52 protein-coding genes and 1 tRNA gene (1 of these 53 only partly in view) are annotated in these 56,124 nt (G+C 73.3%); 29 read left to right on the top strand and 24 right to left on the bottom strand.

Annotated features, from left to right (window positions below; genetic code table 11):
- On the top strand, positions 1-613 hold a 613-nt coding region (locus tag ABD080_RS16070; RefSeq protein ID WP_343906381.1), incomplete at its 5' end, for a hypothetical protein.
- Position 614: 1 nt separating this feature from the next.
- On the opposite strand, the gene cls is transcribed toward ABD080_RS16070, so the two are convergent.
- The 3 genes from cls to ABD080_RS16085 all read right to left on the bottom strand — a co-directional run bounded on the left by cls (position 615) and on the right by ABD080_RS16085 (position 4,613).
- Positions 615-2,108 (bottom strand): cardiolipin synthase, encoded by a 1,494-nt coding sequence (gene cls, locus ABD080_RS16075; protein ID WP_343906383.1) that lies wholly within the window; start codon positions 2,106-2,108, stop codon positions 615-617.
- Between the two features lie 69 nt (positions 2,109-2,177).
- Entirely contained in the window at positions 2,178-3,107 is a 930-nt protein-coding gene (locus tag ABD080_RS16080; protein ID WP_343906385.1) for a Bax inhibitor-1/YccA family protein, read from the bottom strand.
- Positions 3,108-3,263: 156 nt separating this feature from the next.
- Positions 3,264-4,613 (bottom strand): MFS transporter, encoded by a 1,350-nt coding sequence (locus ABD080_RS16085; protein WP_137771465.1) that lies wholly within the window; start codon positions 4,611-4,613, stop codon positions 3,264-3,266.
- A 152-nt stretch (positions 4,614-4,765) separates the two neighbouring features.
- Here ABD080_RS16085 and ABD080_RS16090 point away from each other — a divergent pair, with 152 nt between their 5' ends.
- The gene (locus tag ABD080_RS16090; protein ID WP_137771466.1) at positions 4,766-5,857 is read left to right on the top strand and encodes an ROK family transcriptional regulator; all 1,092 of its coding nucleotides are present in this window, start codon (positions 4,766-4,768) and stop codon (positions 5,855-5,857) included.
- A 27-nt stretch (positions 5,858-5,884) separates the two neighbouring features.
- On the opposite strand, the gene ABD080_RS16095 is transcribed toward ABD080_RS16090, so the two are convergent.
- Together ABD080_RS16095 and ABD080_RS16100 are read right to left on the bottom strand one after the other, a co-directional pair.
- Positions 5,885-6,616 carry a YggS family pyridoxal phosphate-dependent enzyme gene (locus ABD080_RS16095; RefSeq protein WP_137771467.1) on the bottom strand — a complete coding sequence of 244 codons (732 nt, stop codon included), beginning with the start codon at positions 6,614-6,616 and terminating at the stop codon, positions 5,885-5,887.
- A gap of 44 nt (positions 6,617-6,660) precedes the next feature.
- Positions 6,661-6,734, bottom strand: a tRNA-Leu gene (locus tag ABD080_RS16100).
- A gap of 27 nt (positions 6,735-6,761) precedes the next feature.
- Here ABD080_RS16100 and ABD080_RS16105 point away from each other — a divergent pair.
- Positions 6,762-8,927, top strand: coding sequence for a helicase-associated domain-containing protein (locus tag ABD080_RS16105; RefSeq protein ID WP_343906388.1), 2,166 nt, complete (start codon positions 6,762-6,764; stop codon positions 8,925-8,927).
- A 203-nt stretch (positions 8,928-9,130) separates the two neighbouring features.
- A complete protein-coding gene (locus ABD080_RS16110; RefSeq protein ID WP_343906390.1) occupies positions 9,131-9,418 on the top strand; it encodes a hypothetical protein in 288 nt (95 codons plus the stop codon).
- Between the two features lie 99 nt (positions 9,419-9,517).
- On the opposite strand, the gene gndA is transcribed toward ABD080_RS16110, so the two are convergent.
- Positions 9,518-10,978, bottom strand: coding sequence for an NADP-dependent phosphogluconate dehydrogenase (gene gndA, locus ABD080_RS16115; RefSeq protein WP_343906392.1), 1,461 nt, complete (start codon positions 10,976-10,978; stop codon positions 9,518-9,520).
- A 255-nt stretch (positions 10,979-11,233) separates the two neighbouring features.
- Between gndA and ABD080_RS16120 the strand changes: the two genes are divergently transcribed.
- From ABD080_RS16120 to ABD080_RS16140, 5 genes are all read left to right on the top strand, one after another.
- Positions 11,234-11,995, top strand: a complete 762-nt coding sequence (locus tag ABD080_RS16120) for a DUF7847 domain-containing protein (protein ID WP_343906394.1) — start codon at positions 11,234-11,236, stop codon at positions 11,993-11,995.
- Between the two features lie 100 nt (positions 11,996-12,095).
- Positions 12,096-13,760, top strand: a complete 1,665-nt coding sequence (locus ABD080_RS16125) for a DNA repair helicase XPB (RefSeq protein ID WP_343906396.1) — start codon at positions 12,096-12,098, stop codon at positions 13,758-13,760.
- A 93-nt stretch (positions 13,761-13,853) separates the two neighbouring features.
- Positions 13,854-14,309, top strand: coding sequence for a LapA family protein (locus ABD080_RS16130; RefSeq protein ID WP_343906398.1), 456 nt, complete (start codon positions 13,854-13,856; stop codon positions 14,307-14,309).
- A 54-nt stretch (positions 14,310-14,363) separates the two neighbouring features.
- The gene (locus tag ABD080_RS16135) at positions 14,364-15,080 is read left to right on the top strand and encodes a response regulator transcription factor (RefSeq protein ID WP_137771473.1); all 717 of its coding nucleotides are present in this window, start codon (positions 14,364-14,366) and stop codon (positions 15,078-15,080) included.
- A 52-nt stretch (positions 15,081-15,132) separates the two neighbouring features.
- Positions 15,133-16,680: a sensor histidine kinase gene (locus ABD080_RS16140; RefSeq protein ID WP_240811158.1), complete on the top strand. Its 1,548-nt coding sequence runs from the start codon at positions 15,133-15,135 to the stop codon at positions 16,678-16,680.
- On the opposite strand, the gene ABD080_RS16145 is transcribed toward ABD080_RS16140, so the two are convergent.
- From ABD080_RS16145 to ABD080_RS16155, 3 genes are read right to left on the bottom strand one after another with little or no spacing between them, the layout of a single operon-like run.
- Positions 16,617-17,231, bottom strand: coding sequence for a DUF4031 domain-containing protein (locus ABD080_RS16145; protein WP_343906401.1), 615 nt, complete (start codon positions 17,229-17,231; stop codon positions 16,617-16,619). The genes ABD080_RS16140 and ABD080_RS16145 overlap by 64 nt on opposite strands.
- The gene (locus tag ABD080_RS16150; RefSeq protein WP_343906403.1) at positions 17,228-18,436 is read right to left on the bottom strand and encodes a DUF418 domain-containing protein; all 1,209 of its coding nucleotides are present in this window, start codon (positions 18,434-18,436) and stop codon (positions 17,228-17,230) included. Before ABD080_RS16150 ends, ABD080_RS16145 begins: the two co-directional genes overlap by 4 nt.
- On the bottom strand, positions 18,433-19,413 hold the full coding sequence (locus ABD080_RS16155) for an RNase H family protein (protein ID WP_343906405.1): 981 nt from the start codon (positions 19,411-19,413) through the stop codon (positions 18,433-18,435). Before ABD080_RS16155 ends, ABD080_RS16150 begins: the two co-directional genes overlap by 4 nt.
- Positions 19,414-19,450: 37 nt before the next feature.
- On the opposite strand from ABD080_RS16155, the gene ABD080_RS16160 reads away from it, so the two are divergent.
- Positions 19,451-20,116: a DUF1345 domain-containing protein gene (locus ABD080_RS16160; protein WP_168198127.1), complete on the top strand. Its 666-nt coding sequence runs from the start codon at positions 19,451-19,453 to the stop codon at positions 20,114-20,116.
- A gap of 12 nt (positions 20,117-20,128) precedes the next feature.
- On the opposite strand, the gene ABD080_RS16165 is transcribed toward ABD080_RS16160, so the two are convergent.
- The 6 genes from ABD080_RS16165 to ABD080_RS16190 form a co-directional block, all read right to left on the bottom strand.
- Complete coding sequence (locus ABD080_RS16165) at positions 20,129-20,806, bottom strand: hypothetical protein (protein ID WP_343906408.1); 678 nt, start codon at positions 20,804-20,806, stop codon at positions 20,129-20,131.
- The gene (locus ABD080_RS16170) at positions 20,803-21,699 is read right to left on the bottom strand and encodes an ATP-binding cassette domain-containing protein (protein ID WP_137771480.1); all 897 of its coding nucleotides are present in this window, start codon (positions 21,697-21,699) and stop codon (positions 20,803-20,805) included. Before ABD080_RS16170 ends, ABD080_RS16165 begins: the two co-directional genes overlap by 4 nt.
- Complete coding sequence (locus ABD080_RS16175) at positions 21,696-22,073, bottom strand: GntR family transcriptional regulator (protein WP_343906412.1); 378 nt, start codon at positions 22,071-22,073, stop codon at positions 21,696-21,698. Before ABD080_RS16175 ends, ABD080_RS16170 begins: the two co-directional genes overlap by 4 nt.
- A 100-nt stretch (positions 22,074-22,173) precedes the next feature.
- A complete protein-coding gene (locus ABD080_RS16180) occupies positions 22,174-23,163 on the bottom strand; it encodes a GNAT family N-acetyltransferase (RefSeq protein WP_343906414.1) in 990 nt (329 codons plus the stop codon).
- A gap of 224 nt (positions 23,164-23,387) precedes the next feature.
- The gene (locus tag ABD080_RS16185; RefSeq protein ID WP_343906416.1) at positions 23,388-25,340 is read right to left on the bottom strand and encodes a glycoside hydrolase family 2 protein; all 1,953 of its coding nucleotides are present in this window, start codon (positions 25,338-25,340) and stop codon (positions 23,388-23,390) included.
- 140 nt (positions 25,341-25,480) lie between these two features.
- A complete protein-coding gene (locus tag ABD080_RS16190; RefSeq protein WP_343906418.1) occupies positions 25,481-26,485 on the bottom strand; it encodes a LacI family DNA-binding transcriptional regulator in 1,005 nt (334 codons plus the stop codon).
- Positions 26,486-26,746: 261 nt separating this feature from the next.
- On the opposite strand from ABD080_RS16190, the gene ABD080_RS16195 reads away from it, so the two are divergent.
- On the top strand, positions 26,747-28,288 hold the full coding sequence (locus ABD080_RS16195; protein WP_343906420.1) for a DEAD/DEAH box helicase: 1,542 nt from the start codon (positions 26,747-26,749) through the stop codon (positions 28,286-28,288).
- Between the two features lie 74 nt (positions 28,289-28,362).
- Positions 28,363-28,779 (top strand): rhodanese-like domain-containing protein, encoded by a 417-nt coding sequence (locus tag ABD080_RS16200; RefSeq protein ID WP_137771486.1) that lies wholly within the window; start codon positions 28,363-28,365, stop codon positions 28,777-28,779.
- A gap of 19 nt (positions 28,780-28,798) precedes the next feature.
- Here the strand turns inward: ABD080_RS16200 and ABD080_RS16205 are convergent, their stop codons facing one another.
- Positions 28,799-30,361, bottom strand: coding sequence for a long-chain-fatty-acid--CoA ligase (locus ABD080_RS16205; RefSeq protein ID WP_343906423.1), 1,563 nt, complete (start codon positions 30,359-30,361; stop codon positions 28,799-28,801).
- Positions 30,362-30,489: 128 nt separating this feature from the next.
- On the opposite strand from ABD080_RS16205, the gene ABD080_RS16210 reads away from it, so the two are divergent.
- From ABD080_RS16210 to ABD080_RS16220, 3 genes are all read left to right on the top strand, one after another.
- A complete protein-coding gene (locus ABD080_RS16210) occupies positions 30,490-30,864 on the top strand; it encodes an ArsR/SmtB family transcription factor (protein ID WP_264450110.1) in 375 nt (124 codons plus the stop codon).
- A complete protein-coding gene (locus ABD080_RS16215; protein WP_137771489.1) occupies positions 30,861-31,832 on the top strand; it encodes a cation diffusion facilitator family transporter in 972 nt (323 codons plus the stop codon). The genes ABD080_RS16210 and ABD080_RS16215 overlap by 4 nt, the downstream gene beginning before the upstream one ends.
- A gap of 171 nt (positions 31,833-32,003) precedes the next feature.
- A complete protein-coding gene (locus tag ABD080_RS16220) occupies positions 32,004-32,429 on the top strand; it encodes a hypothetical protein (protein ID WP_343906427.1) in 426 nt (141 codons plus the stop codon).
- A 31-nt stretch (positions 32,430-32,460) separates the two neighbouring features.
- Here ABD080_RS16220 and ABD080_RS16225 read toward each other — a convergent pair whose 3' ends face one another.
- Complete coding sequence (locus ABD080_RS16225; protein ID WP_343906429.1) at positions 32,461-33,900, bottom strand: HNH endonuclease signature motif containing protein; 1,440 nt, start codon at positions 33,898-33,900, stop codon at positions 32,461-32,463.
- Positions 33,901-34,714: 814 nt separating this feature from the next.
- Between ABD080_RS16225 and ABD080_RS16230 the strand changes: the two genes are divergently transcribed.
- From ABD080_RS16230 to ABD080_RS16260, 7 genes are read left to right on the top strand one after another with little or no spacing between them, the layout of a single operon-like run.
- Positions 34,715-36,115: an FAD-binding oxidoreductase gene (locus ABD080_RS16230; protein ID WP_343906431.1), complete on the top strand. Its 1,401-nt coding sequence runs from the start codon at positions 34,715-34,717 to the stop codon at positions 36,113-36,115.
- A complete protein-coding gene (locus ABD080_RS16235) occupies positions 36,115-37,371 on the top strand; it encodes an aminotransferase-like domain-containing protein (protein WP_343906433.1) in 1,257 nt (418 codons plus the stop codon). Before ABD080_RS16230 ends, ABD080_RS16235 begins: the two co-directional genes overlap by 1 nt.
- Entirely contained in the window at positions 37,368-39,014 is a 1,647-nt protein-coding gene (locus ABD080_RS16240; RefSeq protein WP_343906435.1) for an ABC transporter substrate-binding protein, read from the top strand. The genes ABD080_RS16235 and ABD080_RS16240 overlap by 4 nt, the downstream gene beginning before the upstream one ends.
- The gene (locus ABD080_RS16245; protein WP_343906437.1) at positions 39,011-40,015 is read left to right on the top strand and encodes an ABC transporter permease; all 1,005 of its coding nucleotides are present in this window, start codon (positions 39,011-39,013) and stop codon (positions 40,013-40,015) included. The genes ABD080_RS16240 and ABD080_RS16245 overlap by 4 nt, the downstream gene beginning before the upstream one ends.
- The gene (locus tag ABD080_RS16250; RefSeq protein WP_343906439.1) at positions 40,012-40,872 is read left to right on the top strand and encodes an ABC transporter permease; all 861 of its coding nucleotides are present in this window, start codon (positions 40,012-40,014) and stop codon (positions 40,870-40,872) included. The genes ABD080_RS16245 and ABD080_RS16250 overlap by 4 nt, the downstream gene beginning before the upstream one ends.
- Entirely contained in the window at positions 40,869-42,566 is a 1,698-nt protein-coding gene (locus ABD080_RS16255) for a dipeptide ABC transporter ATP-binding protein (RefSeq protein ID WP_343906441.1), read from the top strand. Before ABD080_RS16250 ends, ABD080_RS16255 begins: the two co-directional genes overlap by 4 nt.
- Positions 42,563-43,069 carry a GNAT family N-acetyltransferase gene (locus ABD080_RS16260; RefSeq protein ID WP_343906443.1) on the top strand — a complete coding sequence of 169 codons (507 nt, stop codon included), beginning with the start codon at positions 42,563-42,565 and terminating at the stop codon, positions 43,067-43,069. Before ABD080_RS16255 ends, ABD080_RS16260 begins: the two co-directional genes overlap by 4 nt.
- On the opposite strand, the gene ABD080_RS16265 is transcribed toward ABD080_RS16260, so the two are convergent.
- From ABD080_RS16265 to ABD080_RS16275, 3 genes are all read right to left on the bottom strand, one after another.
- Entirely contained in the window at positions 43,035-43,388 is a 354-nt protein-coding gene (locus ABD080_RS16265; RefSeq protein WP_137771498.1) for a hypothetical protein, read from the bottom strand. The genes ABD080_RS16260 and ABD080_RS16265 overlap by 35 nt on opposite strands.
- 69 nt (positions 43,389-43,457) lie before the next feature.
- On the bottom strand, positions 43,458-43,649 hold the full coding sequence (locus ABD080_RS16270; RefSeq protein WP_343906446.1) for a hypothetical protein: 192 nt from the start codon (positions 43,647-43,649) through the stop codon (positions 43,458-43,460).
- Positions 43,650-43,711: 62 nt separating this feature from the next.
- Positions 43,712-44,680: an MsnO8 family LLM class oxidoreductase gene (locus ABD080_RS16275; RefSeq protein ID WP_343906448.1), complete on the bottom strand. Its 969-nt coding sequence runs from the start codon at positions 44,678-44,680 to the stop codon at positions 43,712-43,714.
- Between the two features lie 117 nt (positions 44,681-44,797).
- On the opposite strand from ABD080_RS16275, the gene ABD080_RS16280 reads away from it, so the two are divergent.
- The gene (locus ABD080_RS16280; RefSeq protein ID WP_137771501.1) at positions 44,798-45,805 is read left to right on the top strand and encodes an LLM class flavin-dependent oxidoreductase; all 1,008 of its coding nucleotides are present in this window, start codon (positions 44,798-44,800) and stop codon (positions 45,803-45,805) included.
- A 96-nt stretch (positions 45,806-45,901) separates the two neighbouring features.
- On the top strand, positions 45,902-46,633 hold the full coding sequence (locus tag ABD080_RS16285) for an SAM hydrolase/SAM-dependent halogenase family protein (RefSeq protein WP_343906451.1): 732 nt from the start codon (positions 45,902-45,904) through the stop codon (positions 46,631-46,633).
- A 212-nt stretch (positions 46,634-46,845) separates the two neighbouring features.
- Here the strand turns inward: ABD080_RS16285 and groL are convergent, their stop codons facing one another.
- The 3 genes from groL to ABD080_RS16300 form a co-directional block, all read right to left on the bottom strand.
- Complete coding sequence (groL, locus tag ABD080_RS16290) at positions 46,846-48,483, bottom strand: chaperonin GroEL (RefSeq protein WP_343906453.1); 1,638 nt, start codon at positions 48,481-48,483, stop codon at positions 46,846-46,848.
- A gap of 313 nt (positions 48,484-48,796) precedes the next feature.
- Positions 48,797-49,384 (bottom strand): LytR C-terminal domain-containing protein, encoded by a 588-nt coding sequence (locus ABD080_RS16295; protein WP_137771504.1) that lies wholly within the window; start codon positions 49,382-49,384, stop codon positions 48,797-48,799.
- Between the two features lie 71 nt (positions 49,385-49,455).
- Entirely contained in the window at positions 49,456-49,743 is a 288-nt protein-coding gene (locus tag ABD080_RS16300; RefSeq protein ID WP_137771505.1) for a DUF3263 domain-containing protein, read from the bottom strand.
- Positions 49,744-49,831: 88 nt separating this feature from the next.
- Between ABD080_RS16300 and ABD080_RS16305 the strand changes: the two genes are divergently transcribed.
- Together ABD080_RS16305 and ABD080_RS16310 are read left to right on the top strand one after the other, a co-directional pair.
- The gene (locus ABD080_RS16305; RefSeq protein WP_259360667.1) at positions 49,832-50,521 is read left to right on the top strand and encodes a uracil-DNA glycosylase; all 690 of its coding nucleotides are present in this window, start codon (positions 49,832-49,834) and stop codon (positions 50,519-50,521) included.
- Between the two features lie 97 nt (positions 50,522-50,618).
- Positions 50,619-51,215 (top strand): hypothetical protein, encoded by a 597-nt coding sequence (locus ABD080_RS16310; RefSeq protein ID WP_343906457.1) that lies wholly within the window; start codon positions 50,619-50,621, stop codon positions 51,213-51,215.
- 10 nt (positions 51,216-51,225) lie between these two features.
- Here ABD080_RS16310 and ABD080_RS16315 read toward each other — a convergent pair whose 3' ends face one another.
- On the bottom strand, positions 51,226-51,933 hold the full coding sequence (locus ABD080_RS16315) for a hypothetical protein (protein WP_343906459.1): 708 nt from the start codon (positions 51,931-51,933) through the stop codon (positions 51,226-51,228).
- Positions 51,934-52,059: 126 nt separating this feature from the next.
- Here ABD080_RS16315 and treS point away from each other — a divergent pair, with 126 nt between their 5' ends.
- The 3 genes from treS to ABD080_RS16330 form a co-directional block, all read left to right on the top strand.
- The gene (gene treS / locus ABD080_RS16320) at positions 52,060-53,850 is read left to right on the top strand and encodes a maltose alpha-D-glucosyltransferase (protein WP_343906460.1); all 1,791 of its coding nucleotides are present in this window, start codon (positions 52,060-52,062) and stop codon (positions 53,848-53,850) included.
- A 127-nt stretch (positions 53,851-53,977) separates the two neighbouring features.
- On the top strand, positions 53,978-55,414 hold the full coding sequence (locus tag ABD080_RS16325) for a variant leucine-rich repeat-containing protein (RefSeq protein ID WP_343906461.1): 1,437 nt from the start codon (positions 53,978-53,980) through the stop codon (positions 55,412-55,414).
- A 231-nt stretch (positions 55,415-55,645) separates the two neighbouring features.
- Positions 55,646-56,124, top strand: the 5' end (the start) of a protein-coding gene (locus ABD080_RS16330) for a type I restriction endonuclease (RefSeq protein ID WP_343906570.1). The gene runs 646 nt beyond the window's last position; only the first 479 of its 1,125 coding nucleotides appear in the window; the start codon lies at positions 55,646-55,648; the stop codon falls past the right edge of the window.

Consider the following 56,124-nt stretch of genomic DNA (forward strand, 5'->3'; position numbering starts at 1 on the left):
GACCACCGAGTCGGCGAGCGCGAGCACCGAGCAGACCACGGAGGCGACCAGCGCCGCGGAGGAGGAGCGGTGCTGGTCCCCCGACCAGACCCGCAGCTCGAAGAACCCCTCGGGCAAGCTGCGCGGCGGCGGCCTCGAGATGATCCCCCCGAAGGGCTTCGACGACCGCACCGACACCACCCAGGCGAACTTCGTGACCGACGCGTCCCGGGCAGCGGCGAAGGTCGAGGGCACCTGGTACTCCACCGTCGCGGTCGGCAAGGTCGAGTGGCAGCCGGGGGTCGAGTACCCCGGGGACCGCGACGCCGCGGAGCGCATCTTCGCGTGCCTCGTCTCCAACAGCGCCATCTGGGACGGCACCTCGGGACGCTCCGTGCAGGACCAGGTGACCGAGCCGGTGACCGTGGCGGGCATGTCCGGCTACCGCACCACCGGGGTGCTGCACTTCGGCCAGGACAAGCTCGAGAAGACCGACGGCACGCGGATCATGGTCGCCGTCATCAGCACGCCCGAGGGTCCCTCCGCCTTCATCTCCGACGTCGCCGTCGGCGTCACCGAGCACGAGGAGGCGCAGAACACCGCGTACGACTCCCTCACCGGCCTCTCCGGCTGATTCAGACCACCGAGGAGGCGAGCCGGCACAGGTTGTCCAGCAGCATCATGGGTGCCGGCCGCTTCTTCCACTCCTCGAGGGTCAGCTCCCGGCTGCGGGAGCGGTAGACGTCCTCCACCTCGCGCATGCGCTCCATGAAGTCGGAGCCGCCCACCATCATCGAGCTCTCCATGTCCAGCAGGAACGAGCGGATGTCCATGTTGGAGGAGCCGATCACGCTCACCGAGTCGTCGATCGTCACGTGCTTGGCGTGGAGGATCGTGGGCGCCCGGTAGAGGTGGATCCGCACCCCCGCCTCGAGCAGCGCCGTGTAGTACGAGCGCTGGGCGTGGAAGACGAGGAACTGGTCCCCGATCTCGGAGACGAACAGCTCGACCTCGACGCCGCGCTTCGCGGCCGTCGTGAGGGCGGCCAGCATCGACTCGTCCGGGACGAAGTACGGGCTCACGGCGCAGATGCGGTGGCGCGCGGAGTAGAAGAGCTGGTTGAACAGCAGCAGGTTGTTCTCGAGCACGAAGCCCGGCCCGCTCGGCACGAGCTGGCACTCGTAGGTGCCGGAGGTGTCCGGCGCCTGGCGCACGAGCTCCTCGTCCTCGAGCACCTCGTCGGACTCGAAGTACCAGTCGATGCCGAAGAGCAGGTTGAGCTCCGAGACGATCGGCCCGCGCAGCCGGGCCATGGTCTCCTGCCAGTGCAGGCCTCGGCGGATGTTCGCCAGCTTGTCGTAGTGGGAGGCGATGAGGTTCTGGCTGCCCATCCAGCCGCGGGCGCCGTCGATGACGAGGAGCTTGCGGTGGTTGCGCAGGTCCGGCCGCTGGAAGGCGCCGTCGCGGAAGGGGCGCATGGGCATCATCGGGAAGTGGGCGATGCCGTGGGCGTCGAGGAAGCGGCGCATGGCCTTGTACTCGCGGCGGTGGCTCACCGAGCCCCAGTGGTCGTAGAGCACGCGCACGGTGACGCCGCGGTCGGCGACCTCGCCGAGGGCGCCGAAGAAGTCGGCGGTGACCTCGTCGAGCCCTATCGTGTAGAAGAGCACGTGGACGTCCTCGCGGGCGGTGCGGATGTCCGCGGCCATGCGGGCGAGGGAGGTCTCGTAGTCGATCTCGAGCTCCACGTCGTTGTTGCCGACGAGCGGGAACGCGCCGAGCTCGCGGTTCAGGCGCACGGCGGACTGCAGCCAGCTAGGACTGTCCTCGTCGAGCTCGCTGTCCGGGATGCCCTGGGCCCGCACCCGCATGAGGCGGTTGACCTGCTGCTGCTTCTCGCGGCGGGCGCGGGGCAGCTGGGCCTTGCCGAGCATGAGGTACAGCGGGAAGCCCACGATCGGCAGCACCATGATCGCGAGCAGCCAGGCGAGCGCGGAGCCGGGGCGCCGGTTGCGGGGCACCACCACGAGCGCTGCGAGGCGCAGGACGATGTCGACGACGAGCAGGGCGTAGGTGCCCACGACGACGCCGTGCTCGGTGATCCACTGCCAGAGACCCTGCACGGGCATTCCCTTCACGACGGAGCGGCGGGCCCCCGGTTCCGGGGACCCGCCGCTCAGCCTACGGAATGCGCCGGCTCAGTCGTTGCCGCGCAGGATCGCGAGGATGCGCAGGATCTCGATGTAGAGCCACACGAGGGTCGCGGCGAGCCCGAAGGCGCAGCGCCAGGCGTACTTCCGGGCGACGCCCGCGTTGGCGGCGCGCTGGACGTCCTCGAAGTCCATGACGAGCGAGTAGGAGGCCATGCACACGGCGAGGCCGCCGATGACGAGGCCGAGCACGCCGTCGCGGAGGCTCTGCCCGGTGAAGAGCAGGTACCCGATGTTCACGAGACCGAAGAGCAGGTACGCGATCATCGCGACCGCGAAGATCTTCGTGAGCGTGGGCGAGGTGCGCAGGATGCCCGCGCGGAAGAGGAGCAGCACGGTGACCGCGACGGCGAGGGTGCCGACCACGGCTTGCAGCGCGATGCCGGGGTAGTAGTACTCCATGGTCCCGGAGATGCCGCCCAGCAGGAGGCCCTCCGCCACGGCGTAGAGCAGCACGAGGATCGCGGAGGGCTCGCGCTTGAAGGCGTTGACGAGGCCGAGCACGAGGCCGCCGATCGCGCCGATCGCGGTCGCGACGCCGGTGATCGCGAGGCCCGCCTGCGCCCCGGCGGTGCCGCCGGTCGCGCTCAGGAGCGCCGGGGTGATCGCGACGACGAAGCCGATGACGACGATGACGCCGAGGGTCGCGGTGATCGCGTTCAGGGCGTCCCGCATGGTCATCCGGCCGGTGTCGTGGCCGGTCGCGGAGGGGCGGGCGTAGATCGCCTCGAGGTCCTCCTGCTGCCCGCCGCCGAACTGCGGGGCCTGGGAGGCCTGCGGGCCGAAGCCGGAGGACCACTGGGTGCGGGAGTCGGGCTGGGCGTAGGCGCTCTGCTGCGAGGACTGGCCGAACTGCGGCGCGGAGGACGCGTTCCGCACGGCCTTGTCCTGGCCGAGGATGATGTTGTGGCGTGCCATGGGCGAGGGCTCCTCAGATGGACGTCGTGGCGGGCCGGTGCCGGTCGCGAGGTGCCGTTCTCCAGCGTCCCGACAATGCCGACGCGCCCACTGTATCGGGCATTCCCGCACCGTGGCTGGGTGCGGGCTCCGCCCGGAGCGAACCCCCGAGGGGTCTCAGGCGTCGACGGTGACCGCGGGGATCGAGCCGGTCACGGGCAGCTCGTTCTCGCGGAGGGTCCGGAGGGTGCGGCGGGCGCGCACCCGGAGCGCGACGAGCGTCCCGGAGACCATGACGAAGCCGAGCACGGAGAGCACGATCGAGACGACCATCGGCGCCTGGTAGCCGAAGCCCGCCGCGATGACCGCACCGCCGAGCGCGGCGCCGAGGGCGTTGGCGACGTTGAACGCGGCGTGGTTCAAGGAGGCGCCGAGCACCTCGGAGCGCCGGGCCACGCGGATCAGCCAGGTCTGCATGGCGGGGTTCAGCACGGAGTTCGTGAGGTTCACGAGGAAGAAGCCCACGATCAGCGCGGTGAGCGAGGTGTGCGCGACGAGGAACAGGCCCACGAGCGAGGCGATGTAGAGCGGGAAGCCGATGAGCAGCGTCTTCTCGAGGGAGCGGTCCGTGCCGGCACCGCCCACGAGGTTGCCGATGGTCATGCCGAGGCCTGCGGCGACGAGCACCCACGGCACGGCGGCCGCGGGGGCGCCGGTGACGCGCGTGGTGATGTCCGCGATGTAGCTGAAGACGGCGAAGGCGCCCGCGAAGCCGATCGCGGCGATGCCGATGATGATCCAGAGCTGGAGGCGGCGCAGGGCGGCGAGCTCGTCGACCATGCGTCGGCCCTCGACCCTGGCCTCGCGCGGGACGGTGCGCAGGAGCGCGACGACGGTGAGCACGAAGACGAGGGTCAGCAGCAGATACACGGCACGCCAGCCGAGGGCCTGGCCGACGGCGGTGAGCACGGGGACGCCCGCGAGGTTCGCGACGGTGAGGCCGGAGAGCGCGAAGGCGACGCCCTTGCCCTGGTTGCCGGGGCCCATGAGGGAGGCGGCGAGCAGGGAGGCGACGCCGAAGTAGGCGCCGTGCGGGATGCCGGCGAGGAAGCGCGCGGCGACGGTGAGCTCGAAGGTCGGCATGATGCCGGAGAGCAGGGTGCCCACGGCGAGGGCGCCCGCCATGGCGACGATCATCGAGGTGCGGCTCCAGCGCACGGAGAGCAGGGCCAGCACGGGGGCGCCGACGACGACGCCGAGGGCGTAGGCGGAGATGGCGACGCCGGCGTGGGCGATGCCGCGCTCGGGGTCGGTGGCCATGAGGCCGGGGAGGAGGGAGTCCGCGATCCCGGGCAGCAGGCCCATGGAGACGAACTCGGAGCCGCCGATCCCGAAGCCGCCGAGGGCGATCGCGAGGAGCGCGAGGCGGCGGCGGGCGGGGGTGAGGGCGGCGTGGACGCCGGTCCGGGTGCTGGGCTCGGCGGATCGGGTGACGGCGGTGCCGGTCTGGTCGTCGATGGTGGTCATGAGGCGTTCGACCTTTGCGGGGAGTGCGTGCAGGGACGGGCTCCATCGACCCGCCACCAGAATAAGCAAACGCTGTTGCGATACGTCAAGGGGTCGGGGCCGAACTCCCGGACGGACCTGACCCAGATCACGTCCCGTGCGACGATGGCGCGATGGGATCCCCGGGCGCTCTCGACCGCGTGGCGGGCGCGCACGATGCCGCCGTGCTCGCCGTCGCACGCCGCGGCGAACCCGTCTCCCGCGCCGAGCTCGCCGCCGCGCTGCAGGTGACGCCCCAGGCCATCTCCAAGATCCTGGGCCGCCTCATGGGCCGCGGCCTGGTCGCGGAGGCCGGCACCGTGATCGCCGGCCCCGGCAAGCCCACGACCCTGTACCGCATGGAGCCCGGCTCCCGCCGCGCGATCGGACTGCACCTGACCCGCTCCCGCCTGCACGGCGTCGTCGCCGACCTCTCCGGCGAGATCATCGCCCGCCGCGAGCTCGAGATCGGCCGGCTGCAGCCCGTCCCCGAGCTCGTCGCGACCCTCGCCGCCCAGGCGCGCGAGCTCGCCGGGCACGGTGACGGGGAGCTCGTCGGCGTGGGCCTCGGCATGCCCGGCCCGGTCGACGCGGCCGACGGCGTCTACCGCGGCACCTCCTGGCCCGATCCCTGGCGCGGCGCCCCGCTGCGGGCGCTGCTCGCCGCGGAGCTCGACCTCCCCGTGCTCCTGGACCACGACTCGCGCGCCGCCCTCGTGGGCGAGACCTGGTCCCAGCCCGGACTGCTGCGCGACGCCGCCCTGCTGCTCGTCGAGGACGGCCTCGGCGCGGCGCTCTGCCTCGACGGGCGGATCGTGCGCGGCGCCCACTCCCACGCCGGCGAGGTGGGCCACACGGTCGTGCGCCTCGACGGCGAGCCGTGCACCTGCGGTCGCCGCGGCTGCGCGCAGGCCGAGCACCAGGCCGCCCTCGCCGCGGGCGACGACGCGCTCGCCGCCCGGATCATCGCGAGCATCGTGCTGGATCTCGTGCGGCTCGTGGACGTGGACCGGATCGTGCTCGGCGGCCGCACCGTCCACGCGCATCACGGCCGCACGATGGACGCGATCCGCGAGGTGCTCGAGGCGGGGCTGCACGGGGAGCCCTGGCAGCACGTGGAGGTCATGCTCTCCACGCGGGGCACCGACCTCATCGCGGTGGGCGCCGCGTGCGAGGTGCTCGAGCACGAGTACGGGATCCCGCAGGCGCTCGTCGGCGCCGGCTGATCCGCGCGCCGTCGCGACGCGGGGCGCTCAGGCGCGGGCGCCGAAGATCGCCGAGCCGACGCGGACGATCGTCGCGCCCTCCTCGACGGCGATCTCGAGGTCCCCGCTCATCCCCATGGACAGCTCCGGCAGCGCCGGGGCGCCGGGGCGGGCGGCGAGGGCGTCCCGCAGCTCCCGCAGCGACCGCAGCGAGGCCCGCACCTGCGACTCCTCGCTCGTGTTCGCGCCGATCGTCATGAGCCCCACGGGGTGCAGCCAGTCGCTCGACCCGAGCCGGTCCACGACCGGGGCGAGCGCCTCGAGGCTCGGCGCGTACCCACCCTTGGACTCCTCGCCGGAGGTGTTGACCTGCACGAGCACGTCCCGCGAGGTGCCGGCGAGCTCGGCGCGGCGCTCGAGGGCGTCGACGATGTCGTCGCGGTCCGCGCTGTGGACGAGCTCCGCGAAGGCGATGACGTCCCGTGCCTTGTTCGTCTGCAGGCGGCCGATGAAGTGCCGCGGCACGCCGTTGCCCGCGAGCAGCGGGTCCGCGTGCTTCGCGATCTCCTGGGCGCGGTTCTCCCCCACGGCGAGGCGCCGGCCCCGCTCGCGGACGAGCGCGACCGCCTCGGCGACCTCCGCCGGGGTGCGGGTCTTCGTCGCGAGCAGCAGGGTGATCGCCGACGCGTCCCGCCCGCTGCGCTCCGCGGCGGCGTCGATCCGCCCGAGCACCGCGTCGAGGCGCTCGGCGAGAGAGGGGGCAGGCGGGGAGGTGCTCATGGCTCCGTCCGGGACGAGGTGCAGGACCGCACCAGGGTACGAGGTGCCCCCAGCGGGGTTCGAACCCGCACTGCGCCGCTTTTAAGGCGGCTGCCTCTGCCGGTTGGGCTATGGGGGCGAGGCTTCAGCCTATGCTGGGGTGATCATGACCGCTGCGATCCGGTCCCTCGCGGACTCCCTGCGAAGGTTCGGCGACGACCGCCTCGAGGCCCTGCTCGTCGCCCGGCCGGACCTCGCCTCGCCGGTGCCCCACGGGATCGGCCCGCTCGCCGCCCGCGCCGCGGGGCCCACCTCCGCCCGCCGCGCGCTCCAGGCGCTCACGCTCCCCGAGCTGCACCTCGTCGAGGCGCTCGCCGTGCTCGAGGACGGCGCCTCCCCCGGGGCGCTCGCGGCCGCCGTCTCCGCCGAGCCGGCCGCCGTCGGCCCCGCCCTCGAGCGCCTCACGACCCTCGCCCTGCTGTGGGGCGAGGACGCCCTGCACCTCGTGCGACCGCTGCGCGAGGGCCTGCGCTCCCCCGCCGGCCTCGCCCCCGCCGATCCGTCGGACCCGGATTCCGAGAAGGCGCAGGCGCTGCTGGACCGCGCCCGGGCCGACGGCGTGCCCGCACCGGTGCTCGACGCGCTCGCCTGGGGCCCGGCCGAGGTCACCGGGGACGGCGCGCTCGCCCGCACCCTCGAGGCCTCCGGTTTCCTGCGCCGCGAGGAGTCCGGGCTCGTCATCCCGCGGCCGGTGCATCTCGCCCTGCGGGGCGGCCGGGTGCGCCGCGCCTTCTCCCCGCTGCGGCCGGCGCCGGAGGGGCCCGAGGTCACCGAGCGGATCCCCGGCAGCCGGGCCGCGCAGGCCGTCGAGCGGGCCTTCGAGGCGCTGCGCCTGCTGGGCACCGTGCGCGGCTTCGACGAGGACCCGCCGGGGGTGCTGCGCCGCGGCGGGATCCCGCAGCGGGACCTGCGCCGACTCGCCGAGCGCGCAGGCACCACCGTGCTCGCGTATGCGACCGTGCTGCAGAGCGGCTGGCAGGCGGGTCTGCTGGGCCACGACGGCCAGGAGTGGCAGGCGACCCGGGACTGGGACGCCTTCCGCGAGCGCGGCGCCGAGCAGCGCTGGGCCGAGCTCGTGCTCGCCTGGGCGCACGGCCGCCACCTCGCCACGATCGTCGGCACCCCCGATCCCTCCGGGGCGACCCGCTCCCTGCTCTCCGACCTCACCCGCCGCGACGGCGCCCGCACGCGTCGCGGCAGCGCCCTGCGCGCCCTGCGGGCCGCCCCCGGGGTCGCCGCGACCGCCGAGTCCCTCGCCGCGAACCTCGCCTGGGCGTTCCCGCTGGTCCCCGCCGCGACCATCCAGGAGGAGGCCGAGGCGGTGCTCGCCGAGGGCGAGGTGCTCGGCGTGATCGACGACGGCGCGCTCACCGTGCTCGGCGACGCCCTCGCACTCGCCCTCGACGACGACGTCACGACGGCCGACGCCCGCCTCGCCGCCGCCCTCCACGAGGCCTCCCCTCCCCCGGTCGACGAGATACTGCTCGACGCGGACCTCACCGCCGTCATCCCCGGCCGCCCGTCGGAGCGCCTGCTGCCGCTGCTGGACTGGGCGACGCCGGTCTCCCGCGGCGGCGCGCTCACGCTGCGCTTCGAGGCGGCCTCGCTGCGCCGCGCCCTCGCCGCAGGCCGGGACCCCGAGGACCTCCTCGCCCTGCTGACGGCGACCTCACGCACCCCGGTTCCGCAGGCGCTCGAGTACCTCGTGCGGGACGAGCAGCGTCGCCACGGGCGGGTGTGCGTCTCGCGCGCCTCGACCGTGCTCACCGCCCCCGCGGAGGTGCTGGACCTGCTGCAGGCCGCCCCGGAGGCGGCAGCCCTGACCCTGCACCGGATCGCGCCGACGGTCGCCGTGACGCTCTCCGACGCGGGCTTCGCCCTGCAGGTCGCCCGGAAGGCGGGGCTCTCCCCTGCGGCCGTCGGCCCCGACGGCCGCGCCGGCGGGCCCGAGCTCACGCACGCGCTGACCGGCGGCGGCGTGGACACGGACCTCGTCACGGTGGACGGCCCCGAGCTGCGACTCGCCCCCGCGGAGGCCGTGGCCCGGCTGCGCGCGGCGGAGGACGGCGAGGGCGACCTCTCCGTCACGGACCGGCTGCTCGAGGCGATCTCGCAGGGCGCCGAGCTGGACCTCGGCATCGTCGACGGCCGCGGCGGGGTCGTGGTGCGCCGGGCGCTGCCGGTCTCCCTCGACGGCGGGCGGCTGCGGGCGCGGGAGCCGGGCAAGCCCGAGGAGTTCACCGTGCTCGTGCACCGGGTGACGCTCGGCTGAGCCCCCATCGCCGGTGACCGTCCGGTAGTCGAGGGATTCACGTCCTCCCCGGCCAGCGACACGCCATGGGGACTCCTCCCCATGGCGCTCCCCGGGGGTTCCCAGGTTACGATCGCTCGCGCCAGGACCGGTCGTCACCCTCGATCGGAGGACCTGGGGCCGGGCGCTACGCGCCCGGTGCTCGATCATCCGAAGGAGTCACCATGACCGACTACACCGCCCCCACCGCCTCGACCACCGGCGGCGCCCCCGTCTCGAAGACGAAGTGGATCGTCCAGCTCGTCGTCGCGTGCGTCTGCGGCATGAACATCCCCACGATCGTCCTGGCGATCCTCGGCCTCGTGAAGGCCGACACCGACCTCCCGCTGGCGAACAAGCTCTACAAGTGGGGCTGGATCGTCTTCGCGATCATCTGGGTCCTCATCATCGCGATGTACGCGATCCTCTTCGCCATCGGTGCGTTCTCGGCGTCCGTGGACACCACGTACTGAGCACCACCGCCCCGGGCACAGCGGCCCGGACGCACGGAAGGCCCGGACCTCACGGTCCGGGCCTTCCGTCGTCAGCAGGGCCTCAGCCCTGCGTCAGGTTCAGTCCTGCTTGGACTCGCGACGATCCTCGGACCACTCCACGTGGAAGGTGCCCTCGGTGTCGACGCGCTGGTAGGTGTGCGCGCCGAAGTAGTCGCGCTGCGCCTGGACCAGGGCGGCCGGGAGACGCTCCGCGCGGACCGCGTCGTAGTAGGACAGGGTCGAGGAGAACACCGGGACCGGGAAGCCGGAGGCGGCGGCGTAGGCCACCACGCGGCGCCAGGCCGGGACGCACTTGGCGATCTCAGCGGTGAAGTACTCGTCCGCGAGCAGGAGCGCGAGCTCCGGGTTGCGGTCGTACGCCTCGGTGATGCGGTTGAGGAACTTCGCGCGGATGATGCAGCCGCCGCGCCAGATCTTCGCCATGTCGCCCAGGTTGATGTCCCAGCCGAACTCCTTGGCGCCGGCCGCGATCTCGTCGAAGCCCTGCGAGTAGGAGACCAGCTTCGCGGCGTAGAGCGCCTTCTGGAGGTCGTCGACGAACTGCGCCTCGTCGGAGATCTCGAGCTGCTGGGTCTCCGCCGGGAGGACCGCACGGGCGGCCTCGCGCTGCGCGGTGCCGCCGGAGGTGGAGCGCGCAAAGGTGGCCTCGGCGATGCCGGTGACCGGCACGCCCAGGGAGAGCGCGGTCTGCACGGTCCAGGCGCCGGTGCCCTTCTGGGCGGCCTGGTCGAGGATGACGTCCACGAACGGCTTGCCGGAGGTGGCGTCCTGGTGGTGGAGCACCTCGGCGGTGATCTCGATGAGGAAGGACTCGAGGTCGCCCTTGTTCCACTCGGCGAAGACGTCACCGATCTCGGAGGCGCCCTTGCCGAGCGCCTTGGACATGAGGTCGTAGGCCTCGGAGATGACCTGCATGTCGGCGTACTCGATGCCGTTGTGGACCATCTTCACGAAGTGGCCCGCGCCGTCCGCGCCCACGTGGGTGCAGCAGGGGGCGCCGTCGACGTGCGCGGAGATCTTCTCGAACATCGGGCCGAGGCGGTCGTAGGACTCCTTGGTGCCGCCGGGCATGATCGAGGGGCCGTTGAGGGCGCCCTCCTCGCCGCCGGAGACGCCGGAGCCCACGAAGTGCAGGCCCTTCTCGCGCAGGGCGGACTCGCGACGGATCGTGTCGGTGTACAGGGCGTTGCCCGCGTCCACGATGATGTCGCCCTCGTCCATGAGCTCGGCGAGCTCGTCGATGACGGCGTCCGTCGGGCCGCCGGCCTTGACCATGATGATCGCGACGCGGGGCTTCTGCAGGGAGGCGACGAACTCGGCGGCGGACTCCGAGGGGTAGAACTCGCCCTCGGTGCCGTAGGAGTCGATGACCTTCTCGGTCTTGCCGACGGAGCGGTTGTGGATCGCGACCTTGAAGCCGTTGCGGGCGAAGTTGCGGGCCAGGTTGGAGCCCATCACCGCCATTCCGGTGACACCGATGTCGGCGACATCAGCGGGGGACGGAGCGAAGCTTGCCATGGGATCTCCTCGGATCGGTGGGTGTGAACCGGGGAGGGTCGCCGCGTCCGCGGTGCGTCGCGCGCCCCGCCCCGGGGCATCGCAGACCATTCTAGGGACCTCGGCGGTCCTGTGTCGGAGCGTGCCACCGCTTGCGCCGCGCGCGGGGCCGTCACCTAGGCTCTTCCTGCGCTGACGGCGTGGGGAACCGGCCGTGGCCGGGGGTCCGCCGGTGTCGCCGCTCACAATCCGACGCCCTCCGAGGGGAGACCCACCATGTCCACCGTCCCGCCGCCTCCCGGCGCGCCGCAGCAGCAGCCCGTCCCGCAGGCTCCCGGGCCCCACCCCGGGACGGATCTCGGCGCGGACCTCGGCGCCGCCCTCGCCTTCGCCGGCCGCTCCCTGCTGCGCAACCCCGCCGCGTTCCTCGTCGCGGGCGCCGTCTACGGGCTGCTGACCCTGATCGTGGTGGGCGCCTCGATCGCCGGGCTCGCCGTCTACATGGTCAACGCGATGCCCTCGGATCCGTACGCGGAGCCCGAGCTCGGGATGTTCGTCGCCGCCTACGCGATCATGTTCGGGATCCTGCTGCTCCTCGTGCCGATCATGCTGCTGTGGGAGTCCGGCACCGGCCGCGCCGGCGAGCTGATCCTCGAGGGCGGCCGCCCGAGCATCGGCCAGGCCCTCGTGGGCCCGGGCCGGATCATGCTCACCGCGCTGCTCATGGGTGTGATCGTCACGATCGGCACGTTCCTGCTCTACCTGCCGGGCCTCGTCGCCTCGATCGCCTTCTTCTACGCGATCCCGGCCGCCGCCCGCGGCGCCTCCCCCGTCGAGGCGCTCAAGCAGAGCGTGCGGCTGGTCCGCGCGAACCTCGGCACCACGATCGTCGCGTGGCTCGTGCTCTCCGTGATCGGCTCCGTCGCCGGGTCGTTGATCATCACGGTCATCGCGCTCGTCCCCTTCACGATCCTCTTCCAGCTGGGGATGTTCGAGCGCCTGAGCGGCCGGGAGCTCCCGGACCTGCGCAGCGCCTGAGGACTCACCTCGGCCGGTCCCGTCGGCCGATCCCGGGGCGCCCCGAGAGGGGCGCCACGTGAGGGGGCCGTCGGCCTCCTGCCCGGCGTAGCCTGGCGGGATGACCGACGGCCCCCTCATCGTCCAGAGCGACAAGTCCCTGCTGCTCGAGGTCGCCCACGAGCGCGCGGCCGCGGCGCGCGCGGCGATCGCCCCGTTCGCGGAGCTCGAGCGCGCCCCCGAGCACGTGCACACCTACCGGATCACCGACCTGGGCCTGTGGAACGCGCGCGCCGCCGGGTACGACGCCGAGTCCGTCGTCGCCGCGCTCGTGGACCACTCCCGCTACCCGGTGCCGCATGCGCTGCTGCTCGACGTCGCGGACACCATGGACCGCTACGGCCGCCTTCGCCTCGAGGCCGATCCGCACCACGGCCTCGTGCTGCGCACCACGGACCGCCCCGTGCTCGAGGAGGTGCTGCGCTCCAAGCGGGTCCAGGGCATGGTCGGCGCCCGGATCGACGAGGACACCTCCGCCGTGCACCCCTCCGAGCGGGGCGCCCTGAAGCAGGCGCTGCTGAAGCTCGGCTGGCCCGCGGAGGACCACGCCGGCTACGTCGACGGCGAGGCGCACCCGATCGGCCTCGCGGAGGACGGCTGGTCGCTGCGCCCCTACCAGCAGGAGGCCGTGGACGGCTTCCGCCACGGCGGCAGCGGCGTGGTCGTCCTGCCCTGCGGCGCGGGCAAGACGATCGTGGGCGCGGGGGCGATGGCCGCGATGGGCCGCACCACCCTGATCCTCGTGACGAACACCGTCTCCGCCCGCCAGTGGCGCGACGAGCTGCTGCGCCGCACCTCCCTCACCGAGGAGGAGATCGGCGAGTACTCCGGCGCGAGCAAGGAGATCCGTCCCGTCACGATCGCCACCTACCAGGTGCTCACGATGAAGCGGAAGGGCGTGCACCCGCACCTCGAGCTCATGAGCGCCCGCGACTGGGGTCTGATCCTGTACGACGAGGTGCACCTGCTGCCCGCGCCCGTGTTCCGGATGACCGCGGATCTCCAGGCCCGGCGCCGGCTGGGGCTCACCGCGACCCTCGTGCGGGAGGACGGCCGCGAGGGCGAGGTGTTCTCGCTGATCGGCCCCAAGCGCTACGACGCCCCGTGGAAGGACATCGAGGCGCAGGGCTACATCGCCCCCGCGGACTGCACCGAGGTGCGGGTCGCGATGCCCGCGGAGGACCGCATGGCCTACGCGATGGCGGAGCCGGAGGACCGTCCCCGCCTGGGCGCCGCGCACCCCGCGAAGATCCCGGTCGTCGAGCGGCTGGCGGCCCGGCATCCCGGGGAGCCGCTGCTCGTGATCGGCCAGTACCTCGACCAGCTCGAGGAGATCGCCGCGCACCTGGGCTCGGAGCTCATCACGGGGCAGACGAGCGTGCGCCGGCGCCAGGAGCTGTTCGCCGCGTTCCGCAGCGGCGAGATCGACCGCCTGGTCGTCTCGAAGGTCGCGAACTTCTCCGTGGACCTCCCGGAGGCCTCGGTCGCGATCCAGGTGAGCGGTGCGTTCGGCTCGCGGCAGGAGGAGGCCCAGCGGCTGGGGCGCCTGCTGCGCCCCAAGGGCGACGGCCGCACCGCGCACTTCTACACCGTGGTCATGCGGGACACGCAGGACCAGGACTTCGCCGCGCACCGTCAGCGCTTCCTCGCCGAGCAGGGCTACGCGTACACGATCGTGGACGGCGAGGACCTCGCCGCCCCCGAGCGTGCGGCCGACGCCGGCTGACCCCGCCCCACCTGCCCGCCCGCGACCGGGGGCGGGGATACAGTGGCGCCAGATCGCATCCCTTCCCCCGCACCCATTCCCCAGGAGCGAGCCATGAGCACCGGACCCGAGAGCACCGACCGTCCCGTCGCGCGTGATCCCCAGCCGATCGATCCCACCCCGACCGCGGGCACCGAGCCCGTCTCCCGGCCCGCGGAGCCGGCGCCCGCGCCGCGCCGCCGTGCAGAGACCTCCGAGCAGCCCCGCACCCCGGAGATCGAGGACGTCAAGACCGGCGGCGGCAAGACCGCCGGCATCTGGATCGCGCTGATCCTCGGCGCCGTGGTGCTCGTCCTGCTGCTGATCTTCGTGATCCAGAACAACGTCAAGGCGACCTTCGAGTACTTCGGCGCGCAGTTCGATCTCCCGCTCGGCGTGGCGATGCTGCTCGCGGCGATCGCAGGCGCGCTGGTCATGGCGCTCGTGGGCTCCGTGCGGATCTTCCAGCTGAGCTGGACCATCCGCAAGCTCCGTAAGACCCAGGCCAAGATCCAGAACGCCGTCCGCTGATCCGTCCAGCGGACGTCCAACCGATTCCCAGGCTGAGGGAGGACGGTGGGCGCCATGAACACCGCTGACCAGGAGTACGAGGCCCGACTGCTCGTCGTCGACGACGAGCCCAACATCCGCGACCTGCTCGCCACGTCGCTGCGCTTCGCGGGCTTCGAGGTGTTCACGGCGTCCACCGGCAACGAGGCGATCCGTGAGGCCACCGAGCACCAGCCGGATCTCGTCGTGCTCGACGTGATGCTCCCGGACATGGACGGCTTCACCGTCACCCGCCGCCTGCGCGACCGCGGCGAGGAGTACCCGATCCTCTTCCTCACCGCGCGCGACGAGACGCAGGACAAGGTCAACGGCCTCACCGTCGGCGGCGACGACTACGTCACCAAGCCCTTCAGCCTCGAGGAGGTCGTGGCCCGCATCCGGGCGGTGCTGCGCCGCACCCACGGCGCCGCGGAGGGCGCGGTCGAGAGCGCCCTCGTGGTGGGCGACCTGCGCCTGGACGAGGACTCCCACGAGGTCTACCGCGGCGACGTCGCGATCGACCTCTCCCCCACCGAGTTCAAGCTCCTGCGCTACCTCATGCTCAACGCCGGGCGCGTGGTCTCCAAGACCCAGATCCTCGACCACGTGTGGGACTACGACTGGTCCGGCGAGGTCGGCATCGTCGAGTCCTACATCTCCTACCTGCGCCGCAAGGTCGACGTGGTGGGCGACCCGATGATCCACACCAAGCGCGGCATCGGCTACGTGCTCCGCGCGGCCGAGTCTCGCTGACCCGCTCCCCGCAGCTCCCGTGGCCCTCCCGACCCTCCGAGCGCAGCGACCGGTGTCCCTCTGGACGCGGATCGTCGCGCTCATCTCCCTGCTGCTCGTGGCGGGGACGGTCATCACGGGCAGCCTCTCGCTGTTCCTCCTGAACCGGACCCTGATCCAGTCGGTCGACTCGAACCTGCACTCCGGCATGGGCGAGATGCTCTCCCTCGCGCAGAAGGAGATCTCCGAGGACGATCCGTCCGCGCGCTCCGGGTACATCCCCGTCGAGTACGCGGTGGAGATCCGCAACGAGCAGGGCGAGTCGATCGTCCACGAGGTCTTCCTCTACAACGACGACGACGTCACGGTCACCTTCCCGCAGCTCACGGACCAGCAGATCCTGGACCGCGGCGGGAAGCCGTTCACCGTGCTGGACTCCGCCGAGAACCGCTGGCGGGTCGCGGCGATGGTCAACACGGGGCCCGACGGCGGCACCGTCTACGTGGCGCTGCCGCTCACGGGCGTGGACCGCACCATGCACGAGATGGCCCTGATCATCGTGCTCGTGGGGACCCTCGTGGTGCTCGCGGGCATGGGGCTCGGCGGCTACATGGCGCACCGCTCCCTCGAGCCGCTGCAGGACGTCGAGGCGACCGCCTCCCAGATCGCCGGCGGCGACCTCTCGCGCCGTGTGCCCGTCACCGACACGAGCCTCGAGGTGCACGCCCTCGCGATCTCCCTGAACGAGATGCTCGTGCGCATCGAGCAGGCCTTCGCCGCGCAGTCGGACTCGGAGGAGCACGCGACGCGCAACGAGGCGAAGATGCGCCGCTTCGTGGGGGACGCCTCCCACGAGCTGCGCACCCCGCTCGCGGCGATCCGCGGCTTCGGCGAGCTGTACCGGATGGGCGCCCTGCGCTCGGACGAGGACGTCGCCCAGGCGATGCGCCGCATCGAGGACGAGGCCCGCCGCATGGGCTCCCTCGTGGAGAACCTGCTGCGCCTGGCCCGGCTCGACGAGAACCCGACGCTGGACCTCGCCCCCGTGGACCTCTCCGACGCGCTCTTCGACGCCGCCCAGGACCTCCGGGCGCTGGACCCGAGCCGCCAGGTCATGGTCGTGAACCTCGCCGGGGTGCCGCTGCCGGTCTCCCCGCACCAGAGCGTGGGCGTGCTCGGCGACGAGGCGTCCCTGCGCCAGGTGATCCTCAACCTCGTGGGCAACGCGAACCGGCACACGCCCAAGGGCTCCCCCGTGGAGATCGCGGCGGGCACCACGACCCGCGGCACCGTGCGGCTCGAGCTGCGCGACCACGGCGACGGCATCGAGGCGGACCAGCGGGAGAAGGTCTTCGAGCGCTTCTACCGCACCGACTCCTCGCGGGTGCGCATCGCGTCCCAGGGCGGCGGCGCAGGGCTCGGCCTCTCGATCGCGGCGACGATCGTGCAGCAGCACGGCGGCACGATCGGGGTCATGGAGACCGCCGGCGGCGGCGCGACCTTCTGGGTGGAGCTGCAGGCGGCGACCGTGGACGAGGAGCACCTCTCGACCCCGGATCAGGTGCGCCCGCTCACCGACTCCCCGTCCGCCGACTCCGAGGATCCCGGCCGCGAGTCCTGAGACAGGCTCAGCACCTGCCCGGTGAAGCCCGGCGCGCCCCGGTCCCGGGTGTGTGCGTCGAGCAGGGCGAGCATCTCCTGCGCGGCCTGCCGGCCGGCGGCGTCGTGCGCCTCGACGCGGGGCGCGCCGCCCGGCGCCTCCTGCGAGAGCCGGAACGCGCCGGCCGGTGCCTGACCTGCCGGGGGCAGCGGATCCGCATGGCCGATCGGACCGAGCACGAGATCCGTCGGCACCATCTCGAGGCCGAGGTCCGCGGCGTGCTCGGCGGTGCGCCGGGCACGGGCGGCGGCCCGGTCCCGCAGCGGCACGCGCAGCCCCGACCGCAGGAGCGCCCGGGTGAGCTCCCCGGCGCTCACGAAGCGCACGCCGGCCGCCTCGAGGTCCCCGCGGGCGGACTCGGGCCAGTCGTAGTGGTCGAGGTCGAAGGCGCGCGGCGTCAGGCCGCAGCGTGCCGCCGCCGCGTGCAGCTCCTCGAGGGAGGCATCGGAGATCAGGTGCCCCCAGAGCAAGCCGTGGCGGGGCCAGCGCGGGGTGTCGGCGAGGACGGTCATCGTGCGCCGACGCTACTCGCATCGGCGCTCCGACGGGCGCCGGCGGGCGTGGCGGACCCGGCGAGGCGGCGCAGCACCGCCTCGAGCGGTCCGCGGCGGCCCGTGCGATGCCAGGCCGCCGCCGCCAGCAGGGTCACGAGCCACGTGAGCGCCATGATCGCGGAGGCGCCGGCGGAGCCGAGCCGTGCGCCGAGGTCGAGCATGTACGGCGGGAAGAGCAGGGAGGCGGCGAGCGACTGCGCGACGTAGGCGCTGAGGGCCGTCGCCCCGAGGGCGGTGAGCGCGGTGAGCGCGCGGCTCCTCCCCCACCGATCCGCGACCAGTGCGCACAGCGCCGCCGCGCCGACCGCCCCGGCGAGCCCGCTGACCTGGTGCAGCACCCCGAGAACGCCGAGCACCACCTCGTCGCCCAGCACCTCCTGCCGCGGGTCGAGGACGAGCACGGCGGTGAGCGGGACGGCGCCCGCGAGGCCCACGAGCACGCCCCAGCGGGCGAGCGTCCGCAGCTGGTCGACGTTCTCGCGGGGCAGCTCCAGCAGCCGGAGCGAGGCGGCCACCGCGCCGAGCGCCATCGGCGCGAGCAGCCCGATCTGCTCGACGAGGGCGAAGGCGAGGGAGCGCAGCGCCTCGTGCGCGCGAAGCGTGACGCCCTCGCCCCAGCTGCCCGCCGCGGCGGTCGGGTAGCCGTCCCCGCCGCCGAGGGCGATGGTCGCGTCGACCCAGCCCCAGAGCCCGAGCGGGGCGAGGCAGACCATGGCCGCGAGCAGCAGGGCGAGGCGGCCCCGGGTCGCGAGCAGGGCGCAGGCGGTGCCGATCACCGCGTAGGAGACGAGGATGTCCCCGCTGAACAGCAGGATCGCGTGGAGCATGCCGATCGCGCCGAGCACCGTGAAGCGGCGCAGCATGCGCAGGGCGAAGCGGCCCGGCCGCTCCCCCGCCGCGAGGGACCGGCGGTGCATGATGCCGATCCCGTAGCCGAAGAGCAGCGCGAACAGGGGGAAGCCGCGGTTGTCCGCGAGCAGGGCGACGAGCACGTCCACGGCGCGGTCCCCGGCGGAGGCGTGGGTCTGCTTCAGCAGCACCGTCCAGCGGTCGCCGTGGAGCCAGCCGACGGTGTTGGCGAGGGCGATGCCCAGGAGTGCCGCGCCGCGGGCGAGGTCCGGCCCGGCCGCGCGCTGCGCGAGCGGGACCGAGCCGACGCTCACCGGGCGGCGGGGGTGCCCTGGTGGTGGCGCAGCAGCCAGCGGTCCCCCTCACGCAGCCAGAGCGAGCTGCGCAGCACCCGTGCGCCGTCGGCGTCGCGGGTCGTGAAGGTCAGCAGGACCACGCCGGGGGCGATCTCGTCGGCCACGAGGTCCTCCGCCTCGACGCCCTGGAGCGGGCCGATCTCCTCGAGGATCTCCTCGCGGGTCCAGGCGCGGCCGCTCGCGCCGATCTCCGAGAACCGGGGGTGCAGGAGGGCGGCGGCGCTCGGCGGGTCGGAGCGCAGGCGGTCGTCGAGCAGGGCGAGCTCGTGGGCGGTGACCTGCTCGAGGGCGGTGCCGAGGGTCGGGTCCGGGCCCGTGCCCTCGGGGGCGCCGCAGTGGGCAGGCGGGGCGGGGGCGTCGCCGGGTCCTGCCTCGTCGAAGAGGCTGAAGAGGTCGTCCACCGCGGGCGCAGCGGGCGCTGCGGGGGCGGACGCGGGGCCGACGCGAGCCGCCGTCGGCCCTCCGCCCGCACCCCGGTAGCCGGGGCCGACCTCCGGATCCTGCTTCTTGGAGTAGGCAGTCGCGGCGGCGTTGGCGCGGCGGTCCGCCGCCTCGTTCATCGCATGGCCGGCGTGGCCCTTGACCCATTCGAACTCGACGCTGCGGCCCACGAGGGCGCGGTCGATCGCCTGCAGCAGCTCGACGTTCATGACGGGCTTGCCGTCCTTCTTGCGCCAGCCCTTGCGCTTCCAGCCCGGCATCCACTTCGTCACGGAGTTGATGACGTACTGGCTGTCGCACAGCACGTGCAGGTGCTGATCGGCGTCCACCGCCGTCGCCTCGAGGAGGTCGAGGACGGCCTTGAGCTCGCCCATGTTGTTCGTGCCGTGGGGCCAGCCGCCCGCGCGCCACGTACCCTCGTCGATGTACCAGGCCCAGCCGGCGGGACCGGGGTTGCCGAGGGCGGAGCCGTCGGCCGCAGCGGTGATCGTCATGGCCGCCATCGTTCCACAGCCAGGAGGGACACCCGCCGTGAGCACGCTGTCGTCGCTGTGGCATTCCCCGCGCCGCCGCCTGCTCGGCAGCGCCCTGATCGGTGCCGTCGCCGCGGTCCTGACGGGACTGCTCGCCGGTCCGGCACTCGCCGCGATGACCGGGGTGACCGTGGCGGAGGTCGTGTTCCTCGTGTCCTCGCTCGCGGCGGTCCTGCCGATGGACGCCGAGAGGACTCGTGCGAACGCCCGCCGCGAGGACCTGCGGCCGGTCGCCGACGAGGCGCTCGTCGCGGCGCTGTGCGTGCTCGCCGTGATCACGATGGTGACCCTGCACCTCGGGGCGGGCGGCGCGGCCGTCAGCACGATCGGCTCGGTGATCACGCTCGTGGGGGTGTTCGGCGCCTGGGCCTGCATCCAGCAGACCTACGCCCTGCACTACGCCTACCGGTACTACCTCGAGGAGTCGGGCATCGATTTCCATCAGGACGTCGACCAGGAAGGTGCCGACGCCCCGACCTTCGGAGACTTCCTCTACTTCAGCTACGCGATCGGCATGACCTACGGCGTCACCGACAACGACGTCTCCGACCGCGCGATCCGCATGATCGCGTGGCGCCACGCGGTGATCTCCTTCGCCTTCGGCACGATCCTGCTGGCCGCGGCGGTGAACCTCGTGGCGGGCTTCTTCAGCCCGGCGGGCTGAGCGCTCCCCGGCTCAGGCGGTGCGGGCCCAGACCCGCGAGCGCCACCGCAGCACGGCGAGGGCGCCGCCGAGCACGACCACCGCCCCGATCGCGGTCCCGATCGGGACCGCGAAGACCCCGGCTCCGAGCAGTCCCGCCACCACCACCGGGATGCCCATGCCGACCATCGCGGCGACGTAGAAGCAGGCGTAGGAGATGCTCGCGCGGGCCCAGAGCACCGTCGAGGAGTGGTGCAGCGCGTCCCGGCCCACCCAGATGTGGGACCACAGCACGGCCCCCGCCCACATGACCGCATCCGGTCCGAGGGGCCGGGTGACGATCGCGTCGTCGTACGGGGCATGGTGCGCGTGCAGGAGGATCACGATCGCCGCGAGCGCCAGCAGGAGGAGCTGCAGGGCGAGGACCAGCCCGGTGCGGGCGCGCGCGTGGGCGGCCCGGCCGATCCCGAGGCTCCCGCGCAGGGCGGCCTCGCGCAGCGGCTCCCGCGCCCCGAAGGCGACCGGGACGCCCACCGCCATGAGGATCGGCACGACCCCCACGAATGCGATGCCGCCGAGGGCGAGCAGCAGCACCACGAGGGCGAGCGCGCCGCCGAACCACAGGACGGGACGCTGGAGGACGAGGTCGAGCCGGAGGGCGCGGAGGGACGGGGACTCGTGACGCGCGGTGCGCGGTGCGGTCGTGGTCATCGGACGGCTCCGGTGGTGGTGCGCGCGGCGAGGGTGAGCCGGACCAGTTCCCCGAGGTCCGGGGTGCGCAGGGCGGTCCTCGACGGCAATCCCACGGCGTCCTCGCTGCGCATCAGCAGCTCCGCGGCGCCGCTCGCCCCGAGCGGCCTGGTCCCCGGCGGTGCCTCGGAGGCCATGGGGGAGGTCGCGACGACGTGCTCCTCGAGCAGCTCGTCCACGGCGCCCTCGAGCACGGTCCGTCCCGCATGGAGCACCATCAGGTGGTCGGCGAAGCGGTCCATCCCCTCGAGATCGTGGGTCGACAGGACGATCGAACGCGAGGGGTCCTCGGCGAGGAGGTCGCGGAGCAGGTCGATCAGCGTCGCCCGGGCGAGCGGGTCGAGCCGGGCGAGCGGCTCGTCGAGGAGCAGCAGCCGGGGGCCTGTCGCGAGTGCGTGGGCGAGGGAGAAGATCGTGGCCCGGCCCGCGGAGAGCGAGCGGATCATGGCCTTTGGGCGGATCCCGTTGCTGCCCAGCATCTCGAGGAAGGCCTGCCCGTCGAAGTCGTCGCCGAGTCGGCGATGCAGGGCGACGACGTCCCGGGCGTGCCACTCCCCGGGGAGGAGGGGCTCGTCGGGGACCAGTGCGACGCCGGGAGGGGCGGGCAGCTCGGCCGGCCCGACCGTGCTGCCCAGCACCTCGATCGTGCCGGCGACGGGGCGCACGGCGCCGACGAGCGCACGCAGCAGCGTGGTCTTCCCTGCCCCGTTGGAGCCGACGAGCGCGGTGATCATGCCCTCGGGGGCGTGGAGGTCGGCGTCCTCGAGGGCGCGGGTGGGGTCGTGGAACCTGTTGCGGAGATGCGGGAGGTCCACGGCGAGGTGCTCGACACGGACGGCGGGGGTGGGGGTCATCGCTCCTCCTCGAGGGCCCGCGCGAGACGGTCCCGGAGCTCGGGTGAGGGGATCCCGGCGGTGCGGGCGGTGCGGGCTGCGTCGGCGAAGGCGGCGTCGATGCGCTCGAGCGCGCGCTCGCGGAGCTCGTCCTCGGCCTGGGCGCGCACGAAGACGCCCTTGCCGCGCACGGCGTCGGCGAGGCCGTCGGCCACGAGCTCGTTGTAGGCGCGGGTCGTGGTGATGACGCTGACCCGGAGGTCGCGCGCGAGCACCCGGATCGAAGGCAGCGCCTCCCCCGGGGCGAGGTCACCGCGCAGGATCGCCTCGGCCAGGCGGGCACGGATCTGCTCGAAGAGGGGCTCGGGCGCAGAGGGGTCGAGCTGGATATGCATGCCCCTCACCCCGCCCCCGCCAAGCGCTCTCACTGTTCATAGACACTATGAACAGTGAGAGCGGTTCCGTCAAGCGGCATCGTGCGGCACGGGCCGGACCTCAGCCGACGGGGCGCTCGTAGGTCGCGTAGACGTGGGCGCGGCGGAAGCCGACGGCGTCGTACAGCCGGGTCGCGCCGGTGAGGGACTCGGCGTCCACCTCGAGCTGCGCGCCCGTGAAACCGGCCTCCGCGCCGGAGGCGAGGGTGCGGGCGAGGACGGCGCGGGCGAGTCCTCTCCCGCGGGCCTCGGGCCGGGTGCCGACGAGGGCGACGTGCAGCACGCCGGGACGGTCCTCGGAGGTGATCGCGTAGGCGAGGACGGTGCCATCGGCGTCCACGGCGATCGTGCTGTGCTGCGGGCGCGCGGTGTGCGAGGTGGTCCACAGCTGCCAGGTCTCGGCGTCGATCGGCGTGGAGCCCCAGTGGTCGGCGAAGGCGGCGACGTGGGCGAGGCGCACGGCCTCGCTGCGCTCCGCGGACGGGGCCACGAGCTCCACGCCCTCCGGGGCGGGCACCTCGAGGACGACGCCGGGGAGCCCGCGCTCCATCTCGAGCCAGGAGCGCACCCGGCGGTAGCCGCGCCGCTCGAGCACGGGGCGGACGTCGGCCCCGCCGGTGCCCGCGTCGCCGCCGGAGCGGGGGTCCCGGCCACCACCCGTGCGCAGCACGGCCGGGACGCCCGGGTGCCGCTCGGCGGCGATCGCCGCGCCGCGGGTCTCGATCCGCCCGAGGATCCCGGTGCCGTGACCTCGGCGCCGGTGGGAAGGGTGCACGCCGCCGCTCAGCTGGACGCGGGCACGACCGTCGCGGTCCGGCGCGGCGGAGACGGTGACGAGCCCGAAGCCGATCAGCTCCTCGCCCGCGCGCACGGCGACAGTGTCATGCTCGAGGTCGAGCCGCGGGGTGCGGAGCCATTCGTGCATGCTCGGCTCCTCGACGGGTTCGCCGAGCTCGTCGTGGCGGTCGATCTCGTTGAGCAGGGCGGTCAGCGCGGGCACGTCCGCGGCGCTCAGGGCGGACCAGGTCACGGGGGCGTCGGCGACGTTCACCGGCTCAGTCTAGGGAGCCCTTCGCCGGCTTCCTGTCGACGCTCACATGGCTGCGGGAGTCCGCGGTGAAGGCGGAGCGTCCCAGTCTGCCCAGCGCGACTCCCGCTGAAGCCGGGCGAGCGGCGCGTCGGCGTTGCGGAAGCAGGCCCCCTGCTGCTCCCGGCTGAGCAGATTCGTGATGGTGGTGAAGACGAGGGAGACGAGGGAGAGCCCCGCCCCCGGGCTCAGCCCTCCTGCTCGTACGCGGCGGCCTTCTCCTGCACGGCGCGGAGCCGGGCGAGGTCGAGCTTGCGGCCGCGCTCGAAGTCGACGATGCCGTTCTTCTCCTGGAAGACGTCCGTCATCTGCGTGTAGCAGTAGGCGAACATGCGCGGGTCCTCGAGCAGCACACGGGTGAGGCCCTCGAAGCGCTCGTAGAGCTCCTCCTCGGAGGCGATGCGCTGGCCGTAGCCCCAGGACTCGGCGGCATTGTTCCCCGCGCGCTCCGCCTCCGCGGCCCGGCGGGCCTCCTCCTCGTTCCACCAGATGCCGCCGTACTCGGAGACGAAGTAGGGCTGGCCGGCGTAGGGCAGGGAGAAGCCGCCGTCGGCGTAGGGGTAGTCGTCCGGGCCCAGGTCGCGGCGGTTCGCGAAGGGCTTCCCCTCGGCGAGGCCCGCCTGCTCGACGCGGAAGCGCTCCGGGTCCTGCTCGTAGGAGTGGGAGTCGTAGACGTCCGCCCCGCGCACGCGGTGGGAGTAGCCGGAGGCGTCGAGCACGGGGCGGGTGGGGTCGGCGAGCTTGGTCGCGTCGTACATCGCCTGGGTGACGTCGTCGAGCTGGGTGAGGCGGTCGTGGAGCAGCTGGTGGGTCTCGTTCAGCGGGCACCAGCCGATGATCGAGGGGTGGTTGCGGTCGCGGGAGACGGCCTCGACCCACTGCCCGATGAAGGAGGCGGTGGGCTGCTGGTTGTCGCCGTCGGGCCCGCGGCCGGAGACGCCCCAGTCGCCGAACTCGCCCCAGGTGAGGTAGCCGTGGAGGTCCGCCCAGAAGTGCATGCGCTCCTCGAAGACCTTCTGGTGCAGGCGGGCGCCGTTGAACCCGGCCTCGAGGGCGAGGCGGATGTCGGTCGTGAAGGCGGAGTCCTCCGGGGTGGTCATGAAGGTCTCCTCCCAGTAGCCCTGGTCGAGGACCAGGCGCTGGAAGACCTTCTCGCCGTTGATGCGGTACTCGTGGCCGCTCAGCGTGGTGGAGCGCAGACCCGCGTAGGAGGAGACCTCGTCGATCACGGCGCCGTCGGCCCCGCACAGCGTGAGGGTCAGCGCGTAGAGCTCGGGGGTGCCGGGGCCCCAGAGGCGCACGGCGTCCTCGGGGATGGTGAGCTCGAGGTGGGGCGCGAGGTCGAGGTCGGCGCGGACGCTCGTGCGGGCGATCTCGCCGCCGCCGGGCTCGCTCGCGACCACCTCGATGCTCGTGCCGGGGACGGCGCGGTTCAGGGGCACGTCGAGAGCGAAGGAGTGCGAGGCGAGCGACGGGGTGATGCGCACGGTGCGGATCTCGTGCGCGGGGACGCCCTCGAGCCAGACCGTCTGCCAGATCCCGGTGGTGCGGGGGTAGTTGGCGTGCGTGGGGCGGAACCAGGTGGACTGCTTCCCGCGGGCCTGGGCCGCGTCGCGCGGGTCGCGGGCGCGGATCACGAGGGTGACCTCGGCGCCGGGGCCCACACCGGGGACGGTCGAGAGGTCGACGCCGAAGGAGGTGAAGCCGCCGCGGTGGCGGGCGACCTCCTGGCCGTTCGCCCAGATCGTCGCGTCGTGGTCGACGGCGCCGAGGTGGAGGACGGGCCGCAGCCCCTCCCAGGTGGCGGGGACCGTGATCGTGCGGCGGTACCAGACGGCCTCGAGGAACTCCCGCTCGCCGATCCCGGAGGCGGCGGTCTCCGGGGCGAAGGGGACGGTGATGGTGCGCTCGAGCTCGCGCTCGATCAGTCCGCGCTCGCGACCGGTGTCGCCGCGGTCGATCTCGAACTGCCAGGTGCCGTTGAGGTTCAGCCAGGCGGCCCGGTGGAACTGGGGGCGCGGGTGCTCGGGGCGCGGGACGTCGGCCGCCTCGGAGAGCGGGGCGTCGAGCGCGGAGGCGAGGGCGTCCGCCCGGGCGAAGAGAGCGGCCAGCTGCTCGGGCAGGGCGGGGGTGGTGGTCACGAGGACTCCTGGGATCGACGGTGATCGGGGGCGTGCGGGTGACGCCGGGGACCATTCCACCGCAACCGCCACAGGATTGCAACGTGGGAATCCCGGCGTGGACTGGGGCCGACGGCGGCGCCGCCGTCCAGGGCGCCCGCTCAGGCGCCGGCGCTGCTCGAGCCGCGCACCACCAGCCGGTGCGCCACGATCCGCTCGGTGCCCGCGCCGTCCTCCGCGAGGGCCGCGTCGAGGGCCGCGTCGACGAGGGCGTCGAGGTCCGGGGCGATCGTCGTCAGCCCCGGTCGCGACCAGGCGGATTCCGCGATGTCGTCCCAGCCCACGACGGCCACGTCCTCCGGGACCCGCAGCCCGCGCTCCTGCAGCGCATGCAGCGCGCCGAGCGCGAGCAGGTCGTTGCCGCCGATCACGGCGTCGAAGCGCAGGCCATCCTCGAGCACGGCGAGCAGCGCGTCCCGCCCCGCCTCGCGGGTCCAGCCCGGGGCCTCCCGCTGCAGCTGCTGATCGGGGTGGAGCTCCGCGAAGCGCACCGCCGCCCGGAAGCCCGCCAGACGGTCCGTCGCCGTCGACCGCACCGCGGACTCGGCGCCGAGGAACAGCAGCCGCGAGCGGCCCTCGGCGACGAGATGACGGACCACGTCGGCCGCGGAGGCGGCGTTGTCGATCACCACGTGGGTGACCTCGCGGGAGGCGGGCAGCAGCTCCCCCAGCAGCACGAGGCGCGGCCCGCCCTCGCGGTGCGGGAGCACCGAGGGGTCCAGCGCCGAGGGCGAGATGACGACGGCGTCCACGGGCCGGCGCACGAGGCCGCGCACGTGGGCGAGCTCCGTCTCCGGGCTGTGCAGGGACACCTCGACGCTCACCGTCCAGCCACGCTCACGGGCGGCGGACTGCATGCGCTCGGCGAGGCGGGCGAAGTACGGGTTCTGCAGCTCCGGCACGACGAGGGAGAGCGTGCGCGTGGGGCCGCCGCGCAGGTCACGACCCAGGGCGTTGGGCACGTAGCCCAGCTCGTCGATCGCCGCGAGCACCCGGTCACGGGTCTCCGCCCGCACCACCGGCCGCTCGTTGACGACGTTCGAGACGGTCTTCCAGGACACCCCGGCGCGCTGCGCCACGTCCTTGATGCTCACCCTGCGCGCCACGTCGGCCTCCTCGTTCGTGCTGCCGGAATCATCCCATGAGCGGTGGGCCGCACGGATATGTCACAAGCGGGGGCCGCTCCGGTGACCTGGGGCGTCGCAGGGCCTAGAGTCGATGGAGCGTGCCGTCCTCCCGCCGCGGCACAGGTCCCACCCGCACGCGGTGGTGACAGCGCCGGCCGGAGGCCGCGTCCCGGAGATCCCTTCCCTGACGCGCCGGGCCGCTGCGCGCCGGGCGGAACGAACCTCCAGAACGGATACCCGTTGACCTCCCCCGACTTCGCCCAGCTCGGCGTCCCCGCCGACCTCGTCGCCGCCCTCGCCCCGCAGGGCATCACGACCCCCACCCCCATCCAGTCCTCCACGCTGCCGGACTCCCTCGCCGGCCGCGACCTGCTGGGCCGTGGCCGCACCGGTTCCGGCAAGACCTACGCCTTCCTGCTGCCGCTCGTCGCGCGGCTGCTCGCCGACCCGCGTCGCCGCTCCGCGCGCCGCCCCCGCTCCCTGATCCTCGCTCCCACCCGCGAGCTGGCCTCCCAGATCGCCGAGTCGCTGCGACCGCTCGAGAAGGCCGTGGGCCTCCGCAGCACCGTCGTGTTCGGCGGCGTGGGTCAGAACCCGCAGGTGCAGGCGCTCGCCGGCGGCGTCGACGTGCTCATCGCCTGCCCGGGCCGCCTCCTGGACCTCATGGGCCAGGGCCACGCGGACCTCGGCGGCGTCGAGATCACCGTCATCGACGAGGCCGACCACATGGCCGACATGGGCTTCCTGCCGATGGTGCGCCGCATCCTCGCCGCGACCCCGAAGAAGGGCCAGCGGATGCTGTTCTCCGCGACCCTCGACTCCGGCGTGAACAAGCTCGTCAAGGAGTTCCTGCACGAGCCCGTCACCCACTCCGCGGATCCGGCGACGAGCCCCGTGGGCACCATGGAGCACCACGTGCTCGAGGTGGCCGCGAACGACCGCTTCGACGTGCTGCGCGACCTCGCCGCCGCCCCCGGCCGCACCATCATGTTCACCCGCACCAAGTACGGGGCGAAGAACATGGCCCGCAAGCTGCGCGCCCAGGGCGTGGGCGCCGTGGAGCTCCACGGCAACCTCTCCCAGGGCGCCCGCACCCGCAACCTCGAGGCCTTCAGCGACGGCACCGCCTCGGCGCTCGTGTGCACCGACATCGCCGCGCGCGGCATCCACGTGGACGAGGTGGGCCTCGTGGTCCACGCCGATCCGCCGGTCGAGCACAAGGCGTACCTGCACCGCTCGGGCCGCACGGCCCGCGCGGGCGAGAGCGGCACCGTCATCACGGTGCAGACGCCGGACCAGAAGAAGGACGTCCACGACCTCATGCGGAAGGCGAACATCCGCCCGACGCACCACCAGGGCGTCCGCGTGAGCAGCGACGTGCTGCGCGACCTCGCCCCGGGCGAGCGCATCATCTCCGACTCCCCCGTCGAGGCGCCCTCCGGCGAGCAGCCGCAGCAGGCCTCCTCCGGTGGCGGCCAGGGCGGTCGCGGCGGTCGCGGCCAGGGCGGCGGCCGTGGTCAGGGCGGTCGCGGTCAGGGCGGCGGTCGCGGTCGCGGTCGCGGCGGTCGCGGCCAGGGCGGCGATCGTGAGCATGGTGGTCGCGGCGACGGCGAGCAGAGCGGTCGCTCCGGCGGTCGCGGACGCTCCGGCGGCCAGGGCCGTTCCGGCGGTCAGGGACGCTCGGGCGGTCGCCAGGGCGGCTCCTCCGGCGTCTACTCGACCTCGAGCGGCGAGCGGCCGAGCGGCGGCCTCGCGGCCTTCTCCTCCGGTCGCGGTCGCTGACCCGACCTCGCACGAACGGCCTCGGGCCGGTGGCACCGCCACCGGCCCGAGGCCGTTCCCCTATGGTGGGCGGCATGCCGCAGCAGACCCCGCCCCGCTCGATCGACCAGGTCCTCGCCGAGGCCCGCGCCGGCGCGAGCCCCGTCGAGCCGGAGGCGCTGCCCGCGGCGATCGCGCGCGGCGCCCACGTGTTCGACGTGCGCTCGGCCGTGACCCGGGAGCCGGAGGGTCACATCCCGGGGGCGGTGGTCGTGGAGCGGCTCGTCCTCGAGTGGCGCCTGGACCCGCAGGGCGCATGGCGGATGCCGGGCGGTCCGGGCTACGACGACGAGGTGGTCGTGGTGTGCAACGAGGGCTATCACTCCTCGCTCGCGGCGCGGGACCTGCGGGCGCTCGGCTTCCACCGGGCGACGGACCTGCGCGGCGGCTTCCGCGCCTATGCGGCGGCCGGGCTGCCGGTGGCCGCGGAGCCGGACCGGTACGTGGACTGACCTCCCGCCCGGCCGGTGCTCAACGCAGCTCGCGCTTGAGGATCTTGCCGGTCGCCGTCATCGGCAGCTGCGTCTCGAGCACGATCTCGCGCGGGTACTTGTAGTCCGCCATCTGCTCCTTGGCCCATGCCGTCAGCTCCTCGACGCCGATGCTCGCGCCGTCGGCGAGGATCACGTGGGCCCGGACCTCCTCGCCGAGCCGGTCGTGGGGGACGCCCACCACGGCGGCGAGGGAGACCTGCTCGTGGCCCATGAGCACCTCCTCCACCTCGCGCGGGTACACGTTGTAGCCACCGCGCACGATCATGTCCTTCGAGCGGTCCACGACGTAGTAGAAGCCCTCCTCGTCGCGCCGGCCCAGGTCACCGGTGCGGAACCAGCCGTCGCGGAGGACGGCCTCGGTCTCCTCGGGGCGGCGGAGGTAGCCGGTCATGACGTTGTGGCCGCGCACGATGATCTCGCCGATCGCGTCGGCCCCCTCGACCCGGCCCCAGTCGGGGTCCGTCGGGTCGATGAGGTCCATCTCCACGCCCCACACCGGCAGCCCGATCGAGCCGGGGCGGGGGCGGTCCGCGAGGGAGAAGCTCGCCACCGGGGAGGTCTCGGAGAGGCCGTAGCCCTCCATGATCGAGATGCCGAGGCGCTCGCGCACCTCGCGCAGGATCTCCACGGGCAGCGGCGCCCCGCCGGAGACGCCGAGGCGCAGGTGCTCGGTGAGACGCTCAGCGATCCCCTCTCCGCCACCTGCGGAGAGCTGCCGCAGCAGCGCCCACCACATGGTGGGGACGCCGGCGAAGACGGTCACCCGGTGCGCGAGCAGGAGGTCGAGAGCCTGCTGCGGGTCGAAGCGGGGGAGCAGCACGAGGGTCGCCCCGAGCGAGAAGCCGGAGGTGAGGTTCACCGTCGCGCCGAAGGTGTGGAACAGGGGCAGCGCGACGAGGTGGGTGTCCGCCCCCGGCTTGGAGTCGAACAGCCGGTTGCAGGTGAGCGCGTTCATCAGCTGGTTGGAGTGGCTGAGCTCGGCGCCCTTGGGACGGCCGGTGGTGCCGGAGGTGTAGAGCACGACGGCGGTGTCCGTCTCGCGGCGCTGGACGGTCTCGAAGCGCGTGGGGAGATCGGCGACGGCCGCGGCGAGGGCGGGCACGCCCTCGTAGGGGCTGGGGGTCGCCGGATCCGCCGTCATGAGCACGACCTGCGGCGGCCGGGCCGCCTCGCGGGCGCCCTCGACCATGAAGCGGCCGATGGGCAGCTCCTCGGTGCCCTCGAAGCAGAGGGCGGCGACGGCCTCGGCGTCGTCGAGGAAGTAGGTGATCTCGCGCGGCTTGCTCAGCACGTTGATGGGGACGACGACGGCGCCGACCTTGAGGATGCCGAAGTAGGCGATCGGGAACTGCGGGAGATTGGGGCAGCTGAGCACCACGCGGTCCCCGGGGACCACGCCGAGGGAGACCAGGAGGTGGGCGACCCGGTTCGCGGCGGCGTCGACCTGGGCGTAGGTCAGGGAGGTCTCCCCGAGCACGAGGGCCGGGTGGTCGGGGACGGTGCGGGCGCTGTCCTCGAGGGCGACGGCGAGGTTGTACACGGGTTCTCCTCCACGGACGACGGTGTCAGGGTGGCCACACGATAGCGGGGCCGCGTCGATGTCGGCCCCACCACAGCCGACGATTCGTCAGTTGCGCGAGTGACGAAACGTCGGGGAGGATGGCCGACGTGCCGACACCTCCCCGCCCCGCACCGAGCGGTGCCGCCCCTGCGGGCGGCCCCACCGAGCCGCAGCTCGCCGCCGCCGCGGACACCTTCTCGATGCTCGCGAGCCCGGCCCGGCTGCATCTCGTGCAGCTCATGAGCACGGGCCGCTACGACGTGGGCGAGCTCGCCGAGAAGGTGGGGCTGAGCCTGCCCACCACGAGCCAGCACCTGCGCAAGCTCCGGCTCACCGGCATCGTCTCCGCGACTCGTGAGGGCCGGCACAGCTACTACACGGTGGACGATCCGCACGTGGTGGAGCTCGTCGAGCAGATCTTCGAGCACATCGCCCCCGACGGCTCGCTCGCCCCCGATCCCCCGCGCAAGGAGCGCCGATGACCACCACCACCCGTCCCGCCTCGGAGCGCGTGGACCTCACGAGGTTCGCGTGGCTGTCGATCGCCGCCGCGATCCTCACGATCTCCCTCAAGGCCGGCGCCTGGGTCATGACGGGCTCCGTCGGCCTGCTCTCCGACGCCGCCGAGTCCGTCGTCAACCTCGTCGCCGCCGTCGTCGCGCTGATCGCCCTGCGGGTCGCGATCCGTCCCGCGACGGAGCGCTTCCTCTACGGCCGCGCGAAGGCCGAGTACTTCTCCGCCGCGGTCGAGGGGGTCATGATCTTCGTGGCGGCGGCCGTGATCCTCGTGAGCGCCGTCGAGCGCTTCATCCACCCGCGGCCGATCGAGAACGTCGGCTGGGGCCTCGCGATCAGCGTCGTCGCGAGCCTCGTCAACGGCGGCGTCGCCCTGGTGCTGCTGCGCGCGGGCCGCACGCACCGCTCGATCACCCTGCGGGCGGACGGCAAGCACCTCATGACCGACGTCGTCACCAGCGCAGGCGTGCTCGTGGGCGTCGCGCTCGTGGTCATCACCGGCTGGGACCGGCTGGACCCGGTCGTCGCGTTCCTCGTGGGCGTGAACATCATCGTCACCGGCGTCGGCCTGATCTCGGAATCCGTCTCGGGACTGCTCGACAAGGCGCTGCCGGAGGAGGAGAACGAGGTCATCACCGAGATCCTCCGACGTCGCACCGACGGCACGGTCACCTTCCACGGCCTGCAGACCCGCGAGGCGGGCCAGGAGCGCTACATGAACGTGCACGTGCTCGTGCCGGACGAGTGGACGGTCAAGCAGGGCCACGACTACATCGAGGAGCTCGAGACGGAGCTCATGACGGCTCTGCCGTCGCTGCGCGTGCTCACGCACCTCGAGCCGATCTCCGATCCGGCGAGCTACGAGGACATCCCCGAGGCGCACGTCCCGATCCACGGGGACGACGAGACGGCACTGCGGCCCCCGCAGGCCTGACGGTCGCGTCCCCTACGGTGACCGGGACGCCGAGCGGGGATCTCGGCCGAGCGACGAGCATCAGGGGGATTCCATGACCACCTCACCCATCGCGCCTGATCCGCGGCGGGGCACCGGCCGCAGGGACCCGTCGTGCAGGGCGAGCTCGTGCCGGTCGTGCAGCCCTACGGCATGCCACAGCAGCAGGCCGGGCATCCTCAGCACGCGCCGCTCCATCCCGGGCCGATCCAGCCGTACGCGGCACCGGCCGCCTACGGCCCTCCCCCGGTGATGATGAGGTCGGCGCCGAAGAGCGTGGGCGTGACCTTCGTGCTCACCTTCTTCTTCGGGGTGCTGGGCATGTTCTACGCGACGACCTCGGGCGCGCTGATCCTGCTGGGCGTGACGCTCGGCGCGATCGTGCTCGCGGTCGTCGTGATCGGCATCCTCTCGGTGCTGACACTGGGCTTCGGCGCCGCACTCTTCGCCTTCGTCCCGCTCATCGGGGTCGCGGCGTGGATCACGAGCATGATCTGGGGATGCATGGCCGCCTCGCGGCACAACGAGCGGCTGGCGGCGCAGTACGCCGCGGCCGGCTACCGCCCGCCGGGGTACTGAGCCGCACCGTCCCGGGACGCGGGGCAGCGACTCAGAACGGCGGGTCGGGTTCCGTGGGTGGTGGCGGTTCATCACCGCGGAAGGCATCGCCCGGTGGACCGTTCCGGCCCGCGGTGATCGCCTCGGCGACGCGGATCCTCTCCTGGAACCGGTCCCAGACCCGCTGGTACGTCGCGGCGAGGACGCTGGTGACGAGGTCGGAGTTCTTCTGGACGTCCACCCAGTCGATGCCGCCGGCAGCCCACCGCGTGGAGGTGCCGTCCGGGGAGCGCTGGGGGTCCAGCGCGCCGTCCGTCTTCATCCGGTGGTGGCTCCGGCAGAGCCCGTGGAGGTTCTCCGGCGAGGTGGGGCCGCCCGCGGCGGGATCGAGATGGTCGAACTCCTCGATGTGGTCCCATTCCCCCACGTGGAGCACGGTGCGATCGCAGCCCGGCACCGCGCACACGGGGTCGATGAGCCTCAGGTGCTCGATCATCGCCGCGCTGGGCCGGTACTGCTGGGCCGCGACCGGCAGGAACTCGCCGGTGATCGGATGGGTCAGGACGCGATGCCACACGGTCGCCCGGGCGCAGAGCGTGCGGGCCATGTCGATCGGGATCGGATGCACTCCCTCGAGCGTCGCGGGGGCGTCCGACATGCCGAGCAGGGAGAGGACGGGGACGGTGAGGTTCATCCGCAGCGGCATCGACGGGATCTCGACCCCGTCGGTCGCGATCGGGCTGCGCGTGAGCAGCACGTAGCGGAGTGCCCGCAGCGACATCGGCCGCCCGCTCGCGGCGACCTCCCCGTCCCGGTCCCAGGGGATCTGCCGGTCCTGGCTACCGGCGGCGATCCGCTCGAGGGCGTGCCGCTGCGCGTCCTGCACGGAGCGGGCGGCCTGGTCCAGACGCGTGCTGAGGTCGAGGATCTCCGGGATCGGGCCGACGATGGTGAGGAACGCGGTCCCGTCCGGTGCGGGCGAGTGCTCGAGGAAGACGTCCCGCCGCGATGCGGGGTCGCCTCCGGCGCCGACCTCGGGGTCGAGCCAGGTCACGAGGTGCTTCACGAGGGTCCGGAAACGATCCGGGGACAGCGACTCGACCCGCCACCCCGCGACGGTCTCGTCGACCTGCCGCCGCTGGGCCCCGGGCAGGTCGCGCACGGCGCGGACGAGCTGGTCGAACCATTCCGTGGGCAGGTCCCCCGACTCGACCCGGGCGAGGCACGCGGGCAGATCGGTGACCCCGATGTAGGCGTCGTGGAGCCGACGGGTGGCGCGGCCGATCCGGGACCGCAGCACCAGCCCGGCGGCGATCCCGTTGCCGCCGTCGTCCCCGGAGGCGCCGTCCCACAGGGTGGCGAGGTCACGGAGCTCCTCGATGTAGAGGTGGGCGTGCACGGTGCGGCGCCGCTCGAGGACACGGCGGAGGACCACGACCTCCGCCGAGCTCTCCGCGAGATCCCCCTTCGCCGCGAGGTTCTCGGCGGTCACATGGCTGCGCCCGCGGGGCGGCCGACGGAACCGGTGGGAGAGCGCGGCGCGATCGGGCCCGACGGGCCCCTCGGAGCGATCGGAGCGATCGGAGCGATCGGAGTGATCGGCGCGATCGGGGAGCTCGCCATCGGACGGGGTTGAGCCGTGCGGTCGCGTCACCGTCATCACCCACCACTCCTCCCCGAAGCATCTGCCCGGCGCTCTCGCGCACTGCACGGAATCAGTGAGAACGATGAAACTCACCTTGCCCCCACTCCCCTCATTTTAGAACAACCGTTCGCCGATCGCCAGCATTCTCGACGACCTACCCGAGAATGTGGACGACCACCCTCGGGGGAGGAACGATCCGCGGCGTCGGCGAGGGCAGGCCGCGAGCGGCAGCAGCCCCAGGACCGTGGATGGCGGCGACCTCGAGACCGGCTATACCGCATCGATCATCATGTGACCGGCAGTAATGGTGGCCAGCCCGCTCCCCCATCGCAGCGCCCACCACCTCGGGCCCACCCTCAGCGCCACCTCCATCCCCCCACCCTCACGCGTCAATGCGAACGCCAAGAATGTGGATAACCTGCCACTGTGGAGTAAAGGCCATCATTGGCTCCTGGCGAAACACCAAGCCCGTCTTTCACGGCCGTTCGAGCCGTTCCCGCCGACCACCGCCGCCCCCGCCGGCTCCTCCGGCAGGCTCGCCGCCCACCCATCCCCACCCTCAGGTGACGCGACATGAACGCTTATGTTGGTCATCGTTTGCTCTTATGCCTTCATCGCCCCCACCATGGACGGCGATCACTTCCGACCTCAAGGAGCCAGCGTGACGACCACCGCGCCCACCGGGCTGAACCCGCACCTCACCGACCTCGCCGCCCGGCTGCGCGCCGAGATCGGCGAGGACGCCGTGATCACGGAGCCCGAGGAGCGCTACGCGGGGGACACGGCCGTCCGCGCCGAGGCCGGGACCGAGTTCCTGCTCGTCCTGCCCCGCGACACCGCGGGGGTCCAGGCGACCCTGCGCGCCGCGCACGAGACGGGCACCGTCGTCGTGCCCCGCGGCTCCGGCTCCGGCCTCTCCGGCGGCGCCGTCCCCTCGCACGGCGCGATCGTGCTGGGCCTCGAGCGGCTCACCGCGATCCGCGAGATCGACCCGCTCGACGAGGTCGCCGTGGTCGAGGCGGGCGTCATCACCGCGGACCTCTCCGCCGCGCTGGCCCCGCACGGCTTCTTCTACGCTCCGGACCCGGCGAGCGCGCGGCTCTCGAGCATCGGCGGCAACATCGCCACCAACGCGGGCGGGCTGCACTGCGCGAAGTACGGCGTGACCCGCGAGTCGGTGCTCGCCCTCGAGGCGGTCCTCGCCGACGGCACGCTCCTGCGCACCGGCCACCGCTCGATCAAGGGCGTCACGGGCCTGGACCTCACGCAGCTGCTCATCGGCTCGGAGGGCACGCTCGCCGTGGTCACCGCCGCGACGGTGCGGATCCGCCCGCTTCCCGTCGCCCGCCGCACCCTGCTCGCCCGCTTCCCGTCGACGACCGCCGCCGCGGCCGGGGTCAACGCGATCTCGCTGAGCCCCGTGCGGCCCGCCGCGACGGAGCTGCTGGACGCGGCGACGCTGCACGACATCGACGCGAACGCGGGGTCCCGGATCGCCGAGGGCGACACGACGATCCTGCTCATCGAGCTCGACGGCTACGGCGTCGAGGAGCAGACCACGGACCTCACCGCGGCGCTCACCGTCGCCGGGGCGACCCTGCGCGTGATCGAGGACGAGACGGAGGCGGAGCACCTGTGGGAGCTGCGCCGCTCGGGCCGCGGATCGGGCGCCGGCGGGCACCGCCTGGGTGAGGACGTCGCGGTGCCGAAGTCCCAGCTGGGCGCCGTCTTCGCGGAGCTCGCGGAGATCGGCGCCCGCCACGGCGTGCAGACCTCCGCCGTCGCCCACGCGGGAGATGGCAACCTCCACCCGAGCCTCGCCCTGCCCTCCGCCCCGGAGGACGTGCCCGGGCAGCTCCCGCCCGCGATCCTCGCCGCCGCGGACGACCTCGTCCGGGCCGCGATCGACCTGGGCGGCACGATCAGCGGCGAGCACGGCATCGGCACCGCCAAGCGCGGCTGGCTCGACCTCGAGCTCCCCACCCCCTCCCGCGACCTGCAGCGCCGCCTGAAGGACGCCTTCGATCCCCGCCACCTGCTGAACCCCGGGAAGGCCCTGTGATGACCACGACCTCGACCGCCCCCGCCCGCCTCTCCCCCGAGCGCCTCGCCGGCGGACTCCTCTCCGCGCTCGGCGCGCGGGAGGACCGCTCGCGCGGCTTCGGCAAGGCCGCGGGAGCGCTGCCCGGGGCCGTCCCGCTGCTGGGCGGCGCCCCGAGCGCGGACGCCCTCCCCCTCGACGCGATCCGCCGTGCCACCGCCGCGCTCACCGAGGACCCGCAGGCCCTCGTCGCCGCGCTGCAGTACAACGTGACACCGGGGATCACCCCGCTGCGCGAGTGGATCGCGGAGCGCGAGGGCGTGGACGCGAGCCGCGTGCTCATCACCAACGGCGCCTTCCACGGCCTGTCCCTCGTGTTCGACGCGCTGCTGGACCGCGGCGACCGGATCGTCGTCGAGGACCCCACCTACCCGCTGATCTTCCGCGACCTCCAGCACCACGAGGTCGAGGTGCTCCCGCTCGCGCTCGGCGAGGACGGGTTCGACATCGACGCCCTCGAGGCCCGGCTCGAGGCGGGCGCGCGCCCCAAGCTCCTCTACACGGTCCCCGACTTCCACAACCCGACGGGCTTCGTCACCCCGGCGGCGCAGCGCGAGCGGCTCACGGAGCTCGCGGAGCGCTACGGCTTCGTCATCGTCTCCGACAACGCCTACGCGGGCCTCGGCTTCCCCGGCGTCGAGGTGCCCGCGGACTACGACCTCGGATCCGAGCTCGTGGTGCACGTGCGGACCTTCTCGAAGGTCCTCGGACCGGGGTTGCGGCTCGGCTATCTCGTGCTCCCCACCTGGCTCGTCGGCCCCGCGACGCGTCTGCGCGCGAACCAGGACCAGCACTCCTCGGTGCTCGTGCAGTCCGTCGTCGAGCGGATCGTCGGCGCGGGCGACCATGCCCCGCTCGACGGCGGCCTCGACGGCATCGCGGACCGCGCCCGGGCCGCCTACGCCGACCGCTTCGACCTGGTCGCGGGGCTGCTCGACGCGGCCCTCCCCGGCGGGGTCACGGTGGACCATCGAAGCGGCGGGATCTTCCTGTGGGCGCGCGTGGAGGACGAGGGCGTGGACCTCGCCGCCGCGCAGCAGCTGGCCCGCACCCGCTTCGGGACCGATGCCGTGCTCGGCCGCTTCTTCTTCCTCGAGGAGGGCACGGAGGATCGCGGCCGTCTGCGGATCGGTATCAGCCACCTCCCCGAGGACGGCCTGCGCACCGGCGTCGAGCGGCTCGTCGGCGCCCTCACCTCCCCCGAGGCGCGGCGATGACCCGGACCTCCCGGCGCCATCTCCTGCAGGGCCTCGGGGCCGGGGCCCTGGGCCTCGCCGCGCTCCCCCTCGCCGGCTGCGCGGTCGACGCCGCACAGGCCGACGGCGGCGCCGACGCGCAGGACCAGGAGCTCAGCTTCCTCATCTCCAACCTCGACGGCGGCTGGGTGCCCTCCAAGAGCGCCATCTCGAGCTACGAGGCGAACGTGTGGCAGCAGCTCACGGACAAGCTCGTGCACACCGATCCCGAGGGGAAGGTGTCCCCGTGGATCGCCGAGTCCTGGGAGCAGGACGAGGACGCGACCGCGTACGTGCTGCATCTCCGGGACGGCGTCACCTTCTCCGACGGCACGCCGCTGGACGCGGAGGCCGTCGTCGCGAACATCCAGGCCTGGGCCGTCGGCCGGCCCGAGGAGGGGCTCGCCCGGGTGGGCCTGTTCCCGGGCAGCACCTTCGAGGCCGCGGAGGCCGTGGACGCGCGGACCGTGCGGGTCACCTTCACCGCGCCGACCCTCTCCTTCCTGCCGACCCTCGGCTACCACGGCTGCCAGCTCATGGCCCCGTCGAGCCTCGCCGGCTCCCTCGAGCAGCAGTCCGACCTCGCCTTCCAGATCGGCTCGGGCCCCTTCGTGCTGGGCTCCTGGGCCGCCGGGGACCATGTGCGCCTCGTGCGCCGCGAGGACTACGACTGGGCGCCCGAGGTGCTCGGCGCGAGCGGACCGGCGAGCCTCGCCGCGATCACCTTCACGGTGCTCCCGGACGACACGCTGCGCGCCTCCGCCGCGCGCGCCCACCAGACCGACGTCTCCTACAACGTGAACCCGCAGGTGCTGGACTCCTTCACGGAGGCCGGCTTCCACATCGAGGTGCCCCGCTACCTCGGCTTCGTGCACGGCTACAACCTCCGCACCGACGTCGCGCCGTTCGACGACGTGCGCGTGCGGCAGGCGTTCACGCGCGGCATCGACCGGGCGGAGATCCTGCGGACCGTCTTCACCGACGCCTGGGAGCCGGCGACGAGCTGGCTGCAGTCCGGCGTCCCCGAGGCCACGGACCTCACGGACCTCTTCTCCTACGACCCGGAGCTCGCGGCGTCCCTGCTCGACGAGGCCGGGTGGACGCAGCGCGACGCCGACGGCTTCCGCACGAAGGACGGCGTGCAGCTCGGCTTCACGATCTACCCCACCCCGTACCTCACCGGCTCCGTCCCCGAGGCGGAGCTGATCGGTCAGCACCTGGGCCGGCTCGGGATCCATGTGCGCACGCAGAAGCTCGACATCCCCACCTGGGGCGAGCGCGTCACCAACGACCCGACGCAGGGCGTCGCCGAGGTGACCCGCAGCTTCGTGGACGTCGGCACGGTCGCCGGGGTCGTGACCGACGAGGGCGAGGACTGGTTCGCCGTCGGCTCCTCCGACGCGGAGCTCGTGCGGCTCCGGGACGAGGTCGCGGGCGCCGTCTCCCGCGAGGAGCGCGCCGGCGTGGTCGACGAGCTGTCCCGGCACGTGCTCGAGCAGGCCTACTTCATCCCCCTGGAGCAGAACGTGCAGCGCATCTACGTGCAGACCCCGGGTCTGAGCGGCATCACCTTCAACGCCGTCGCGATCCCCTCGTACCACGCCGCCACGAAGGAGCCCTCATGAGCACCGCGGCCACCCTACCCCGCCGGGCCGCGGCGCCGTCGGCAGCCTCCGCCCGCCGCTACGCCGCCTTCGCCGCGCGCCGCACCGGCCAGGCGCTGATCGTCGTCGTCCTCGCCTACGTGCTCGTGTTCCTCGTGCTCGCCGCGATCCCGGGCGACCCGATCTCCGCGCAGCTGGACAGCCCGCAGGCCGGGTACACCGACGCGGAGAAGGCGCAGATCCGCTCCTTCCACGGCCTCGACCGGCCCGTCCTCGTGCAGCTGCTGATCTCGCTCGGCAATGCGGTGCGCGGGGACCTGGGGCTGTCTCTGTCCACCTCGCAGCCGGTCACCGCGGTGCTCGGCGCCGCGATCCCCTCGACGCTGGCCCTCGCCGTCACGGCGCTCGTGCTCGCGGTGCTCATCGCGGCCGTGCTGGGTCTGCTCTCGCGGCTGCTGCCCGAGGGGCCGCTGAACGGGTTCGTGCGCGCCCTGCCCACGGTGTTCCTCTCGACCCCGAACTTCCTCATCGGCCTCGTGCTGATCCAGGTGCTCGCCGTGAACCTGGGACTGTTCAGCCTCGTGGACCCGGACAGCGCGGGCTCGACGCTCGCCGCGGCGCTGACCCTCGCGATCCCCGTCTCCGCGCAGATCGCGCAGGTGCTCATCACCGCGCTCGACGACTCCGCCGGCCAGGACTACGCGGAGGTCGCCGTCTCGCGCGGCCTGCCGCCCGCGCAGGTGGTGCTGCGGCACCTGCTGCGCCCGTCCCTGCTGCCCACTGTGACCGTCGTCGGCCTCGTGCTCGGCGAGGTGCTGGGTGGCTCGCTCATCACCGAGACGATCTTCGGCCGCACGGGCGTCGGGACGGTCGTGCAGAAGGCGGTCGCCGCGCAGGACGTCCCCGTGCTGCTCGTCGCCGTGGTGCTCTCCGCCGCCGTGTTCGTCGTCGTGAACCTCGTGATCGACCTGCTGTACCCGCTGCTGGACCCGCGGCTGCGCGGGACGGAGGGAACCCGATGACCGCGACCGCACTGACCACCGGGCCGCTCGCCGCGGCCCGCCCGCGCGCTCTCGCCCGCCGACGACCGCCCGTGACGGTGATCCTGTCCGTCGCGGTGATCCTGCTGGTCCTCGCCTGGTCGCTCGTGCCGGGCCTGTTCACCCGCCACGACCCGGCGCTCGGCGTGCCGGACGACAAGTTCACCGCACCCGGCGGGCAGTACTGGCTGGGCACCGACCACCTGGGGCGGGACCTGCTCACGCGGATCATCCACGGCTCCGCCTCCTCGATGACGAGCGCATTGATCGCGGTCGCCATCGGTGTGGTCGTGGGCGGCGTGCTGGGCCTGCTCTCGGGCTACCTCGGCGGCTGGGTGGACGCGGTCGTGGGCCGCGTCGTCGAGGTGCTGCTCGCGATCCCCGGCTTCCTGCTCGCCGTGGTCGTCGTGACGGCGCTCGGCTACGACACCCGCAACGCCGCGATCGCGACGGGCGTCTCCGCGGTCGCCGTGTTCGCCCGGCTCATGCGGGCGGAGGTGCTGCGGGTGCGCACGAGCGTGTTCATCGAGGCGGCGCGCGTGAACGGCGGCTCCTCCGCGTACGTGCTGCTGCGGCACGTGCTGCCCAATGCGCTGCGGCCCGTCGTGTCCCTCGCGATCCTGCAGTTCGGCGTCGCGATCCTCGTGATCGCCGGGCTCGCGTTCCTCGGCTACGGGGATCCGCCCCCGGCCTCCGACTGGGGTCTGCTCGTCTCCGACGGCCGCGAGCATCTCCTGCACGCCCCGTGGCTCGTGATCGCCCCGGGTCTCGTCATCGCCGTCGTCGTGCTGTCCGTGAGCCGCATCAGCCGCTGGCTGGATCAGGGGAGGAACCGATGAGCATTCTCGAGCACACACAGGGCAGCACCGACGGAACGGTCCCGGAGCCTGCGCCGCCCGTCCCGCTGCTGCAGGTGAGCGGTCTGAGCGTCGCCTACGGGGACACCGACGTCGTGCACGACGTCTCGTTCTCCGTGGCCGAGGGCTCGGCGCTCGCGCTGATCGGCGAGTCGGGCTCAGGCAAGTCGACGATCGCGCGGGCCGTGCTACGGCTGCTCGGCTCCCGCCGCGCCCGCGTCGACGGCTCGATCGCCGTGCAGGGCCGTGAGCTCACGGGCCTGCGCGAGGCGGAGTTCCTGCCGCTGCGCGGCCGCGTGCTGGGCTTCGTCCCGCAGGATCCGGGCTCCTCGCTGAACCCGGTGCGCTCGATCGGCGCGCAGGCCCTCGAGGCGGCGGCGCTCGTGCCCGGAGCGCGTCGCCGCGCGGACCGCGAGGCGCTCGTGCGCGGCGCGCTCGAGCGGGTGGGGCTGCCGGACCCGCAGCGGATCATCGACTCCTTCCCCCATCAGCTCTCCGGCGGGCAGCTGCAGCGGGTGCTCATCGCGCTCGCGATCCTGCCCGGGCCGCGGCTGCTCGTGGCCGACGAACCGACCTCCGCCCTCGACGTCACCGTGCAGAAGCAGATCCTCGACCTGCTCGACGACCTGCGCCGCGAGCTCGGGATCGGGGTCCTGCTGATCACGCACGACCTCGCGATCGCGGCCGCCCGGGCGGAGGAGGTCGTCGTGCTGCAGGACGGCTCCGTCCAGGAGGCGGGGCCGACGGCGCAGGTGTTCACCGCGCCCCGCTCGACGTACACGCGGGCCCTGCAGGCGGACGTCCCCGGCCTGAACCCGGACCGCTTCGCGGGGCTGCGCGCGGAGCGGGACGAACGGCACCCGCTCACGGGCGACGCCTTCCGCACCGATGCGCCGCAGGTGCAGGTCTCCGACGTCTCCCGCACCTTCCGCAGCCGTGACCGCGAGGTGCGGGCGCTGGACGGCGTCTCCTTCGCGATCCCCCGCGGCCGCACCCACGCCCTCGTGGGCGAGTCCGGCTCGGGGAAGTCCACGGCGGCCCGCGCCCTGCTGGGCCTCGAGACCGTGGACGCGGGGAGCCTCGCCGTGGGCGGTCGCGCGGTCGATCCGACGGACCGACGGGCGCTGCGCGAGGTGCGCCGTCACCTGCAGATCGTCCACCAGAACCCCTTCACCTCCCTGGACCCGCGCTTCACCGTGGAGCGGATCGTCCGCGAGCCGCTGGACCTGTACCGCGTGAGCGACCGCGCCGAGCGGGAGGAGCGCGCCGCCTGGGCGCTCGAGGCGGTGCGCCTGCCCGAGGCGCTGCGCTCCCGGCGACCGGGCACACTCTCCGGCGGGCAGCGCCAGCGCGTCGCGATCGCCCGGGCCCTCGCCCTGCGGCCGGACGTCCTCGTGCTCGACGAGCCAACGAGCGCCCTTGACGTGACCGTGCAGGCGGGGATCCTCGAGGTGCTCCTCACCCTGCAGCGGGACCTGGGCCTGACCTACCTGTTCATCTCCCACGACCTCGGCGTGGTGCGCCAGTTCGCGGACACCCTCACGGTGCTGCGCCGCGGCGAGGTCGTCGAGGCGGGTACCGTCGACCGGGTGCTCTCGGATCCGCGCGAGGAGTACACGCGCCAGCTCATCAACTCGATCCCCGCCCGCCGGGACACGACGGAGGTGCCCGCATGACCGCCACCGATCAGGGACGGACGCTCCTGCGGGACGGCCGCACCCTGACCTGGGAGCGCACCAGCTGGGACGATCCGCGCGGCGAGGCCCTGCGCACCGCGATGGACGCGGAGATCGGCCCCCGGTACGCGACCCTGCGCGGGGACAGCCCCCGCCCGGCGCCGCCCACCACGGAGGACGTCGCCTTCCTGCTGCTCGCCCTCGTGGACGGCGAGGTCGCCGCGACGGGCACCCTGCGCCGGCTCCCGGACCGCTGGGAGGTCAAGCGCCTGTTCATCGACGCCGGGCACCGCCGTCTGGGCCTCGCGAGCGCCGTCCTCGAGCAGCTCGAGGAGGGCGCCCGCGAGCAGGGCGCCGCGGAGCTGTTCCTGCAGACCGGGAACCGCCAGCCCGAGGCGATCGCGCTCTACGAGCGGCAGGGCTGGGAGCGCGTCCCCGTGTTCGCTCCCTACGATCCGGCCGACGGGATCAGCGTCTGCTTCCGGAAGCCGCTCCCCGCCTGAGGACCGCCTCGAGGGGGGCAGGATCTGCGGCATAGACCGGCTCGATCTCGGCGCGCGGGCGCCCGTACAGGGTGTAGGCGTCCAGGGCCGTGCGCGCTCCGAGCGGCCCGGCGAGCACGGCCTGCGCCTCGGCGGCGCGGGAGTCGTGCTCGGTCGCGGTGCGATGGTGCGCGGCGAAGGGCTCCCGCGCGGTGACGGCCACGTCGAGGTCGCTCCACCCGTCGAGCAGCTCCGGCGCGGTCACCGAGCCGTAGGGGACGACGTCACCGGGGACGCGCTCGGCGAGGCGTGCGAGCAGGTCCGGCTGCCAGGAGGTCATGCGCCGAGGCTATGCCCCCTCACCGCTCCCCTGCCCTGGGGGGGGTCGGACTCCGGCCGGTCGCGCGGGTCAGAGTCCTCGTTCGCGTGGAAGTTCGCTCCTGCGCGCGGGAATCTCCAGGTGCAGGTCCTCGGTGTCCCGTGACCAGAGCCGGTCTCCCAGGACCTCACCGGGCGCCCGCTCGGCACGGTGCTTGGCGGCCTCGGGATCGTGGAAGGGATCGTCATTGGTGATGCGTGTCGGCACCTGCACCTCCTCCATCGGCTGATCCCGAGCACCATAGCCACGCCGGGTACGGTCCGTCGACGGGTGCGGCCCGGCGCTCAGCCCAGCAGCTCCGCGACCGCGGCGTCGGAGGCGGCGAGCGCGCCCCGGTCGAAGGTCGATCCGGAGGCGAGGACCTCGTCGGCCCCGGTCGCCTCGACCAGGCGCTCGACCCGCGGGCGCAGGGTCGCGGCGGATCCCGCCCAGGCGGTCGCGAGGCCCTGCTCGACCCGGGAGGCCTCGCGAGCGGTGAGGTCGCGGGCGCGGATCGTCGCCGGGTCCTCGAGCGGCGGGAACTCGCCGGTCACGCGGGAGGCGACCATCGCCCAGATCTCCGGGAGGGCGAGCTCGCGGGCCTCGGCGTCGGTGCTCGCGACGAGCAGGTCCATCGAGAGCATGACGTGCGGCGTGCTGCCCCGGTGGGGGCGGAAGCCGCGGCGGTAGGCGCCGACCTGCGCGCCGAGGTCCTCGCTGTGGAGGATCGGCCCGCCGATGACGACGCCGAGGCCCAGCTGCGCCGCCGTGGTGAGGCCCGCTCCGGTCGCGAGCAGGTGCAGCGGCGGCGGCGTCGCGGCGGCCGGGCGGGCGGTGATCGGGCCGTCCCCGGCGAGGAGGTCCCGCACCTGCTCGACCTCGCGGGCGAACTCCTCGGGGCTCGCGGCGTCACGGCCCAGGGCATCCCGCACCGGGGCGGTGAAGCCGAGCGAGCGCCCCAGCCCCAGGTCCACGCGGCCCGGCGTGAGCGCCTCGAGCAGCAGGAACTGCTCGGCGACCACGAGCGGCCGGTGGTTGGGGAGCATGACGCCGCCGGAGCCCAGGCGGATCCTCGAGGTGCGCTGGCCGATCGCGGCGAGCAGCACCGCCGGGGCGGGGCTCGCGATGCCCGGCACGGCATGGTGCTCGGCGACCCAGAAGCGGCGGTAGCCGAGCGCCTCCGCGGCCACGGCCCGCTCGATGCTGTGCCCGGGCGCCGCCTGCTCGGGCAGGTCGGAGCGCGTACGGGTGCGATCGAGGAGGGACAGTTCCACGGCATCCGCAACGCCGCGACCCCCGCGTCTCTTCCCGCTCCGGGGCCTCCGGGCGGGTGATCCATCCCCCTCCTCCAAGCTCCGCCACGGCGCCCGGGACGTGGCTAGGCTCGCGCCATGAGCACGCCCCACGTCCCCCTGTCGATCCTCGATCTGGTCCCCCTCAGCGAGGGGCAGGACGCCCGCGAGGGGATCGCCGTCTCGATGCGCGCCGCGCAGGCCGCAGACCGCTCCGGCTACTCCCGCTACTGGTACGCCGAGCACCACAACACGGAGTCCCTCGCCTCGAGCGCCACGAGCCTGCTGATCGACCGCGCCGCCTCCCTCACCGAGCGGATCCGGGTGGGCTCCGGCGGGATCATGCTCCCCAACCACTCCCCGCTCGCCGTCATCGAGCAGTTCGGCACGCTCGTCCAGTTCCACGGCGACCGGATCGACCTGGGCCTGGGCCGCGCGCCCGGCACCGACCAGTACACGGCGCAGCTGCTGGCCCGCACCTCCGCGGAGCCCGGCGCCTTCGTCGCCGCCGTCGAGCAGATGCGCGACTGGTCCCAGGCCGAGCCGAGCGGCCGCCTGCCGATCCGCGCCGGCGTCGCCGAGGGCACCGACGTGCCCATGTGGATCCTCGGCTCCACGACCAACGGCGCCCGGCTCGCCGCACAGCTGGGGATGCCCTTCTCCGTCGCCTCGCACTTCGCGCCCTTCCAGTACCTCGACGCGCTGCGCGTGTACCGCGAGAGCTTCAGCGCCACCCAGAGCGAGGCCGCGCAGATCGACGCGCCGCGCACGATGGTCGGCGTCAACGTCGTCATCGCGCCGACGGACGCGGAGGCGCAGCACCTGTTCACCACGAACGTGCAGCAGTTCCTCGGCATCGTCACCGGGCAGCGGATGAAGACGCAGCCGCCGCGGGACCTCGAGGGCGCCTACCCCGACCACCTCATGCAGCAGGTCGAGCAGACCCTCTCGATCCGCGCCGTCGGCTCCCCGTCGAGCGTCGTCTCCCAGCTCGAGGCGATCGTCGACGCCACCGAGGCGGACGAGCTCATCGTCACCGCGAACTATTTCGACCCCGAGCACCGGATCCGCGGCATCGAGCTGCTCGCCGAGGCCTGGGGGCTCTGAGCCCGCACCCTCTCGGCACCTGCCGTCCGTGACGGCGGATGACGCCGGATGACGGCGCCCCGGTCCCGGCCGGGGCGCCGCGCGCATAAGCGCTCCATGAGCGCACTCGTCCTGCAGTCCGACTTCGGGCTCGACGACGGCGCGGTGAGCGCCATGTACGGCGTCGCCGTGGGCGTCGATCCGGGCCTGAGGATCCACGACGTCACCCACAACATCCCGCCGTACGACATCTGGGAGGGCTCCTACCGCCTCGCCCAGGTGCTCTCCTACTGGCCCGAGGGGACGGTGTTCGTCTCCGTCGTGGACCCGGGCGTCGGCTCCGACCGCCTCTCCGCCGTCGCCCGCACGGCGACCGGCCACCTCGTGGTCACCCCGGACAACGGCACCCTCACCCATCTCGACGCGATCGTCGGGATCACGGAGCTGCGGGAGATCGACGAGACCCGCCACCGTCGGCCCGGATCCGAGGAGTCCTACACCTTCCACGGGCGGGACATCTACGCCTTCACCGGCGCCCGGCTCGCCGCCGGGATCGCCGCCTTCGAGGACGTGGGCCCCGCCCTGGACCCCGCGGCCCTCGTGCGGCTGCCGATCACGGAGCCGGAGCTCGCGGACGGCCGCGTCACCGGCACGATCGACACGCTCGACGTGCGCTACGGGTCCCTGTGGACCTCGATCCCCCGCACCCTGTTCGCGCAGCTCGGCGTCGGCCCCGGCGACCGGGTCACCGTGCGCGTGCGCCACCACGACACCGTGGTCCACGCCGCGGGCGTCCGAGTCCCAGGTGCAGCGTCGGCACTGCGGGCTCCACTCCCCCCGTGCGCATGACGTCGCTGACCGCGGCGTACACCTCCGCCGGCGGGACGGGGACGACGAGGGGCTCCTGGATCTCGTCGGTCATCGGGCCATTCTGCCTGCGACCGGACCGCGCTCCTGCCCGGCACCGGCCCAGCGACGACAGCGGGCCCCGACCCTCCGGAGAGGATCGGGGCCCGCTGTGCGCTCGGGTCGAGCGGCAGGTGATCAGCCGTGGGGCTGGATCACATCATGCCGCCCATGCCCCCCATGCCGCCCATCTCGTCGCCACCGGCGGGAGCCTTGACGGGCTCCGGCTTGTCGGCCACGACGGCCTCGGTGGTGAGGAACAGGCCCGCGATGGACGCCGCGTTCTGCAGCGCGGAGCGGGTGACCTTGACGGGGTCGATGATGCCGGCGACGAGGAGGTCCTCGTACTCGCCGGTCGCGGCGTTGAGGCCCTGGCCCACGGGGAGGCTCTTGACCTTCTCCGCGACGACGCCGCCCTCGAGCCCGCCGTTGACGGCGATCTGCTTGAGCGGGGCCTCGATCGCGATCTTCACGATCTTGGCGCCGGTCGCCTCGTCACCGGTGAGGGTGAGCTTGTCGAAGGTGTCCTTGCCGGCCTGCAGCAGGGCCACGCCGCCACCGGCGACGACGCCCTCCTCGACGGCCGCCTTCGCGTTGCGCACGGCGTCCTCGATGCGGTGCTTGCGCTCCTTGAGCTCGACCTCGGTCGCGGCACCGGCCTTGATGACGGCCACGCCGCCGGCCAGCTTCGCGAGGCGCTCCTGGAGCTTCTCACGGTCGTAGTCCGAATCGGAGTTCTCGATCTCGGTGCGGATCTGCTTCACACGGCCGGCGATGCGGTCGGCGTCGCCGGAGCCCTCGACGATGGTGGTCTCGTCCTTGGTGACGACGATCTTGCGGGCCTGGCCGAGCAGCTCGAGGCCGGCGGTCTCGAGGCTGAGGCCCACCTCCTCGGAGATGACCTGGCCGCCGGTGAGGATCGCCATGTCCTCGAGCATCGCCTTGCGGCGGTCGCCGAAGCCGGGGGCCTTGACGGCCACGGACTTGAAGGAGCCCTTGAGCTTGTTGACGACGAGCACGGCGAGAGCCTCGGCCTCGACGTCCTCGGCGATGATCGCGAGGGGCTTGCCGGACTGGATGACCTTCTCCAGCAGCGGGAGGAGGTCCTTGACGGCGGAGACCTTGGAGGAGAGCAGGAGGATGTAGGGATCCTCGAGCACGGCCTCCTGGCGGTCGGCGTCGGTGACGAAGTAGGCGGAGATGTAGCCCTTGTCGAAGCGCATGCCCTCGGTGAGCTCCAGCTCGAGGCCCATGGTGTTGGACTCCTCGACCGTGATCACGCCCTCCTTGCCGACCTTGTCGAGCGCCTCGGCGATGAGCTCGCCGATCGCCGGGTCGGCCGCGGAGATGGCGGCGGTGTTCGCGATCTGGTCCTTGGTCTCGATCTCCTTCGCCTGCGCGAGCAGGGTCTCGGAGACGGCGGCCACGGCCTTGTCGATGCCGCGCTTGAGCGCGATCGGGTTGGCGCCGGCGGCGACGTTGCGCAGGCCCTCCTTGACCAGGGCCTGGGCGAGGACGGTGGCGGTGGTGGTGCCGTCGCCCGCGACGTCGTCCGTCTTCTTGGCGACCTCCTTGACGAGCTCCGCACCGATCTTCTCGTACGGGTCGTCGAGCTCGATCTCCTTGGCGATGGAGACGCCGTCGTTGGTGATCGTGGGGGCGCCCCAGGACTTCTCGAGGACGACGTTGCGACCCTTGGGGCCGAGGGTGACCTTGACGGCGTCAGCGAGCTGGTTCATCCCGCGCTCGAGGCCGCGACGGGCCTCCTCGTCGTAAGCGATGAGCTTGGCCATGGTGGAATCTCTCCCGTGTCTGTGATGTCCACCCGATCCAGTGCCCGCGACGGACGGCATCCGACACCGTGTTCCTGTCCCACGGCGGCGGATCCCTCACGGGATCGGAATGTTCAGGGCCCGGCACGCGGAGAGCTGTCACTCCCGTGCACCGAGTGCCAGATCATCATAAGCACTCTCCCCCTGAGAGTGCTAACCCCGTTCGCCTCGAGCACATCGCGGCTCCCGGTCTGATGCAGAACGGGCCGCCCTGCGCCCCGGACGTGCAGTCCGGTCGGCGTGGGCGGCCCGTCCTCGGGGCTCTGCCGGGCGCTCAGCCCTCGCCGTCGCCCGAGCCGAAGTCGTCGGCCGGCTCCTCGATCGCCACGAAGGTGATGCTCGCGTCGTACTCGTCGCTCTGGCGGGCCTCGCCGGCGCCCACCGAGTCCGCGAGGGCCTGGGCGCTCGCGGCGTCCGCCTCGTCGCGGTAGAAGACCACGGCCTCCTGCTGGCGGTTGTCCGCGGTGCCGACGTCGACCTTCTCCCAGCCGTCGTCCTCGAGGGCGCTCTGCCAGGTCCCGGCCAGGCCGTTGATGCCGCCGGCGTTGACGACGAGGACGGGGGTGGACTTGTCGGCCTCCGCGGCCGGGGCCTCCGAGGCGCCGCCGCCGTCGCTCTGCGCGGCCTCCGAGGAGGCGGCCGGGGTCGTGGGATCCGCGGAGCGCTCGTCCCCGCCGCGACCGAGGTTCCCGATCACGAACAGCAGCACCACCAGGGTCACGAACGCGGCCGCGATGATGACGATGTAGACCAGGTTCTGGCGCCAGAACGGCTCCTCGGCGCGGTGGGCGCCGTGGAACGAGGAGGCGTCCGCCTCGTCGTCGAACCGGTCGGGCGGGTAGGGGTACTGGGAATCTGCCACGGGCCCATTGAACCAGCTCGGCCGGGGAGGTCGCGGGAGCACACGCTCCGCGTCCCGACGGATGCGGCGGCTCAGGCCACCTGGCCCGGATCCTGCGAAGCGGCGGAAGACGGGTCCGCGGAGACGCGCCGACCGCGCAGCCGGTGCACGAGCGCGGGTGCCGTGCGGAGCGCGTCCGGGGAGTCCAGCAGCGCGTTCAGACGCACGTAGTAGGCGATGCGGGAGATGCCGATCTCCTCGCGGATCGCCCGCTCCTTCGCCCCCACGTAGCGGAAGGTGCGCGATTCGAGCTCGAGGATCCGGCGGTCGCTCTCGGAGAGGGCGGACGCGGACGGATCGGAGGGGAGCTCGGCGGGCATGGATCGACCCTACGGCGGCGCGCGGGGCGGGCGTCGGCGGCGCGCCGCCCGCCGCGCGGGGACCTGTCGCCCCTGCCACACTGGAACCATGCCGAGCACTCCCCGACCCCTCTCGCAGACCCTCGCCGAGGACTGGGCCCGCGCCCTCGCCCCCGTGGAGGAGCGCATCCACGGGATCGGCGGCTTCCTCCGCGAGGAGGTCGCCGCGGGACACGGCTACCTGCCCGCCGGCGAGGACGTGCTGCGCGCCTTCACCACCCCGCTCGCGGACGTGCGCGTGCTGATCGTCGGCCAGGACCCCTACCCCACCCCGGGCCACCCGATCGGCCTCTCCTTCGCGGTCGAGCGGCATGTGCGCCCGCTCCCCCGCTCGCTCGTGAACATCTACAAGGAGCTCGAGGCCGATCTCGGGATCCCGCCCGCCTCCCACGGGGACCTCACCGCCTGGCAGGAGCAGGGCGTGATGCTGCTGAACCGGGTGCTCACCGTGCGGCCCGGGGCACCGGCCTCGCACCGCCGCCGCGGCTGGGAGGAGGTCACCGAGCTCGCGATCCGCTCTCTCGTGGAGCGCGGCGGTCCGCTCGTCGCCGTGCTCTGGGGCCGCGACGCGCAATCCCTCGTGCCGATGCTGGGGGACGTGCCGCACGTGGCCTCGCCGCACCCGAGCCCGCTCTCCGCCTCCCGCGGGTTCTTCGGCTCCCGGCCGTTCTCGCAGGTGAACGCCCTGCTCGAGCAGCAGGGCGCCGCACCGGTGGATTGGCGGGTCGAGCGGGGCTGAGGCCCGCCCGCGGCGCTGCCCGCCGGCTGTCCACAACGCGCGCGGGCACGGGGCGCTCCCGGTCTAGCGTGGGGCGGGGCCGACGGAGGAGGGGACCATGAGCGGCGGCACGAGCAGCGCGGGACGCGCACGCGCCCTGCTGCGCTCGCTCCGGGACGATCCGCGACGGCGGGCCGGCGCGATCGCCTTCCTCGTGGTCTCCGCGCTCTGGGTGGCGGTCGGCGCGGGCATGGCGATCGCCCGGGCGGAGCCGGTGGGGACCGCGATCGACGGCGGCAGCTTCACCACCGTCTCCCCGGCAGGCTGGGGCGCCCGCAGCGCGCCCGCGGGCGCGGGACTCACCCTCGTCGCCGGCCTCGAGTCCGCGGATTCCACGCAGCGCATCTCGATCCTCCGCTCGCAGGACGGCACCGGGCCCTCCGCCCTGTGCGACGCCCTGCAGGCCGGCTCGCTCACCCAGGGCCTCGCCCAGGTCGGCACCGAACTCGCCGATCCCCCGCCGCTCGACGGCCGCACCACGGACCGCCGCACCCTCGAGGCCGTGCCCGTGGACGCCTATCGCGCCGATCTGGTCTGCGCGGCCGACGGCACCGCGGCGATCGCCGTGCTCACGGAGTCGGCGCCGGCCACGGAGCAGGAGCAGCCCGAGGCGGCGCGTCAGCTGCTCGAGGACTGGAGCTGGCAGGAGGGCTGAGCCGGCCCGCTCAGCCCGCGGTGACCACGAGGCTCGAGACGATCCGGGCCTCCTCGGAGGAGATCTCCTCCGCGCCGTAGGTCTCCGCGACGATCTGCAGCACGCCGCCGTCCACGTCCAGGCACCAGGTCTCCGCGACGACCGGCTGGCCGTCCCACGTGCCGTGCACCCGGTGGTGCGCGGCCGGGGCGCCGCCCACCTCCGTCCGGTCGAGCTCCTCGGCGTCCTCGTGGTCGTCGAAGCCCCACCCCAGGAACGGGGCCTGCCAGCGGCACTCGGCGACGGCCTGCCGCTCCGACTGGAACTGGTAGACGGTCACGTTGTCCCCGTGCTGCATGCCGTCGTCGTCCTCCTCCTGACCGGCGGTGCGGCGCAGGTTCAGCTCCATGCCGGTGTCCGGGGTGCGGTCGCCCTCCGCCCAGGTGTCGGGATGGGTCAGCGTGAAGGTGGTGCCGGTGAAGGTCACGGTCGCGGGGGCGCTGGTCGTCGAGGGCGGGTCCTCGCGACCGTCGCGACCCACGAGGTAGACGACGCCGCCGATCGTCGCGACGAGCAGCAGCACGAGCAGGAGGGCGAGACAGCCGACGGCGATCCAGATCCCCCAGCGGCGGCCCTGCGGGGGCGCGGGCGGCTGCGGGTACCCGCCCTGCGGGCCCTGACCGTTCGGACGGCCCGGCTGGGCCGACGTCGGCCCCTGCGGGCCCCACTGCTCGCTCATGCGCCTCCCCGTCCCCCGGATGATCGGGCCCATGCTACGGCGGGGCCGCCCGCGCAGTACCGTGTCGCCATCGCCCGCGACCGGGCGCGCACGCCGCGGCGGTCATTACTCCCCCTGGAGGAACCGATGCCCCTGAACTCCGCCCAGTTCGCCCCGCAGGGACCGGGGGTCGACTACGACCCACACTGGTACCGCCGCGCCGTGTTCTACGAGGTGCTCGTGCGCGCCTTCGCGGACGGCAACGGGGACGGCACGGGCGACTTCGGCGGGCTCATCGAGCGCCTCGACTACCTGCAGTGGCTGGGCATCGACTGCCTGTGGCTGCCGCCCTTCTTCGCGTCCCCGCTGCGCGACGGCGGCTACGACATCTCCGACTACGAGGCGGTGCTGCCGGAGTTCGGGTCGATCACCGACTTCGAGCGGCTCGTCTCCGAGGCGCACCGTCGGGGGATCCGCGTCATCATCGACCTGCCGATGAACCACACGAGCGACAAGCACCCGTGGTTCCTCGAGTCCCGCTCCGACCCCGAGGGCCCGTACGGGGACTTCTACGTGTGGTCGGACACCGACGAGAAGTACCAGGACGCGCGCATCATCTTCGTGGACACGGAGGAGAGCAACTGGAGCTTCGACCCGGTGCGCCGGCAGTTCTACTGGCACCGCTTCTTCTCCCACCAGCCCGACCTGAACTTCGAGAACCCCGCCGTGCGGCAGGCGATGCTCGACGTCGTGCGGTTCTGGCTGGACAAGGGCATCGACGGGTTCCGCGCGGACGCGATCCCCTACCTCTACGAGGAGGAGGGCACTGACGGCGAGAACCTCCCCGCCACCCACGCGTTCCTCGCGGAGCTGCGCGCCTTCGTCGACGAGCACTGGCCGGGCCGCGTGATCATCGCCGAGGCGAACCAGTGGCCGAACGACGTGGTCGAGTACTTCGGCTCCGAGGAGTCCCCGGAGTGCCACATGTGCTTCCACTTCCCGGTGATGCCGCGGCTGTTCTACGCCCTGCGCGAGGGCTCCGCCCGGCACATCATCGACATCATGGCCCAGACCCCGTCGATCCCCCGCGGCGCCCAGTGGGGCACCTTCCTGCGCAACCACGACGAGCTGACCCTCGAGATGGTCTCGCCGGAGGACCGCGCGGCGATGCTCGGCTGGTACGCGCCGGACTCGCGGATGCGCGCGAACGTCGGCATCCGCCGCCGCCTCGCCCCGCTGCTGGACAACTCCCGCGCCGAGCTCGAGCTGATCCACGCCCTGCTGCTCTCGCTGCCCGGCTCGCCGTTCCTCTACTACGGGGACGAGATCGGCATGGGGGACAACATCTGGCTCGAGGACCGCGACGCGGTGCGCACCCCGATGCAGTGGACCCCCGACCGCAACGCCGGGTTCAGCGAGATCACGGACCCCGGGAAGCTGTACCTGCCGGTGGTGCAGAACCTCGTCTACCACTACGCGACCGCGAACGTGGAGGCGCAGATGGCGCACTCGAGCTCGCTGCTGCACTTCGTGCGGGGGATGCTCGCGGTGCGCCGCGCCCACGAGGCCTTCGGCATGGGCGAGTACGGGCCTGTCGCGGCGGACTCGGAGCGGGTCCTCGCCTTCACGCGCAGCTACGACGGCGCCGAATATCGAGAGGACGCCGCCGAGCACGCCGAGACCCTGCTGTGCGTGTTCAACCTGGCGGCGCATCCCGTGACGACGACGCTCGACGTCACCGGGCTCGAGCGGCGCACCATGCGGGACCTGTTCGGCGGCCACGAGTTCCCGCCGATCGCGGAGGACGGCTCGCTCACCCTGACCCTCGGCTCGCACGGCTTCTACTGGCTGCGCGTGCGCCCGCTGCGGGAGGACGGCGAGCCGATGACCCAGACCACGGCCCTGCCGGTGATCGACGACTCCGCGGTCGGGATCTGACCCGGTGGAGGTGCCGTCACGGGGCCGGCCGCGCCGCCGGCTCACCGGCGTCCGGAGGCGGGACCTGTATCGTGCTCGCCCGGACTCGGCCGAGACTGCGGCCGGGACGACGGAATCGGAGACGGATGTGACGACACCTCGAACGCCCGAGCAGGAGGCGCGCGACCCGCGCACCGCGCCGGAGCGGCTGCTCGAGCTCACGCAGAGCCATCCCGAGCTGCACGACGCCATCGTGACGAACCCGTCCTGCCCGGAGGCCGCGCGCTCGTGGATCCTCGCGACGAACCCCTCCGCGAAGCAGGCCTTCGAGCAGAGTGCCGGCTCCGCGCCCGAGGCGGGCTCCCCCTCCGCCCCCGCGGCCGACGCCGCTCCTGCGGCGGAGCCCGAGACCGGGTCCGAGACCGAGACCGACGCCGCCCCCGCTGCCGAGCCCGACACCTCGCTCGCCCCGCTCACCGCCGCGCCGGAGGCCTCCGTGCCGCTGGACGCCGGCCCGCCCACCGAGCCGCACGAGCCGGTCCCCGCGAGCAGCGGGGTGCGCATCAACGAGGGCAGCGGCGTCGTCGCCCTGCCGCCCGGCGCAGGTCGACCCTCGCCGGACCCGGCGCCGACGCGCTCCCCCGCCGCGGACGCCGACGCCGCCGCCGACCCCGGGGACGCCCCGGAGGTGGACGCCTGGACCGTGGTCCGCCCCTCGGCCGACCCCGCGTCGCCCGCGCAGCCCGGTCCCTCGACCGCGGCAGCCGCAGGGGCCGCCGCCCCGGCGCCCGAGCCCGACACCGCCCCCATGACCGCGCCGCCCACCCCCACGGCCGCCTTCCCGGCCGTCGCCGGAGCCGCCGCGGGCGGTGCTGTCGCGGGCGGCGCCGCTGCAGGTGGCTACGCCGGCAGTGCGCCGTCGGCCGGTGCGAGCGCCCCCGCGGCCCCCGCTCCCGGTCCTGCCGCCGCGGCCCCGGCCGGGCCGATCCCCTGGGGCACGAGCGGCCAGAACCCGCCGCCGTCGGACGACGACGGCCGGTCCCGCCGCCGCGTCTGGTGGGCCTGCGGCGGCTGCCTGCTGCTCGCCCTGATCCTCGCGATCGTCGGCCTGCTCGCGGGACGGGCCTGGCTGAGCGACGGCGAGGACACCTACAGCCGCGACAGCACGACCTCCGCCTCCGCGGAGCCCTCAGAGCAGGAGTCCAGCGCCGCCGAGGAGCCGAGCGCCGACCCGGTCTCCCCCGCCCCGGACTCCGCCCAGGAGCTCGACGCGGTCGCCTCCCCCACCGGCAACATCACCTGCAGCCTCGAGGGCGACAGCGTGGGCTGCTCCGTGGCGGAGCACCGCTACGGCGACGACATCGAGGGCTGCGCCGACGGCCCGTTCTCGATCGTCGTGGCCGGGGAGGACGCCGCCCCGGACTGCTCCCAGGAGTTCGGCAGCGGCGCGCAGACCCTCGCCTACGGGGAGAGCGCCGTGAACGGCGATGTGGCCTGCACGAGCGAGTCCTCCGGCATGACCTGCTGGAACGTAATGACCGGGAAGGGCTTCACGGTGAGCCGCGGCTCGTACGACACCTTCTGACCCCGCCCCGCTCCGTGACCGGTCCGGACCGGATCGGTAACGAGCAGGACACGACATGGGCGAGGGCCGGCATGGCGAGGCGGCGCGAAGGGGCGATGCCTTCTCGGCCCACGCGGCCCGCGCCCGCACACGGGCCAATCAGGCGAAGTATCGGACAGATGTCCGGCCCTCCTGTCACACTCCTCCCCAATCGGGCATCTCGCCCGTCGAGCGGTGAGGAAGGGAAGCACGGTGGACTTCGACGCGGCCATCGCGGATATCGCGAGCAAGATCATCAGCCAGGGACCGTCGATCGAGACGGAGGAGGCGACCAAGAACGCCTTCATCATGCCGTTCATCTCCCGCGTCCTGGGCTACGACGTCTTCAACCCGCTGGAGGTGGTCCCGGAGTTCACGGCCGACCACGGCACCAAGCGGGGCGAGAAGGTCGACTACGCGATCATGAAGGACGGCGAGGTCCAGATCCTCATCGAGTGCAAGCGCATCGGGGACCCGCTGCACATCAAGCACGCCTCGCAGCTGTTCCGGTACTTCTCGGTCACCAACGCCCGGATCGGCGTGCTGACCAACGGGCAGGTGTTCAACTTCTACACGGACCTCGACAAGCCCAACATGATGGACGACCGCCCGTTCCTCGTGCTCGACCTGGCCGACATCGACGAGACGATCCTCCCCGAGCTGCGCAAGCTCACGAAGGGGACCTTCAACCT

The sequence above is a fragment of the Brachybacterium rhamnosum genome (assembly GCF_039526185.1).
Lineage (GTDB): Bacteria > Actinomycetota > Actinomycetes > Actinomycetales > Dermabacteraceae > Brachybacterium > Brachybacterium rhamnosum.

Excerpts from the sequence above, each read along its gene's own strand:
- cls (WP_343906383.1), bottom strand. The coding sequence starts at position 2,108 with ATGCCCGTGCAGGGTCTCTGGCAGTGGATCACCGAGCACGGCGTCGTC.
- ABD080_RS16080 (WP_343906385.1), bottom strand. The coding sequence starts at position 3,107 with ATGGCACGCCACAACATCATCCTCGGCCAGGACAAGGCCGTGCGGAAC.
- ABD080_RS16085 (WP_137771465.1), bottom strand. The coding sequence starts at position 4,613 with ATGACCACCATCGACGACCAGACCGGCACCGCCGTCACCCGATCCGCC.
- ABD080_RS16090 (WP_137771466.1), top strand. The coding sequence starts at position 4,766 with ATGGGATCCCCGGGCGCTCTCGACCGCGTGGCGGGCGCGCACGATGCC.
- ABD080_RS16095 (WP_137771467.1), bottom strand. The coding sequence starts at position 6,616 with ATGAGCACCTCCCCGCCTGCCCCCTCTCTCGCCGAGCGCCTCGACGCG.
- ABD080_RS16105 (WP_343906388.1), top strand. The coding sequence starts at position 6,762 with ATGACCGCTGCGATCCGGTCCCTCGCGGACTCCCTGCGAAGGTTCGGC.
- ABD080_RS16110 (WP_343906390.1), top strand. The coding sequence starts at position 9,131 with ATGACCGACTACACCGCCCCCACCGCCTCGACCACCGGCGGCGCCCCC.
- gndA (WP_343906392.1), bottom strand. The coding sequence starts at position 10,978 with ATGGCAAGCTTCGCTCCGTCCCCCGCTGATGTCGCCGACATCGGTGTC.
- ABD080_RS16120 (WP_343906394.1), top strand. The coding sequence starts at position 11,234 with ATGTCCACCGTCCCGCCGCCTCCCGGCGCGCCGCAGCAGCAGCCCGTC.
- ABD080_RS16125 (WP_343906396.1), top strand. The coding sequence starts at position 12,096 with ATGACCGACGGCCCCCTCATCGTCCAGAGCGACAAGTCCCTGCTGCTC.
- ABD080_RS16130 (WP_343906398.1), top strand. The coding sequence starts at position 13,854 with ATGAGCACCGGACCCGAGAGCACCGACCGTCCCGTCGCGCGTGATCCC.
- ABD080_RS16135 (WP_137771473.1), top strand. The coding sequence starts at position 14,364 with ATGAACACCGCTGACCAGGAGTACGAGGCCCGACTGCTCGTCGTCGAC.
- ABD080_RS16145 (WP_343906401.1), bottom strand. The coding sequence starts at position 17,231 with ATGACCGTCCTCGCCGACACCCCGCGCTGGCCCCGCCACGGCTTGCTC.
- ABD080_RS16155 (WP_343906405.1), bottom strand. The coding sequence starts at position 19,413 with ATGACGATCACCGCTGCGGCCGACGGCTCCGCCCTCGGCAACCCCGGT.
- ABD080_RS16165 (WP_343906408.1), bottom strand. The coding sequence starts at position 20,806 with ATGACCACGACCGCACCGCGCACCGCGCGTCACGAGTCCCCGTCCCTC.
- ABD080_RS16170 (WP_137771480.1), bottom strand. The coding sequence starts at position 21,699 with ATGACCCCCACCCCCGCCGTCCGTGTCGAGCACCTCGCCGTGGACCTC.
- ABD080_RS16175 (WP_343906412.1), bottom strand. The coding sequence starts at position 22,073 with ATGCATATCCAGCTCGACCCCTCTGCGCCCGAGCCCCTCTTCGAGCAG.
- ABD080_RS16200 (WP_137771486.1), top strand. The coding sequence starts at position 28,363 with ATGCCGCAGCAGACCCCGCCCCGCTCGATCGACCAGGTCCTCGCCGAG.
- ABD080_RS16215 (WP_137771489.1), top strand. The coding sequence starts at position 30,861 with ATGACCACCACCACCCGTCCCGCCTCGGAGCGCGTGGACCTCACGAGG.
- ABD080_RS16220 (WP_343906427.1), top strand. The coding sequence starts at position 32,004 with ATGCCACAGCAGCAGGCCGGGCATCCTCAGCACGCGCCGCTCCATCCC.
- ABD080_RS16235 (WP_343906433.1), top strand. The coding sequence starts at position 36,115 with ATGACCACGACCTCGACCGCCCCCGCCCGCCTCTCCCCCGAGCGCCTC.
- ABD080_RS16240 (WP_343906435.1), top strand. The coding sequence starts at position 37,368 with ATGACCCGGACCTCCCGGCGCCATCTCCTGCAGGGCCTCGGGGCCGGG.
- ABD080_RS16245 (WP_343906437.1), top strand. The coding sequence starts at position 39,011 with ATGAGCACCGCGGCCACCCTACCCCGCCGGGCCGCGGCGCCGTCGGCA.
- ABD080_RS16250 (WP_343906439.1), top strand. The coding sequence starts at position 40,012 with ATGACCGCGACCGCACTGACCACCGGGCCGCTCGCCGCGGCCCGCCCG.
- ABD080_RS16255 (WP_343906441.1), top strand. The coding sequence starts at position 40,869 with ATGAGCATTCTCGAGCACACACAGGGCAGCACCGACGGAACGGTCCCG.
- ABD080_RS16260 (WP_343906443.1), top strand. The coding sequence starts at position 42,563 with ATGACCGCCACCGATCAGGGACGGACGCTCCTGCGGGACGGCCGCACC.
- ABD080_RS16265 (WP_137771498.1), bottom strand. The coding sequence starts at position 43,388 with ATGACCTCCTGGCAGCCGGACCTGCTCGCACGCCTCGCCGAGCGCGTC.
- ABD080_RS16270 (WP_343906446.1), bottom strand. The coding sequence starts at position 43,649 with ATGGAGGAGGTGCAGGTGCCGACACGCATCACCAATGACGATCCCTTC.
- ABD080_RS16280 (WP_137771501.1), top strand. The coding sequence starts at position 44,798 with ATGAGCACGCCCCACGTCCCCCTGTCGATCCTCGATCTGGTCCCCCTC.
- ABD080_RS16285 (WP_343906451.1), top strand. The coding sequence starts at position 45,902 with ATGAGCGCACTCGTCCTGCAGTCCGACTTCGGGCTCGACGACGGCGCG.
- groL (WP_343906453.1), bottom strand. The coding sequence starts at position 48,483 with ATGGCCAAGCTCATCGCTTACGACGAGGAGGCCCGTCGCGGCCTCGAG.
- ABD080_RS16300 (WP_137771505.1), bottom strand. The coding sequence starts at position 49,743 with ATGCCCGCCGAGCTCCCCTCCGATCCGTCCGCGTCCGCCCTCTCCGAG.
- ABD080_RS16305 (WP_259360667.1), top strand. The coding sequence starts at position 49,832 with ATGCCGAGCACTCCCCGACCCCTCTCGCAGACCCTCGCCGAGGACTGG.
- ABD080_RS16310 (WP_343906457.1), top strand. The coding sequence starts at position 50,619 with ATGAGCGGCGGCACGAGCAGCGCGGGACGCGCACGCGCCCTGCTGCGC.
- ABD080_RS16315 (WP_343906459.1), bottom strand. The coding sequence starts at position 51,933 with ATGAGCGAGCAGTGGGGCCCGCAGGGGCCGACGTCGGCCCAGCCGGGC.
- treS (WP_343906460.1), top strand. The coding sequence starts at position 52,060 with ATGCCCCTGAACTCCGCCCAGTTCGCCCCGCAGGGACCGGGGGTCGAC.